Genomic DNA, 57,671 nt, shown 5'->3' with positions numbered 1-57,671 from the left:
AATCCCCAGATGTTCGAGATACTGGTTATTGCTCTCACCAGACTCTATATTAAAATCCAATTGCGAATAAAATGGATAGCTATCACCTAAACACAATCGTGTCATCGACCAGGGATTATCGCTCAGCCCGTCATAACCGCCCGACGGATTGCACTCGGCCGGAGTCGGGAATCCCCACCCGTAGCAAATATAACTTTCCGAACCATCGCTCTCAACCTGCGGCGTCTTAATCCCATCTATATGTATTCTTACATCTCCTTCACAAGTAATAATATGAGGACGTTCCCCATAACAAGTCACATGAGCGGCAACCATTTTCCCGGTTCCTTTTATCGACGCGATGGGGCTATCCGCCCCCGGTGTATGTTTACGAGTATAATAGTCAGAAGAACGAAAGTAACCGCTATACTCTCTATCATAGCTATTCTCCCCTACTCCTACTTCAACAAAGCCCAAAGTAACGGTCTCTCCGCTCCTATTCTCCAACATTACATGGGCTCGTTCCCAAAACGGCATAGGGAAATAATTATAAAACCAACCGTCTGTCGTCGCTCCCATTAATAAATACCGGGTATTATTATATCCTAAGGAATTACCGAAAAAACAACCGATAGGACACAGAACATCTTCCCCTTCGTGATTATCCCACTTCACACGTATCCATACATCTTGCAATCTATCGGGATTCATATCAGCCATATAAAGTTTCAACGAATTGATGACACCCCCCTCATGCACATCTATTATAGACAATGACTCCCCGGGTGCTAATTTCTTTTCCGACATACGAAACATTCTATCCTTACCAATCTTCGGATCGACTCCCGTTTGTTTCCACTGACGAACCAAAGAACTATAATCCTCCTTTCCAGTAAAAGTCTCTATCCCTTGCGCAGTGGGATAACTGTGATACACAACATGTCCCCAGCCACCTTGCCCTTTATCCCGGTGAGGTCCTTCGAGTTTAACGCTCGAAGTGATTCGGCAGCCATTACGAAACGGCATAGGAACAAAACTGCGAACTACCCGGATAGGGCCTCGTCCATTATCCAAAGGGCCGATGTAACACGATGCTTGTGGTTCGGTAAAAGGATATTTCTCTCCGAACTCCGACAAACGAATAGTAAAACGGGGGGTCTCCTCACCATCAAAGTAAAATCGAAATACGGGTTCTTCCGAACTCAGATAACGATGTTGTACCATATTATAAATACAGCCGGCTCCCGCCACATCGAATATTACCCACTCTCCTTTCTTATCTTGATACAAGCTCCAATCCCAATCGGCACTACCACCTTTCTTATCGATACTGCCCTCGTACTTCACTTTCATTTCCCGATCCAATACTGGAAATCGAGCCACATCGGTCATGCGAGATAATCCATACGATTTTGAAGAAACAGTTTCGGAGTATGCATTTCCAGTCACGGAAAATGGGAATAAAGCAGTCACTGCAAGTAATCTTATAAAAGCTTTTCTTTTCATGGATAAAATTTTAAGATATTTTCAATGTACAAAAATACCTCTGTCTCGCAAATCAAGACAAATACTTTATTATCTATTCCTTATACTTTTATCCACAAAAAAGGCCGGGTATCGATATACCCGGCCTACACTTTCTCGAAATTTTAGATTTTATTCTTTCCTCACTAACAATACTACATTCTCTACATGGTGAGTATGAGGAAACATATCGACCGGCTGTACCCGCTCGACCTTGTATTTTGCATCTAACAAAGATAAATCGCGCGCCTGAGTGGCGGGATTACAACTTACATAAACGATACGTTCAGGAGAAGCGAACAATATAGTCTTAATCACATCGTCATGCATGCCGGCACGAGGCGGATCGGTAATGATGACTTCTGGACGACCATGCTCCTCTATAAAATCCTCTGTAAGAATGTCCTTCATATCGCCAGCATAAAACAAAGTATTATCCAACCCGTTTATACGGGCGTTTTCTTTGGCATCTTCTATCGCTTCGGGAACATACTCGATACCTACCACCTTACGGGATTGTCTTGCCACAAAATTGGCAATAGTACCCGTGCCAGTATATAGATCATAAACCAACTCGGTTCCCGTCAATCCGGCGAACTCTCTGGCAACCTTATATAACTCATAAGCCTGTTCGGAATTGGTTTGATAGAAAGACTTCGGTCCTATCTTGAATCGTAATCCTTCCATACTTTCCCAAATATAATCTCTTCCCCGGAACACACAAACTTCCTGATCGGCAATCGTGTCGTTTCGTTTTTGATTGACAATATAAAGCAAAGACGTAATCTCGGGGAACGTATCCGCTATATGTTGCATCATTCGTTCGATACGCACCATATCGGGTTCGAAAAATACGACTATGAGCATAACCTCTCCTGTCGAAGAGGTCCGGATAATAATATTCCGCATGAATCCTATCTGCTCCCTCAAATCGAAAAATGGATAATGATTATCGATAGCACATTGTCTTATCGAGAGTCGAATGCGATTGGATATATCGTCCTGCAACCAACACTTTTTTATGTCGAGGACTTTGTCGAACATACCGGGTATATGAAATCCCAACGCATTACGACAGTCGAATTCCTGTTCCGTCTGCAACTGTTCATAAGTCAACCACGACTTATTGGAAAATGAAAATTCGAGCTTGTTTCTATAATATTGTTGCTTGGTCGAACCTTTGGTAGGTAAAATTTCCGGCAAAGGGATTTTACCTATGCGGGTAAGATTGTCTTCCACTTGCTGCCGTTTAAATTGTAACTGATAGTCATAAGCCACATGTTGCCATTTACACCCGCCGCAAACACCGAAATGCTCGCAAAAAGGATTTACCCGCAAAGAAGAATAAGCGTGAAATTTCACGATACGTGCCTCAGCATAATTATGCTTCTTACGTATCAATTGCAAATCCACTATATCTCCCGGTGCTGCAAAAGGGACGAATACTACCAAATCGTTCACTCGTGCCAAAGCCTTGCCTTCGGCTGCTACTCCGGTTATTTCTACCTGCTCCAACAAGGGTAGCTCTTTCTTTTTTCGTGCCAAAACAAAAAATTAATAAGTTACAAAGCCAAACAAAACAATACGAACCGAACATCTAAATAAATTCGGCTATGCAATTATGCAGAAAACCACAGGCTCCACATTCGGCAAAGATAAGTATTTTTCACGAAAGAGACAGGTAAAGCAAATAAATAGTGCACAGCGTTAAAATTTGTAGCAAAATATTTTTGTGGTTTGCACGAATCCTTTATTTTTGCGTATTGTTTCTATACAAGATTTTCCGAATGGGTCACAAAGTCGAATAAAGGAAACAATATTTAATACAAAATATCATATACTTATTTATTTATGAAAAGAGTTTATACTTTTGGCAACGGCAAAGCAGAAGGCCGTGCCGACATGAAAAACCTGCTGGGCGGTAAAGGAGCCAACTTGGCGGAAATGAACTTAATTGGAGTTCCTGTTCCCCCCGGATTCACAATCACTACCGAAGTTTGTACCACATACACTCAGCAAGGGAAGGAAGCTGTTGTAAAAGAAATCAAAGGCGATGTAGAAAAGGCTATCGCTCATATCGAAAGCCTCACGGGCACGAAATTCGGAGATGCCTCGAATCCGCTATTGGTATCGGTTCGTTCGGGAGCTCGTGTTTCCATGCCCGGTATGATGGACACAGTATTGAACTTAGGTATGAACGACGACGCCGTAGAAGCCATTGCTAAAAAATCGGGAAATGCGCGGTTTGCATGGGATTCCTATCGCCGATTCGTACAGATGTACGGCGATGTCGTACTGGGTATGAAGCCTAAAACGAAAGAAGACATCGATCCATTCGAAGAAGTGATGGACAAAGTCAAAGAGGCCAAAGGTATAAAGAGTGATACCGAACTCCAAGTAGAAGACCTCAAAGAATTAGTAAAACTCTTTAAAGCCGCCGTTAAAGAAAATACGGGAAAAGATTTTCCTGCTTCTCCCTGGGAACAATTATGGGGAGCTATCTGTGCTGTATTCGATAGCTGGATGAACGAACGCGCCATTCTCTACCGTCGTATGAACCAGATTCCCGAAGAATGGGGTACTGCCGTAAACGTACAAGCTATGGTATTCGGCAATATGGGAAATACCTCGGCTACCGGTGTAGCATTCACCCGTGACGCTGCTACCGGCGAAGATATCTTTAACGGAGAGTACCTCATCAATGCACAAGGAGAAGACGTAGTTGCCGGTGTACGCACCCCCCAACAAATCACACTCGAAGGATCTCGCCGCTGGGCTGCATTGCAAGGTATATCGGAAGAAGAACGCGCAACCAAATATCCTTCTCTCGAAGAGGCTATGCCCGAATGTGCAAAAGCACTTATCGAAACTCAACAAAAACTCGAAGACTACTTCAAAGATATGCAAGACCTCGAATTCACCATTCAAGATGGCAAATTGTGGTTATTGCAAACTCGTAACGGAAAGCGCACCGGAGCCGCTATGGTAAAAATCGCCATGGATATGCTCCGCGCAGGAATCATCGACGAAAAAACTGCCTTGAAACGCATGGAGGCTCAAAAACTCGATGAACTATTGCACCCCGTATTCGACAAGGATGCCATCAAACGCGTTAAAGTCGTAGCCAAAGGACTTCCTGCCTCGCCGGGTGCAGCAACCGGACAAATCGTATTCTTCGCCGACGACGCAGAGGCGTGGGCCGAAAAACGGAAAAAAGTAATCATGGTACGTATCGAAACCTCTCCCGAAGATTTGCGAGGCATGAGCGTGGCGCAAGGCATCCTTACTGCTCGTGGCGGTATGACTTCCCACGCAGCCGTAGTTGCCCGTGGTATGGGTAAATGCTGTGTATCGGGAGCCGGTGAAATAAAAGTCGATTATAAAGCCCGTACGGTAGAAATGGGCGGAAAAGTCTACAAAGAAGGCGATTGGATCTCTTTGAATGGTTCCACCGGAGATGTTTACGACGGACAAGTTCCTACCGTAGACGCCGATATGAGCGGGGATTTCGCAGCCATTATGAATTTGGCTGAAAAATATACCCGAGTAGACGTACGCACCAACGCAGATACTCCGCGCGATGCAGCGGTAGCCCGCAAATTCGGAGCAAAAGGTATCGGATTATGCCGTACAGAACACATGTTCTTCGAAGGCGACCGTATCAAAGCCATGCGCGAAATGATTCTGTCGAAAGACGAAGAGGGACGTCGCCACGCACTCGACAAACTGTTGCCCATGCAACGCGGCGACTTCGAAGGAATATTCGAAGCTATGGACGGTCTGGGTGTAACCATTCGTCTGCTCGATCCTCCTCTACACGAATTCGTACCGCATCAATTGGCCACTCAAAAAGAATTGGCAGAAGAGATGGGAATGAGCATCGACGAAGTAAAATTAGCTTGCGATGCTTTGGAAGAATTTAACCCCATGTTAGGTCACCGCGGTTGCCGGTTAGGTTGTACCTATCCCGAAATAACCGAAATGCAGGCCCGAGCCATTATCGAAGCTGCTTTGAACGTAAAAGCAAAAGGTATCGACGTTCACCCCGAAATCATGGTTCCCCTCGTAGGTGTTGTAGAAGAATTGAGAATGCAAGCCGAAGTTATCCACCGTACCGCTGCACAAGTATTCGAAGAACGCGGCGACACGGTTGCCTACAAAGTAGGTACGATGATCGAGGTTCCCCGTGCAGCCGTTACGGCCGATCAAATTGCCGAAGTTGCCGACTTCTTCTCATTCGGCACGAACGATTTGACTCAAATGACATTCGGCTATTCTCGCGATGATGCCGGTAAATTCTTAAAGATTTACAAAGAAAAAGGCATCCTCAAAACCGATCCGTTCGAAGTTCTCGACCAAAAAGGTGTAGGGCAACTCGTACGCATGGGCGTGGAAAAAGGCCGTTCCACCAAACCGTCGCTCAAAGTCGGTATTTGCGGTGAGCATGGTGGTGAACCTTCATCTGTGAAATTCTGTGCCAAACTCGGTATGAACTACGTATCTTGCAGTCCTTACCGTGTACCTATCGCACGTGTGGCTGCGGCGCAGGCTGCTATCGAAGATTAAAAAGTCCTTTGATAACTCTATAAAAAAGGCTAACATTATCTGTTAGCCTTTTTTATATCCCTTCAATATCGACCCTTTCATACGATATGTAATCAAAAATTCATACCAAGAGAAGTCCGGTTCTCCTGTTTTTAAGTACCTTTGTTTCATCAAGTAAAACGGATTGAAATACAAACACGATGAAAAAAACACTACTCTTTATTAGCCTTTTAATCCTTTCCGTCTTATTAACACAAGCCACTCGGCCCAAATATGTATTCTATATCATCGGCGATGGAATGGGCATAAATCAAGTTAACGGTACTGAAATGTTTTACGGGGAACTGACCAGTAAGACAGGACCCTTACCGCTATTGTTTTCGAAATTCCCTTATACGACTTTTGTAAGCACATACTCTGCCAATCGAGGAGTAACAGACTCGGCAGCAGCTGGTACGGCATTGGCCTGCGGTGAAAAGACCAACAACAATACGATCGGTGTGGATGCAGACAGTCTACCTATATATAGTATAGCGGTGGCAGCACAAAAGAAAAACATACCTGTTGGAATTATTACCAGCGGAGAAATAGACGATGCCACTCCCGCCGCTTTTTTCGCTCACCAAATAAACCGTAATAACCGTTACGAAATAGGAGTCGATATGCTCGCCGCCGGATTTGATTTCTATGCAGGAGATAAATTTACACAACCGTCGCCAGAAGGAAAAAAATCTCTATACGATATGATTCCGAAAGCCAACTATACATTGGCTCTCGGCATACAAGAATACAATCGCCAATCACAGGTAGCCTCCAAAATGATTTTATTTCCCCAAAAAGACTTCCCTTACGCCATAGACCGTGAACCGGGAGATATTTGTTTAGCCGATCTCACCCGATGTGCAATAGACTTTCTGCAACAAAAAGGAAATGGTTTCTTTTTAATGATAGAGGGCTCCAAAATAGATTGGGCAGGACACTCCCGTGACGGAGCTACCAATTTCAGAGAAATAAAAGATTTGGAAGAATCGGTAAAATTGGCTTATGATTTTTATAGAAAGTATCCCGATGAAACCCTCATTATCGTTACAGCCGACCACGAAACCGGAGGCGTAGTATTAGGCAACGGAAATTACTCACTCAACCTACAAGCACTCCAATATCAAACAATGAGTGGAATAGCATTTACAAAAGAAATAGAAAATCTGCGTAAACAAAACACCGAAATTTCATGGGAAACTATACAAAAAGCCCTATCCCATGCCTTTGGCTTTTGGAGCAAACTCGACTTATCCCCCAAACAAGAAGCACATCTTAAAAAAATTTACGAAGAAACTATACACAACCAACAAGGGGACTTGATAAAATCTCTATATGAAAACAATGAACCGATAGCCGAAGCCGCCAAAACGATTCTCAACGAAATAGCCGAAATCACATGGTCTTGCAGTTCTCACACAGCGGGTTATGTCCCGCTCTATGCGATTGGGTTAGGAGCAGAAAACTTTCAAGGGAAACTCGACAATACCGATGTGCCCTTACTAATAGCCCGAATTGCCGGCTACGAATAATACAAAGACTAAGAAAAGAAAGCCTATCTATATATAAGATTTTTTAGAAAAAACATTGTAAAATAAAATAAAGGAAATAACTTTGTCCCTTGTAATCGGTTTGCTTTTATCGCGTTCGATAAAGCAATGAAAAGGGAATCGGGTGCAAATCCCGAACAGACCCGCTGCTGTGTAGTTCGATAGATTTTAGACAAACAACTACAATGCCACTAATCCAATGTGATTGGGAAGGCGTCTAAAATAGAACAAGTCAGAAGACCTGCCGGTTACATAATAAAATTTATCTCTTCGCGGATTAGGAGATAAAACGAATACTTTTCCGATAGAAATTTTTTGCGAAAGCAAAAAAATACACCATGTTATAGAAACACGCTTTTCTATAACATAGTTTATATATGTAAAATGATGCAGTTATGAGAAGAATGATTCCTTACAGTGTGGATATAACTGGGAATTTTGTTTATTCACCGCAATTAATCGAAGCACGCAAACAAGTTCAAGAAGGATTTCTAAATGCAGCACAATTACTGGAAATCGAAAATAAAGAAATCCAACACATTGTCGACACATGCAAACAGATAGGTTTAAAATGCGTTACCGATGGAGATTATAGATCAAACGGATACACGGATTTTTTTCATCATCTTCAAAACATTTCCAGGCACGAAACAGAACCAAACGATACGTCAGAAGAAAATGATAAATCTGTTATATGCGGGAAAATAGACTTCGACAATCATTTTTTATCGACGCCACCTGTCACAGAGCACTTTACCTATTTGACCGGAATTATCGGAGGCGACATGTATGCAAAAGCTCTACTACCGTCCCCAATGACTTTATTAGCCGAATTAATCCGTCCTGAGAACCGTCTTAATACAGGAAGATATTATCCCGACATCGAAGTGCTCTCCCATGATATTGCACAGACCTACCAAAAAGTAATTAGAGAATTTTACAATATGGGATGCCGATTCCTACAATTCAGCGACTATACTTGGAACTTAACGGGAGGCTGCGATATTCAACAAATATCCGAAGCAAATAATACCGACCTCGCATCTCTGTCTACCGTACTTGCTCGTTTGACCGAACTCTGCTTAAACGACAAGCCCGACGATATGTGCATATCCTTACAATTCGACGAGAAATGGTGGAATACCCGAGATCGAGAAAAAATAGCAGAAATACTACTCTCTACGCAAGCGAATGCCATAGCTTTCGACTTCGGTAATAGGGAAAATGAAAATATAGACTTTTCCATCTTGAAACATTGTCAAAGCAAAGACGTTATATTAGGGCTTGTATCGACTTCAAGCAGCCAACCGATATCTACCAGCACTATCACTCATCATATCGAAAACGCTGCACGCCTTCTACCATTGGAGTCTCTTCATCTCAGTTGTCAAGGCAATTTCAGGAATTTATCGGGAAACAGCTCGATTTCAGAACAAGAAATGTGGAACAAAATAGCGACAATGAAAAATATTGCAAAAACCGTTTGGGGAGAATAGAACGGGCTTCCCGGTTTTTCTACCTTTATATATGCAAAAAGTCTACCCCCCCACGAATTTGCGATTGAATCGAAAATAGAGTATGGTTCGACATGAAAAACAAATATATTTGTTTTATCCTGCTCTTATCTTTCACTATCTTTGTACAGTATGCGAAAATAGGATGCGGTTCTGCATAGTCAAGTCGGAAATGCAATTTCCGCTTGCCTTTGCACTCACCTTTCACTATCTTTGCACGTCGAAAAATCAGTCAATACAACAAAGGTGAACAGTATACACGAAGAACTTAAAGCCGTATCGCAGTTCCTTTCGGAATATGCTACATGTCTCATGGCTTCGGGAGTACATACGTCGAGAATTGTACGCAATACAGCCCGTATAGCCGAATCGTTCGGTTTTGAAGCACACATGACCTTATTTCACAAAACAATCATAATGACTTTGCGGAATAAGGAAAATACCCATGTATACAGTATGGTAAACACAGCAAAAGCCGGCGCTATAAACTTCGAAATCAATTCCGATTTGAGCGCTCTCAGTTGGGAAGCCTACGATAACCATCTCCCTCTCGACCAGCTATGGGAAAAATATCATGCCATTACAAGCAAACCTCGATTAAATGCATGGCTGGTATGGGTATTAGTGGGATTCGCTAATGCATCTTTCTGCCGGTTATTCAGTGGAGACTGGATCGCCGTTGCAGCGGTTTTTGTTGCGACTCTTGTCGGATTTCGCATCAAACAAGTATTAGGGAAACATCATATCAATCACTACTTTATATTTACAATATCGGCGTTTGTCGCTTCTTTAATAGCCTCGGTAACTATGTGGCAGCAATGGGGAAACACACCGGATATAGCTATCGGTGCTAGTGTACTCTATTTGATTCCCGGTGTTCCATTAATCAATGGGATTATCGACATTATCGAAGGTCATGTATTGGCAGGAACAGCACGACTCATCAATGCGTTTTTACTAATTATTTGTATTGCATTTGGAATGGCTATCACATTATTGATGATGGGAGGAAAACTATTATGACAGAATGGCAATTCATAGGTTCCGTAGCTGCCGATGCCATCGGTGCAGCCATAGCGGCAATCGGTTTTTCGGTTATATCCAATCCTCCTCGTCGAGTTATTCCGTGTACAGCCATACTCGCTGCTATCGGCCACAGCATACGATTCGTACTACTGCAATACGCCGGATTAGATTTAGCCTCGGCATCATTCATCGCAGCATTTTCTATCGGGCTTCTCAGCCATTTTTCTGCCTACAAGCTCTTCTGCCCGGCCACGGTACTCTACATACCGGCATTGTTACCGATGATACCGGGAATGTATGCCTATCGCACTGTATTTTCTCTTATCAAATTCCTTCAAAGCAGTAATAACGATAACGAAGCAATCCATTACCTTTTGGAGATTTTCAAAAACGGTATAACGACAGTCTCTGTTTTATTCGCATTAGCTGTCGGAGCAACTATACCTATATTCATTTTTTACAAACGAGCCTTCACGATGACGAGGGCCTCACGTCGAATCAAGAAATAAGCCGAAACATATTTTTTTTGTTATATTAATATCATACTTTATTAAAATAGTACTTTATTTATATAAGTACACGCCCGTATCTTTGTGGATAAATATTATTTATTAATTAAACCATGAAGACGGATATGAAAAAAACAATCCTCAGTACATTATGCTTCTTACTGGTTTCTTGCTTTATGTTTTTTACCGATGCAGGAACCAGAATTGTCGTATTAGGCTCATCGACAGCAGCCGGAGCAGGCGTCTCCGACTCCAATAGAGCTTGGGTAAATCAGTATCGCACCTACCTGCAATCGATAGACCCTACCAACACGGTTACCAATCTGGCCAAAGGTGGTTATACCACATGTGCAATCATGCCGACCGGAACCAATCCCTACAACACGGGAAACCATATTCTCGAAGTCGATACAGAAAGAAATATTACCAAAGCGCTCAGCCTGTCGCCGAACGCGATCATTATCAACATGCCCACCAACGATGTATCGAACGGTATTCCTGTCGCTACGCAAATGAAACATTTCGCCACTATCATAGATTTGGCGAAAGCTGCTGGTGTAAAAGTTTGGATTACCACTTCACAGCCCCATAATTTCGGGGAAAAGTATGATGGTCCATACAGCGAAGAACATCAACCCGACATTTGGAAGCAAGCAGCAAGAGATCAATTCAAAGAACTGACAGATAGTATATTGAATAAATATGGCGAATACGCACTCGACTTCTACACTCCCATAGCGACCGAAGACGGATATAGCTTTATACGCCCCGAATACGATTCAGGTGACGGTGTGCATTTGAATGATGCCGCTCATGACATTTTATTTAATATCGTCAAAAATGCCAATATCCCCGAAATAGCAGGGAGTACCCCGATAGAAATATCTACGACACCCATCTATATTAACTTCGGTCCTGCCGAAGCCGGACTCGATAGCTGGAATAATGTTAACAACCAAGCCAGCGGATATAGAGTCGACATGCTGAATGATTCCACTGGAAACGCAACGACCGTTTCGATAGAAATTACTACCGGTTTTACCCATGCGGCCACCAACGGCAGTAACTCCGCTATTTGGGACATGAACACAGCCATTTCGACAAGTAATTTCAGCTCCAATGGAGAAAATCCCGTTTTGACAATATCTGGCTTAAACCCGACTGCAACTTATTCTTTCCAAACTTTCGGTTCTCGGGCAGGCGATGGAAATAGAGAAACAACCTATACCTATGCGGGAGAAAATAGCGGAAGTGCGACCATCGATGCAGCTTCCAACACTTCGTCGGTCGCTACCGTAAAGGGCATAAAACCCACGGCACAAGGAGTCGTTGTATTGACTATCGGTAAAAGCAGTAACAACACTTTGGGATTTTCCTATATCAACGCCATGAGAATAATCGCTGAAAAAGGAGAACCTCAACCCGATATACCCGAAGGGGTTATCCGAGTAGACGTTGCCGGGACTCTATCCTCTCTGCTTCCTGCCACAACCGATACGATCACAACACTTATTTTACAAGGCGATTTAAATAGCTCGGACATAAAAACGATTCGAGAACTTCCTTCTTTGAAATATCTCGATATGCTGAATAGTAAAATCGTGTCGGGTGGCGAAGCTTATTTAAACGGAATGAAAACCGTCGAAAATGTTTTTCCCAAAGAAATGTTCCTAAGCAATACAGTCATCGAAACCGTTATCTTACCACAAGAAGCTGTTGAAGTAGCCTAGGTAATGCTCATACCCGAACCGGGAGCACCATCGTTAGAATTAACTTGCACACCAGCCAATTTTCCTTGTAGGGCTTGGCTGAAACTTGTCGGATTACCGATCATTAAATCCTCGCTTTTGATAGAAGCGACGGCTCCCGACAAATCCTTCTTACGCATCGTACCATAACCGATGACAACAACCTCATCGAGCGATTTTGAATCCTCGCTCAACTGCACGTCGATCTGTGTTTTATTGCCCACGGTTACGTCTTCCTTTGCATATCCGATAAATGAAAAACGTAACACCGATTTAGGACCTTTCACCACAATCGAATATTGTCCGTCTACATTGGTAATTGTTCCGTTACCTTTCGAATTCAACTCGGTAACATTAGCGCCGGGAATAGGTAAGCCCGAATCATCGGCTACTACTCCCTTCACCACTATGTCCGCCATAGCGGTCGTTGCCCAAAACACAGCCACTACAAACGACATAGCTCTGAGCATTTTACCCACCATTTGAGAACGTGGGAAAGAAAACAGGTTTCTTTTCATTTGTAATAAATTTAAAATTAACAATCTTATTTTGATATTATTTCTTCTCTTTCTTTGTGCGATATACAGCCTCGTTATATTGCCGTATAAACTTGCGGCTTTGGCGACCGGCCGGCTTAATGAGAGATTCGTCCCAACCACCGTTTTTGTCGGCTCTCGGTAACAACATCGAACAAGTCTCGTTTTTGTCCGAAATTGACCAATTCACCCAACTGATTTTATGAGCTTCCATCCACTCTACCCAGCGAGTCCACTCTTCAATGTCCAATGGACCGTCACCTGTACATTCCATACCGGCACATTCCGATACGAAAATAGGGATCCCCTGCTCCCAAGCAGCAGTAGCTCTATCTCTCAATTCCTGTTTATGGGTAGCCGCATAAAAATGGAGCGTATACATTATATTATTGAAACCCTGCAAAGGGTCGGCTGCAACCAAATGTAAATCTTGATCCCAATGCGGACTTCCTACCAATATTATATTATCGGGGTCATATTTCCTTATTTCGGTGATAATGTCGGTTGCATACTCTTTCACACTCTCCCAAGTATCTTCCATAGGTTCGTTATAAATCTCATAAATCACATGTGGATACTTTCCATACTTCTGAGCCATCATCGAGAAGAAAGCCTTTGCCTCTTCTTTCTGTGGATAATAAGTATGCCAATCTATGATTACATACACATTATTTTTAATCGCAGCCTTTACAACCGCATTTATACAATTAAGAGCATGTTCGGGGTTCTCTATATAATTATCTTCTATGCAAGTTCCCATCGCAGCGCGCAATACGGTGCATTTCCAATCCTCTTTCAGCCACTTTACCGATTTTTTATTATAAAATCGAGGCCACAAATTGTGCCAACCATAACTAACGCCACGCAATACGACAGGCTCTCCCTGCTCACTACAAAGTTGATTTCCACTTACTTGAAGCTGACCGTATAATTTTACCGGATCAGCAGCCATAGCAGACGATATAACACCGAATAATAAAGAAATAATGAATAGCTGTTTTTTAAGCATAACCATGATATTAAATTTACGTTACAAAATAATAGTAAAAAAATAGCGCAAAAAAGTACTTTATTATCCGATAATGATACTTTTTTACCTCAAATGTGATTTTTCAACAAAGGAGAAGCGAATCAAGAAATCTGCAATTGATCTAAGCACCTGTTTATCAACAAAAACTATAATAGACGACCGCCCCGATAAAATGTTTTATATAAAAAGCATTCAAGATTTATCTAAAATTTTTCGAACGGTATTCAAAAGCCATTTATTCATCATGATCATCTAAACTATCCCAAATAGAGTCCTGTTGTTCTATATATTCTTCATAGTAATAAGCAAACCCTTTTCTTTCTGGAATACCCAACGTATCGCACCATTCTTTATAATCGGCCTCCAATTGCTTATCCTCCGCCATCATCGACCGGAATATATCTTCCGATAGATCGAGGGTCCGATACTGTTTAATAATATCATCAAATGTTATGGTAATATCATTACTCATGGCTTTTTCTATTTATCAATTAATATATCTTCGTATTTACAAATATAACTATTCTTTCATAAAAAAGTTCTACAAAAAACAAAAATGTAAAATTAATCACTCCCCGGAATGCAGCCATTACAATATATAAACGCAAACCGATAAGAAAAATTATTCCCTTTACCAAGAAAAAAGTAGAACCTTCAATCAAAAAATTCAAAATTTCCCGAATATAGGAATCGTTACTTCATAAAAGAATGATTATCTTTGTTTCAGAAGCAAAAGAGCAGCGCACCGCACAATCAAATAAATTTGTTTCTGCCTTCTTTTGCGCTATCTTTGCATAAAATGCGAAAATACGAACATGATTTACAACGAACGGAACATTCGAAAAGAGATTGTGCTGGAAGCCGCTAAACAAATCATGATGGCGGCCCGCACAGCACCCAAAGGTAAAGGAGTGGATATTATCGAAATAATTACACTCTCGCACGATAGCCTTCCGACTCTATCGGAAAATATGCGCAGCGAAGGGAAAAAACGCGGCATGATGTTTTTTCTGCGCGATGCCGATAATATAGAACAAGCCGACGCAGTTATCCTCATCGGAACCCGCCGACACCCCTTAGGTTTGAATTGCGCATACTGTGGAGCGAAAACGTGTGGTGAAAATCCTGAAAGCAATCCTTGTGCGATTAACTCTATCGATGTGGGAATCGCTATCGGATCGGCTTGTTCGAAAGCAGCCGACCTCCGTATCGACACCCGGGTGATGTTCTCGGCAGGCACAACCGCACAATCTATGAATCTCCTGCCCGGCTGTAACCAAATCATCGCTTTGGCATTGAGCGTATCGTCCAAGAACCCTTTTTTCGACCGTAAATTTCAAGCTCCGAAACAATGACCCCTAACGTTTCCTTTCCGGCAGAATGGTATCCCCAATCGGGCATACAGCTCACTTGGCCTCACCCAAACACCGATTGGGCCTACATGCTCGACAAAGTTACCGACTGTTATAAAAAGTTGGCAAGCGAAATTTCCCAAAGGGAAAAGCTCATCATCGTCACCCCCTGCCCCGACGAAGTTAAAAAACAATTACAGGATACGATCGACATCAAATCCGTCCGATTCATAGAATGTCTCACCAACGATACATGGGCACGAGATCACGGCGGTATCACGGTATTCAAAGACGGAGTTCCCGTTATATACGACTTCAAATTCAACGGCTGGGGACTTAAATTCGCAGCCAATTACGACAACCTCATCACTTCGACTTTATATAACGAAAACGTTTTTAACGCCCTATACGAAAATAAGCTCAATTTCGTACTGGAAGGGGGAGCCCTCGAAAGTGACGGAGCCGGAACCTTGCTGACCACAAGCGAATGCCTGCTATCTCCCAACCGAAATGGAGAATGGACACGACCCGTTATCGAAGAATACCTCAAACGGACATTCGGGCTGCAACGCATACTATGGCTCGACCACGGCTATCTCGCCGGAGACGACACCGATAGCCACATCGACACACTGGCCCGATTTGCAGACGAAGATACAATCGTTTACGTACAATGCTCCGATTCGGAAGACGAGCACTACGAAGCATTGCGTAAAATGGAAGCACAGCTTCAAACCTTCACAACGATCGGCGGAAAACCGTATAATCTGCTTCCCCTACCCATGCCCGAAGCCGTTTACGATGAAAACGGAGAGCGTTTACCGGCAACTTATGCCAACTTTCTCATCTTGAACGACGCAATCCTGTACCCCACTTATCGACAACCTTTGAACGATAAGAAGGCATTTGAAATACTTCGACAAGCGTTCCCGAATCGGGAAGTCGTAGGAATAGACTGTTCACCGCTCATTCGACAACATGGTTCGTTACATTGCGTAACCATGCAATATCCTCGAAATGTATTACGATAAATATATCCTGTCATGACCGAAAAGAAAATCACTGTCGGAATTATCCAACAACAAAATACCGGCGACATCGCCGACAACAAAAAAAGACTGAAACATCATATCGAACAATGCGCTGCAAAAGGTGCACAGCTCGTAGTTCTGCAAGAACTACACAACAGCCTCTATTTCTGCCAAATAGAATCGACCAATAATTTCGATTTGGCAGAATCCATACCGGGAGAATCGACCGAATTTTACAGTCGTATCGCCGGTGAGCTGCACATCGTCTTGGTAACCTCTCTTTTCGAACGACGCGCAGCCGGATTATACCACAACACAGCAGTCGTGTTCGACACCGATGGTTCTATCGCCGGAAAGTATCGTAAAATGCACATACCGGACGACCCGGCCTATTACGAAAAATTCTACTTCACCCCCGGCGATTTGGGATTCACCCCCATAAAAACCTCCATCGGTACACTAGGGGTATTGGTATGTTGGGATCAATGGTATCCCGAAGCAGCCCGCCTCATGGCACTGCAAGGAGCCGACATGCTCATCTACCCTACGGCCATCGGCTGGGAAAGCTCCGACACCCCCCAAGAACAAAAGCGACAACAAGACGCGTGGATTATTTCCCAACGAGGACACGCCGTCGCCAACGGACTACCTGTTGTAGCTGTCAACCGTGTGGGACATGAACCCGATCCCTCTGGACAAACCAACGGCATACAATTCTGGGGACACAGCTTCGTCTGCGGTCCGCAAGGCGAAATACTGGCCGCCGCTCCCGACGACAGCGAATGGTGTGAAGTCGTGGAAATAGATTTAACCCGCTCCGAAAACGTTCGGCGCTGGTGGCCGTTCTTGCGAGACCGCCGTATCGACTCGTACAACGATATATTGCGAAGATTCATCGACTAACCGTATCTCGAAAAACAAAAGCACGGAATCTCTTCACCCGATTCCCCGATGTACCGAACTTCATACGAATCCGAACCTGCGTTATAAAATAATAAAAAAGGACATAAAATCTCCGCAAAACAGCTATTTTTGTAAATTATTAGCGTCAAGATATGGACACGAAAAAAAATATCACGGACAAACAACTGGCATTGGACAAGCGTTATACACGAATGGCGCAAATCTGGGCTGAAAACTCTTACTGCCAACGTCGTAAAGTCGGAGCTTTAATTGTAAAAGACAAGATGATAATTTCCGACGGATACAACGGTACACCTGCCGGATTCGAAAACTGCTGCGAAGACGAAAACGGCCACACATTGCCTTTCGTTTTGCATGCCGAGGCAAATGCCATCACCAAAGTCGCTCGCAGCAACAACAGCAGCGACGGAGCGACTCTATACGTGACGTCCTCGCCTTGTATCGAATGTTCCAAGTTGATTATACAAGCAGGTATCAGTCGTGTCGTATTTTCGGAATACTACCGGCTCCAAGACGGTATCGAACTTCTGCAAAAAGCCGGCATACAAGTGGATTTCATTGATCCGCAAGCCGATGAATCTATAAAGTAAAAAGCTAAACTATCCTATTAAATATGAATAACGAAAAAGCTCGTTTCGTCTGGGTTCCGTTACTAATAGCCGTGGCTATCGCCGGGGGAATTTTAATCGGACGATTTTTCTCTGCCGAAACCTCTTTCGGCAAAACGGCAAGGTATGACAAAATCGAAAGTTTGTTGCAATGCATCGAACAACAATACGTCGACACGGTAAACAGGAACGATCTCATAGAAAATGTCGTGCCCAAAGTCATAGGAGAGTTAGATCCCCACTCTGCCTACATTCCGGCAAAAGATTTGGAAAGCGTCAATGAAGAGTTAGAAGGCTCGTTTAGTGGAATCGGGATACAATTCAATATACTGAACGACACCATCAACGTTGTCAGCGTCATTTCCGGCGGCCCCTCCGAAAAAGTAGGAATACTGGCCGGAGACCGTATCATCTCGGTCAACGATTCTGCTTTCGTTGGTAAAAACATCAGCAACGAAAAAGTCATGAAAAATTTGCGGGGACCTAAGGGAACGACCGTGAAACTCGAAATCTTACGCAAAACAGCGAAAAATCCGCTCATTTATGAAGTAACGCGCGGAGATATTCCCGTCAACAGCGTTGATGCGGCTTATATGCTCGACGACAAATCGGGATATATAAAAATCAGCAAATTCGGCAAAACCACTTATGACGAATTTATTACAGCCCTCTCCAAACTACACAATCAAGGAGCCGAAAACTTCATTATCGACTTGCGTGGCAATAGCGGAGGATTGATGGATGCCGCAATCAATATGGCGAATGAATTCCTTCCTGCCAACCGGTTAATAGTTTATGCCGAAGGAAAAGCATTCGAACGGGAAGACGCCGTTTCGAACGGCACGGGAACATTCCAAAAAGAACAAGTCGTAGTTCTCACGGACGAATGGTCTGCGTCGGCCAGTGAAATATTCGCAGGAGCCATACAAGACAACGACAGAGGTTTGATAATCGGACGCCGAACATTCGGCAAGGGACTGGTACAACAACAAATCCCCTTCCGTGACGGATCGGCCATTCGACTGACGGTAGCTCGTTACTATACACCGTCCGGCCGTTGTATCCAAAAAGAATATCAATTAGGGAAATCCGAAGATTATAGCATGGATATCGTAAACAGATACATGCACGGCGAATTTTTCAATGCCGACAGTATCAAACAGAACAAAGAGTTGGTGTTCCACACGGTCAACGGGCGTGAAGTATACGGCGGAGGCGGAATTATGCCCGACATATTCGTTCCACGAGACACGACAGGAGTCACCTCCTACTTCAACAACGTAGCCAACGAAGGTCTGCTCTATCAATACGCATTCGACTACACGGATAAATACCGCGACAAATTGTCAACAGCAAAAGATGTCGAATCCCTATTGAGTATACTTGAACCCAACACTCTCTTAAACAGTTTCGTTCAATACGCAGCCCAAAAAGGAATACGCCCCCGTCCCGTTTACATCAATATTTCAAGGAAATTGATCGTAAATACGTTACAGGCATACATAGCCCGGAACATATTGGGAGAAGAAGCATTTTACAAACTGCTGCTACGAGATGACGAAACCTTGCGAAAGGCTCGGGATATAGTGAATAAAGGCGAAGGATATCCCGAATTGCCGACAGAAAATCAAGTTCCTCAATGAGCGAAAAACGACAACTGCGGCAACAGGTCAAACAGTTGAAACAGGCTATCTCCTCGGAACAGCGAGTAGCTTTATCACAAAATATATGCTCGGCAATAGAAAAGCTACCCGGTTTCGAAACAGTCTCGCGCATACTGCTTTATCACGCCTTGCCTGACGAGGTCGATACCGGTTTAATGTTATCCAGATGGAGCAAAAAAAAGCAACTGTACCTACCCATAGTGAACGGCGACAATCTCATCGTCAGCCCCTACGATCCTCGGTTCCTTAAACAAGGGGCTTTCGGTATTTGGGAGCCGGGTGACACCCGTGAAACCGATCCCGGTTCGATAGACTGGATAATCGTACCCGGAGTAGCGTTCGACAAAAAGCTGAATCGATTGGGACGAGGAAAAGGATATTACGACAAACTGCTCGTCCAGACCTCCGCCACAAAAATTGGAATCTGCTATGGACTGCAACTGTTCGACGAAATACCGGCAGAGCCCCACGACATAAAAATGGACTTTATAATTACCGAAAACAATATCATTCATAGAAAGGACGAATTATGGCACTAATAAACGCCGAGACAAAGCTTTGCGACGTTATCTTGCACGAACCCTCCGTCATACCGGTTATCAATCGATTCGGTATTATTCTGGGGGTCGGCGACAAAAGCATACGTACCGTATGCGAAGAAAAAAATCTAGACTGCGAGTTTTTCGTGACCATACTCAACACCTTTATCAACGAAGACTATTTCCCGGAAAACAGGCTCAAATCATTTTGCGCTACACAAATAGTAGACTACCTCACCCAAACGAATGCCTACTATGAACAATTCCAGATACCCAATATAGAACGACATTTCAATTTCTTGATAAACCAAAGCGACAGCGAGAACAACAATCTCGAACTTATGAAGCAATTCTTCGACGAACTGAAAAAAGAATTGTTGTCGCGCATAGAAAATGACAAGAATTGCTGGTTTCCCTCTATCAAAGTCGCTGCCGAAACCCTGCACGGGGAATATTACGGAGAAAAATTTCAACCCGATACAGAAGAAAACGATTCTTTGGAAGAAAAATTAGACGATCTTAAAAGCCTGTTTGTTATTCATCTAAAAGGCGAATACGATCTCAATCTTTGCCACGGTGTCATATTCGCAATATACAGCCTCGAAAAAGATATCAAACAACACAACCGGATAAGAAACAGAATACTCCGTCCCATTGCCGACGGTATGTTGGAAGCCTGCCGAAACCAAAGTTTCAAGTAATCTAAGTCCATGCGTATCGCCATCGTTACACCATACACGTTACTTAACTTAGGATTGAAGCATTTACTACAAAAATACTTCGACACCACTCCTATATTATACAACGAGATTTCCGAGTTTTTCAATAACGCACCCGAACAATTCGATGCCTATATTCTTTTCGCCGATACAATCATCGGATACAGCGATTTTTTCCTCCCTCGCAAAAGCAAAATCATACTCCTCGCCTCCGATGGGTCTCATCTGCCCGAAACGTCAATGACTTCGTTAGACATACACGAAAGCGAAGAATCTCTGCTCGAAAAAATACAACAGTTCATCGAGCATTTAGACAAACAATCCGAAATCCTGCCTCACGAATTATCGCCTCGGGAAACCGAAGTATTGAGGCTGGTAGCCAAAGGGCTCATGAATAAAGAAATAGCCGATCGCCTGAATATAAGTATAAACACAGTACTCAGCCATCGAAAAAATCTAACGGCCAAATTAGGTATCAAGACCGTATCGGGGCTTAGCTTCTATGCAATGATGAACGGTTATATATCGGACATCGACGATAAATAACACCATACAATTTTTTGAATATAATTATTTTTATCGTTTTTCGATAAAAATATACTGTTTTTCTTGTTCATTCGGAAAATATTCTATTTCTTTGTCCTGACAATATAGAATATGACGTATATGTTTTACGACAAACGAACACAGAGAAAAATACAATTATTGAATTTGCTAATCGCATTACTCATTCTCATTCCCATACTTCTCGATTTCTCCAAAGGATTTATGATGGGACTCAACTCCTCTGTCATCGGATTCCAAAATGGGCTGGAAGAATCGACTTTTCAGATTTGCACGGTCAAACCGGACTCATTGCAATTAAACCACATAGGAACGATCCCAAGTCTCAATCTCTCGTCCGACAATATTCTCTACCTTCCGGCATCGACGACACCCGTAGCATTGAGTATAAGCTCCGTAATACTGACAGGACTTTCTTTCATCGCCCTTATTTGTATGATTATTAAATTAGTGCAACTGATAAAATCGGTTGCCTCAGATGGACTTATGAACCGTAGAAACATCAAACGATTGAGATTACTCTCCTATTTCATGATTACATTCTACCTCGTTAGCTATATAGATTCCTTTATCACCACGAGCTATTATCGTTCGCACCTCTCGTTGGGAGACAATCAAATTTGCTATCCCGAATTGAGCGCTTCGGTCACTATTGCATTTATTTTGCTGTTACTGGCCGAAATTTTGAATATAGCCTATAAACAACGCGAAGAATTAGACCTCACTATATAAATAACGACCATGCCTATTATTGTCAATCTCGATGTAATGATGGCGAAACGAAAAATTTCGCTTAATGAACTTTCGGGCAAAATAGATATCACTCCGGCCAATCTCTCTATCTTAAAGACAGGGAAAGCCAAAGCTATACGTTTCTCCACTCTCGAAGCTATTTGCAAAGAACTGAATTGCCAACCGGGAGATATCCTAGAATACCAAGACGAAGAAAATACAATATAACTCACTTTAAATCAAACAAAAATGAATCTGAAAATGGTAAAATCGGGATTAGTGCTTGCCTGTGTAGCCCTTGCCCAATGGGTATCGGCACAACAAGCTCCTCAGATGGAAGCATTGCCCATCGATCCCAACGTACGCTACGGAGTCCTCGATAATGGTCTCACCTATTATGTACGTCACAACGAAACGCCGAAGAATCGTGCAGAATTCCACATTGCACAAAAGGTAGGTTCAATTCTCGAAAACGAAGACCAACGCGGATTGGCCCACTTCCTCGAACACATGGCATTCAACGGGACAGAACATTTTCCCGGTAAAAACATGTTAAACTACCTCGAAAACAAAGGTATCAAATTCGGTGTAGACATCAATGCCTATACCGGATTCGATGAAACCGTGTATCGTATATCCAATGTCCCCACTCAAAATCAAAATTTAGTAGACTCCTGTCTACTCGTTCTGTACGATTGGGCCTGTGCCATCTCTCTGAATGACAAAGACATTGACGAAGAACGCGGAGTTATCCATGAAGAGTGGAGAACTCGCGCCGATGCCAATTGGCGTACATGGGAAGTCACGGTTCCTGTCATGTTTGCCGGTAGCCAATATGCCAACCGTATGCCCATCGGAACAATGGAAGTTGTCATGAATTTCCCCTATCAGGCACTACGCGACTACTATCACAAATGGTATCGCCCCGACCAACAAGGCATTATCGTTATCGGTGACTTCGATGCCGACAAAATGGAAGCTCAGATCAAAGAACTGTTCGGTAAAATCAAAATGCCCGAAAACGCGGCAGAACGTATCTACTACACCGTACCCGATAACAAAGAGCCCATCTTTGCATTCCACAAAGACAAAGAAGCCACATACACCCGGGTGGATATCTATATGAAACACGACCCCATGCCCCGCGAAATGAGAGGAACTATCAACGGGGCCATCAATGACTATATGGGACAAGTTGTCGGTATCATGTTTAACGACCGCATCTCCGAAATCACTCAAAAACCGGATGCTCCCTTCATTGCCGGAGCGATTTTCGACGGAGATTTCTTCGTTTCCAAAACCAAAGATGCATTTACTCTTATCGCTTTGGGTAAAGACAATGGAGCGATCGATGCCATAAAAGGTATTATGCGCGAAGCAGAACGTATCGACCGTTTCGGATTCACAGCTTCCGAATACGACCGTGCCCGGGCTACATTGCTTTCTCGGTATGAAAACATGTACAAAGAACGCAACAATCACAAAAACATCGACTACGCCGAAGAATACATCAGACACTTCATCGACGGCGGATATATTCCGGGTATCGAAATGGAATACAACCTGCTCAAACAAATATCTCCGGCCATTACGGTAGATATGGTAAACCAATACATCAAAACGCTTATTAGCGAAGACAATATGGTAATTTCACTGACCGGTCCCGATAAAGAAGGAGTATCCTATCCCGACAAAGACCAAGTTCTTGCCGCTATCAAAGAAGTCGAAGCAGAAGAAATTACTCCCTATGTCGACAATGTATCCAACGAACCGCTCATTTCCGACGAACCGGTTGCGGGTAAAATTGTAAAAAGTGCTGCCGGAAAGAAATTTGGAACAACCGAATGGACCCTTTCCAACGGAGTGAAAGTTATCCTCAAACCGACAGACTTCAAGAGCGATGAAATCTCTATGCAAGCTGTAAGTAAAGGCGGACTTTCCCTTTATGATTACACAGATCGTGCTTTGGTTAAAAATCTGAAAGCCGTCAATGATGTTGTCGAATTGAGCGGACTCGGAAAATACGGAAGAACAGACTTGATGAAAGCATTAGCTGGTAAAACCGTATCTACCTATTTTTCTTTGGGAGAACCTATGGAAATGATCAATGCCTCCTGCGCGACCAAAGACCTCGAAACCATGATGCAATTGGTATACCTCACCTTTACCGACATACATCGTGACGAAGATGCCTTCGCCGCATGGAAAGAGCAAATGAAAGCGGTACTGACAAACTATGCGAACGATCCTCAGTTCATTTTCAGTGATTCGCTTTCAGCAACGCTCTACAATCATAACATAATGCGGGAACCCTTGAAAGCCGAAGATATCGACCTGATTAACTACGACCGCATTCTCGAAATTGCAAAAGAGCGTACAGCCAATGCAGCCGATTATACCTTCATCTTCGTGGGTAATTTCGATATCGACTCTCTGAAACCGGTTGTTGAAAAGTACATCGCTTCGCTGCCTGCAAACAAGAATAGAGACAAAGTCGGTAAAATATCCACCATACAACCGGGTCTTATCGACAACAACTTCACGTTGCCCATGCAAACGGCTAAATCTACTGTGTACGCCATCTATTCAGGAAAACAAAAATACGACTTGCGCAGTAACATTATGTTCAGTATGCTCGACCAAATCATGGACATCGTATATACCGAAACTATCCGTGAAGAAGAAGGCGGAACTTACGGCGTAGAGACATCTTCCAATTTATCGCCCGTCAACAACTCATGGTTGTTCCTATTTGGATTCGATACCAACCCGCAAGACGAAAAACGTTTGACAGAACGGGCTCACGCCGAACTAAACAAAGTTGTTACCGAAGGCCCTCGTGAAAAAGACTTCAACAAAGTAAAAGAGTATATGCTTAAACAACATGCTCAAAACCTTCGCGAAAACTCCTATTGGATGAACATTATCAAATCCGATGTTCTCGGTTACGGTGACAACAATACCGATTACGAAAACATTGTTAACGGCATTACGCTCGACGATATGAAGAAATTCACAAAGAAACTCTTCAACGGTAAAAACATCATCGAAGTAACGATGACCGGAGTTGTCGAAGACGAAACAAAATAAAAACGAGAATGTCAAAACTAAAATGACCGTTCCGAAAAATTGCAGTTTGTAACTGCTAAACCTAAAAAGGAAGAGCCGTATCAAACTCTGTTTGGAGTAATGATACGGCTCTTTCTTTGATAAAATTGGTTTGTGATACCCTCTTCTTACCTTTACACTCGAATTTTAATCTAACCACTCCCCTTATGTTTCCGCAAGAATAGCATTGCGGGGTATCGCACTTAAAATCAAAGCAAGGCAAAAAGTGAAATACTTCTACCTCCCCCCTGCCGTGTCTCGTAGCATTGCGGGAAGTTGCGGTAACAATAGGGGGAAAAGGGCGAGGGGATTAGAATACAAGCAAAAGCACAAACCCCAATTCCGCCTTTATCGGGCGGCGAAGTCGCAAGGGAGACGGAAGAAAAAGGGCGAGGACTGTTTAAGCGGAGGGTTACTATCACCCTCCTCCCTGCCGTGTCCCGTAGTATTACGGGGTGTTTTGCAACGCAAAATATAGGGGAGGTGTCCATAGGACGGAGGGAGTAATAAAAAAAGTACATGGATAACTGCGGCGGTGCTTCTTGGTTCGTTCTTCTCGCTGCTGAGAAGAATGAACAAATAAACGACCTTTCAACCCCTCTCCTCTGGAACTACCGTTCCTTCGGTGTCTCCCCTATACTGCCAATGCAGCACAAGGAAGAAGGTTGGATAGTTCCCGCTCACCACATAAAAATGCTAGACTATAAAAGAAAAAGAGTCTCCCTCCTCCCCATATCTTGAAAAATAAGAAAGTCAACTCTTAGAATAAGGATTTATATTCCACTATTGGGAAGATACTTTAAACCTCCTCCCCTGTGTTTTGCACAACAAAATATAGGGGAGGTGTCCGAAGGACGGAGGGGTTAAATCGAAATTGTTGAATCTTCGACAAGCAAAGGAATATGGAAGAAAAACCGAAAAATCTATCGTTTCTTCGGAAAGAGTTTGTTAAAAAGAAATTTATGGCTAAACCTTATAGCTACCCGATTGGCTTCCGAAATAAAAAAAGCCTCTGAATACAGAGGCTTTTTTTATTTACAATCGATTTTCTATCTGAATCTCAATTCCCCGAAATAATCGGGACGGTGAAAATCGGGCTTTTCGATAGGTATCGGCGACCAGCTCAAATAATGAGGCAAAGACGATCCGTCGGCACATTTATAGAAATTAGCCGAGAGACTCTCCGGCAACAGCCCGCCGTCAAGCCCTATAAGTTCAAAAGGTATGGCGACCAATAAATTCCACGAGAAAAGCCCCTCCATCTCACAAAACGGTTTATTACCGACCGACGAATAACGTTTGATTTTAGCCATTTTATCGGCTGAGAAATGCTCGGCATCTTCCCGCCCGGTGCGACGGGCAGCCAAAGCCGTTCCTATACAGTTGAACTCGAAATTATAATAATACTTCTCACCCGGTATCTGCACGAAAAATTCCACGCAGCTATCCTCCCAAACAGGAGAATTATCGGCACTGTTCACAGCCCGCAAATAATTGCCCTTTACAAAATAATTGATGTAGAGACACTCCTTATCACGAGCTATATAAAAAGAGGTAATAGGCTTATACGGAAACTCGTTCGGCCAATCGACGCAATCTATCGCCTGCCGCACACCCTGTGCCTCCAAAATCTCGGAAACCTGCGACAAAGGTTTGTCGCACAATCCGGCAACAAATGGAACTTCAATAACTTTTTTCATGATGTTTATAAATTATACAAAAAATAATCTTTTATTCCCCAAACAAATCCCACAATAGACATAATAATGATGATAATCCCGATTCCCCTATTTATTAACCAAATGCTACGCACATTAAAACGGGCACGAACCTTATTGATGACGTAAGTTATCAGGAACCACCAACTGACAGCTCCTAACAAAATAGACAGATAACCCACCACATGATGCCCCAATTGTGATTCGGGCAAGAAAAAATTAAACCGGGCAAAAAGGCCTATATAAAGAAATAATATCAGAGGATTGGAAAAAGTCAATAAAAACGCCGTAATGAAATCCTGCGTAAACGTATTGATGGAAGAATTGGCTTTACGAATATTCTTGGCCGGATTCTGGCGATACAGATACAACCCGAACCCCACCAAAACCAAACTGCCCAAAATCTGCAAAATATTTTGATTAGCCTCTATAAAATCGATGACGATAGACATGCCTAATCCCGTAAGCAATGCATATATCAAATCGGATAATGCAGCACCCAATCCTGTCACGAAGCCCGACCATCGCCCTTTATTCAACGTACGCTGTATACACAATATTCCTATCGGTCCCATCGGCGCCGACACCAATATGCCTATGGCTAAGCCTCGAATTATAGTATATAGCGTTAAGTCCATAAAGTCTAAAAACTACCTTATTCTACTGAAATACGGTATAAATCACAAAATAGTATGACATTGACATAAAATAAATTTCATTTTTGCTCCTGTAAAACAAAAGCTCACCTCTATTGTCCGTCAAAAACAGCACAAGAAAAAGGCAAACCCCTATTTTCTTGAAGATGCCTATGCACAACCTATTTTCGATTCGTGAAGCAAAGATAGTGAAAGGTGAGCGCAGAGACAAACGGAAATCGCATTTCCGACTTGGCTATGACGAACCTCCTCCTATTTTCGCATACTGTGCAAAGATAATGAAAGGTGAACACAGAACAAAATTTATTTTAGTTCTGTTGAACAGCCGCCTATCTTATTTTATCGAACATAGGCAAGGTTGGACACAGCAAAAAGGCATACATCAACCACAACGCAGAAATGCCCCTATATTCGACCGTACCAAATACAGAGAAAAGACTCGTCCTCCTCTTCCCTCATTTGAGAGTCTCGTTGAGTCAACCCCTCCCCTATACTCGAAAAATCGAACATCAAGGAATAATATCCAAAAATTAGGAACTGTTTTGTCCTATTTTTTTTGAGTGGACGAGGGTTTTTCCTTAATTTTGCAACGAAAATAAATACGTTTTCTTTGTCTCGATTTTTCAGTCGGGAAAAAGAAAAACAGACATGCCACTAAAAAACAAGACACAATGGTCATTTTTTTCAAAACCTCCGTTCAAAACATTATTGCAGTTCAGGCCGATCACAGCTTTTCGGCAGATGAGACTAAAAAATTATCGTGGCTTTTCGACAATGCCGAGCTTCTCCCTGATTCAACGTTGAAGGGCTGGTTTATCGGGCCTCGTAAAGAGATGATTACCCCGTGGAGCACCAATGCCGTAGAGATTACTCAAAACATGGGACTCACCGGTATCTCTCGCATCGAGGAATTTTTCCCTGTAACAGACGGTTCTGCCGAATTCGACAAAATGCTACAACGGTTGTACAACGGTATCGACGGTAAAATTTTCGACATCGACAAACAACCCGATCCCATTGTGTACATCGACGATCTTGCCGCATATAACGAACAGGAAGGTCTGGCTCTCAGCCCCGACGAAATAAACTATCTGAACGACCTGAGTAAAAAAATCGGACGGAAACTAACCGACAGCGAAGTTTTCGGATTCTCGCAAGTCAATTCCGAGCACTGCCGTCATAAAATTTTCAACGGTGTCTTCATCATCGACGGTCAAGAAAAAGAAAGTTCACTTTTTAAATTGATAAAAAAGACCTCGGAATATAATCCCAATCGGTTGGTTTCGGCATACAAAGATAACGTGGCTTTCAATGCCGGACCTACCGTCGAGCAATTCGCTCCGATAAATCCCCAACAACCCGACTTCTTCGAAATAAAAGATATCAAAACAGTCATCTCGTTAAAAGCCGAGACACACAATTTCCCCACGACCGTGGAGCCTTTCAACGGAGCTGCCACCGGTACGGGAGGAGAAATACGCGACCGGCTCGGTGGCGGACGTGCCAGCCTACCTATTGCCGGAACGGCAGTTTATATGACGGCCTATCCTCGTACGGAAGAAGGACGGGAATGGGAAGAAGGTTCCATGCAACCTCGTCCGTGGCTTTATCAAACGCCCGAACAAATATTGATTAAGGCCTCTAACGGAGCTTCTGATTTCGGAAACAAATTCGGACAACCCCTCATCTGCGGCTCCCTGCTCACATTCGAGCATGCCGAAAACGGTAAAAAATTTGCTTTCGACAAAGTCATTATGCTCGCCGGCGGTGTAGGATTCGCCAACATGCGCGACGCACTTAAAGGCACGCCCGTAGCCGGGGAAAAAGTAGTGGTAATGGGTGGTGACAACTATCGTATCGGTATGGGTGGAGGAGCAGTCTCATCGGTAGAAACCGGACAATACGACAATGCCATCGAGCTGAACGCCGTACAACGAGCCAATCCTGAAATGCAAAAACGAGTATCCAACGTCATTCGGGCGATGTCCGAAGCCGAGGAAAATCCCATCGTCTCGATTCACGACCACGGAGCCGGAGGCCATTTGAACGCACTTTCCGAGTTAGTAGAAGAAACTGGCGGATTAATTCATATGGATCAACTGCCCGTCGGCGACCCCACCCTATCGGCCAAAGAAATCGTAGGTAACGAAAGTCAGGAGCGTATGGGTATCGTCATTCGGGAAGAAGACATCGAGCACATTCGTCAAATCGCCGACCGCGAACGGGCTCCGTTCTATGTGGTAGGCGAAACCACAGGCGACCATCGCTTCGTATTCGAACAGACCGATGGTGTTAAGCCCATCGACTTGGCGATGGAAGACATGTTCGGGAAAGCTCCCCGTACCGTCATGACAGACAGAACGGTCGAAGAAACTTACGAAGACGTAACATACGATCAAACGCAACTCGACGAATACGTGGAACGTGTGCTCCAACTCGAAGCAGTCGCTTGTAAAGACTGGCTCACCAACAAAGTGGACCGTTCCGTTACCGGAAAAATTGCCCGCCAACAATGTCAGGGAGAGATACAACTTCCATTAAGTGACTGCGGAGTAGTTGCCCTCGACTATCGGGGACGCGCCGGTATCGCCACCTCTATCGGCCATGCGCCGCAAGCGGCATTGGTCGATCCCGCCGCAGGATCTGTTCTCTCCATCGCCGAAGCCCTCACCAATATCGTTTGGGCTCCGCTCTCCGAAGGGTTAGACAGCGTTTCGCTCAGTGCCAACTGGATGTGGCCCTGTAAAAACGAAGGTGAAGATGCCCGCCTATATCGGGCAGTCGAAGCATGCAGCGATTTTGCCTGCTCGCTCGGAATCAATATCCCCACCGGAAAAGACAGTCTATCCATGACTCAGAAATACGGAAAAGACAAAGTCTATTCGCCCGGTACGGTCATCATCTCGGCAGGAGCCGAAGTCTCGGATATACGTAAAGTCGTATCTCCCGTCCTCCGCACGGGAGTCGACAGTATGGTCTACTACATCGATTTCTCGTTCGACAATCTCAAATTAGGAGGCTCGGCGTTCGCCCAATCGCTCGACAAAATAGGTAAAGAAGTTCCCACTGTACAAGACAGCGAATACTTTGCCAACGCGTTCAATGCCGTCCAAGAATTAATTAACAAAGAGTTGATTCTGGCAGGACACGATATCTCCGCCGGTGGTATGATAACCACGATGCTCGAAATGAATTTTGCCAATACCGAAGGCGGTTTGGAAGTTTCGTTGGACGAAATCCCCGAAAAAGACCTCATTAAGATACTATTCAGCGAAAATCCGGGTATCTTGATTCAAGTAGAAAAAACCGACGAAGTCGAAAAGATATTGAAAAAAGCCGGCGTAGCGTTTATCCGTCTGGCTCGTCCCTGTGACGAACGCCATCTGCTCATACACAAAGACGGAGCCGATTATCAATTTTTCATCGATCATTTGCGCGACGTATGGTTCGAGTCGTCCTATCTGCTCGACCGCAAACAAAGCGGAGAAAAAGCAGCCAAAGACCGCTTCCTCAACTACAAGGAACAACCGCTGCAATTCCGTTTCCCCGATTCGTTCACGGGAATGCTCGCCCAATACGGTATCTCGGCCGATCGTCGCACACGATCCGGTGTGAAAGCAGCCATCATTCGTGAGAAGGGTGTTAATGGAGATAGAGAAATGGCCTATTCGCTCTATTTGGCGGGATTCGATGTGAAAGACGTGCACATGACCGACCTCATCAGTGGCCGCGAAACGCTCGACGATATCAACATGATTGTATACTGCGGTGGATTCTCAAATTCCGATGTACTCGGTTCGGCAAAAGGCTGGGCAGGAGGATTCCTTTGGAACGAAAAAGCCAAAGCTGCACTCGACCGTTTCTACAACCGCCCCGACACCCTGAGTCTCGGTATCTGCAACGGCTGCCAGCTCATGATAGAATTGGGACTGCTCACCCCCGACCACGAACAAAAGCCCAAAATGCGACACAACGATTCGCACAAATTCGAATCTCAGTTCATCGGATTGACAATTCCCGAAAACAGCTCTGTCATGTTCGGCTCGTTATCGGACTCGAAACTCGGTATATGGGTTGCCCACGGAGAAGGTAAATTCGAGTTGCCTTACGCCAAAGAAAGATACAATATCGTAGCCCAATATACCTACGACGCTTACCCGGCAAATCCCAACGGCTCGCCTTACGGTATAGCCGGTATCGCTTCGGCCGACGGCCGCCATTTGGCCATGATGCCCCACCTCGAACGAGCCATATTCCCCTGGCAGTGCGGACATTATCCTGCCGACAGAAAAACCGACGAGATTACCCCGTGGATCGAGGCTTTTGTCAATGCCCGCAAATGGGTTGAACAGCACACCAAATAAAAAGTATATTCCGCAGGGCGGGAGGGAAACAATGTCCCTCTCGCTCTGTTCGTTTAATCAAATAATAATCAACACGACAACATTACATTATGGGAGGATTTTTTGGTACCATAAAAAAAGAATCTTGCGTTACCGACCTTTTTTATGGCGTAGATTACAACTCGCACTTAGGTACGAAACGTGCCGGTATCGTGACGTATGAAAATGGCGTTTTCAAACGGGCGATCCACAATATAGAAAACTCCTACTTCCGTTCGAAATTCGAAGCCGAACTGCCCGAATTCTCTGGTAATTCGGGAATCGGTGTCATCAGCGATACCGATGCACAACCCATCATCATCAGTTGCCATTTGGGAAAATTCGCCATCGTTACCGTCGCCAAAATAAACAACGTAGAAGAACTCGAAAAAGAACTACTGGCGAGCGGAAACCATTTCAGCGAACACAGTAACAATATCATCAACCAATCCGAATTGGTTTCGATGATTATCAGTCAAGGAAAAGACTATGTCGACGGCATCCGCTTGGTACAGGAAAAAATCAAAGGGTCTTGTTCCATGCTTTTACTCACCGAGCAAGGCATTATCGCCGCTCGCGACAAATACGGTCGTTCGCCTATCCTCGTCGGACGGGGAGATAACGGCTACGCCGTATCGTCCGAAACATGCAGCTTCCCGAACCTCGGATACGAACTCTGTTACGACATACGTCCCGGAGAAATCGTCCGGTTGACAGCCGATGGTTATGAATCGCTCAACCAGCCCGGTAAAAAAATGCAGATATGCTCCTTCCTATGGGTATATTACGGATATCCCGCCTGCGAATACGAAGGGAAGAATGTCGAAGAGATGCGCTTTCACACTGGCTTCGAAATGGGTAAAAAAGACGACATCGAAGCCGATTTCGTCTCCGGCATCCCCGATTCCGGTGTAGGCATGGCTCTCGGATATGCCGTAGGTAAACAAATTCCCTACCGGAGAGGTATCGTCAAATATACCCCCACTTGGCCTCGCAGCTTCACCCCTTCCAATCAAGCCATGCGCGAGCTGGTAGCCAAAATGAAACTCATACCCAACAAAAGCATGCTCGACGGAAAACGGGTCGTATTCTGCGACGACTCCATCGTCCGCGGTACGCAACTGAGAGACAATGTATCCGATCTCTACCGCTATGGAGCCAAAGAAGTTCACATGCGCATCAGTTGTCCCCCTCTCCTGTACCCGTGTAAGTTTCTTAACTTCACGGCCTCCAAAAGCGAAATGGAGCTTATTACCCGTCGCACCATCGCCGAGATAGAGGGTAACCCCGATAAAAATGTCGCAGCTTATGCACGCACCGGGTCGCCCCAATACAATTGTATGGTAAACTGCATTTGTAAAAAGCTGAACATTACCTCATTAAAATTCAACCCGTTAGAAACACTAGTCGAATCGATCGGGCTTCCTAAGGAATGTATCTGCACGCACTGTTTCGACGGCAGCAGCTACGAATAAGCCCGTCAGAACCGAATAAAACCCCGGCTCGTTATGCCGTCCGATCATCTGTTCTCGCCGGGCGGCATAACGGTTTTTTCGCCTAAAAGATTGAAAATAACAATCATTTTTGTAATTTTGCGAGTCAATGAATCGACACAGAATATACGAATATTTATAAATCATAAATCTCACATTAAATTATGAGTCTTAAAATCGTAGTATTGGCAAAACAAGTGCCCGATACCAGAAATGTGGGGAAGGATGCCATGAAAGAGGACGGAACGATCAACCGTGCCGCCTTGCCTGCTATCTTCAACCCCGAAGATTTGAACGCCTTGGAACAGGCTCTGCAACTGAAAGAACAAAACCCGGGATCGACGATTACCCTGCTTACGATGGGTCCTCCTCGTGCCGCCGAAATTATTCGGGAAGGTTTATTCCGTGGAGCGGACGGAGGTATCGTATTGACCGACCGTGCCTTTGCCGGAGCCGACACATTGGCTACGTCTTACGCACTATCGTGTGCCGTACGCAAAATCAAAGATTATGATATTATCTTGGGAGGTCGTCAAGCCATCGATGGCGACACGGCTCAGGTAGGCCCTCAAATCGCCGAAAAATTGGGAATCCCCCAAGTCACCTATGCCGAGCAAATTCTGAGCATAGAAAACGGGAAAGCCACCGTGAAACGTCGTCTCGAACGCGGGATAGAAACCGTCGTAGTTCCCCTGCCCGCAGTCATCACGGTCAACGGTTCGGCCGATGAATGCCGTCCTCGCAACGCGAAGCTCATACAACGTTACAAATACGCCAAGACACCGAGCGAAAAACAAGGACTGAGCGAAGAATGCTTGAAACTCTATGAACAGCGTCCGGCCCTCAACCTTTACGAATGGAGTGTAAACGATGTCGATGCCGACCTCGATCAAGTAGGTCTTGCCGGTTCTCCCACCAAAGTAAAAGCCGTACAAAACGTTGTATTCCAAGCAAAGGAAAGCAAACGACTCACGGCTGCCGACAACGAAATCGAAGACCTTGTCAAAGAATTGATCGCCAACCACACGATTGGTTAATGCCCGTGTACTATGAACTAAAAAACTAACGATTATGAACAATCTGATTGTATATTGCGAAATAGAAGACGGCATCATCGCCGATGTGAGCCTCGAACTGCTCACAAAAGGTCGCTCGCTGGCCAATCAACTGAATTGTAAACTCGAAGCACTGGTGATCGGTAGCAACCTCGACGGTGTGGAAAAACAAGTATTCCCCTATGGAGTCGATACCGTCTATACCGTAGACGATCCTCGCCTCTACCCCTACACCTCGTTGCCACATACCTCGGTATTGGTAAATTTATTCAAAGAACAGAAACCTCAGGTTTGCCTGATGGGAGCCACCAGTATCGGTCGCGACCTCGGTCCGCGGGTTTCCTCTTCGCTGCACAGCGGACTCACGGCCGACTGCACCGCGTTGGAAATAGGTCCCCACGAGGACAAAAAGAACAATAAGACATACGAAAATCTGTTGTATCAGATTCGTCCCGCTTTCGGAGGCAACATCGTAGCGACGATCGTTAACCCCGAATGCCGTCCTCAAATGGCGACGGTTCGCGAAGGCGTGATGAAAAAAGAAATTTACGATCCCGCTTACAAAGGAGAAGTTGTTAAACTGGATCCGAAAAAATACGTTTCCGACACCGACTTTGTGGTAGAAGTCATCGATCACCAGATGGAAAAATCCAAAGCCAACGTCAAAGGCGCATCCATCATCGTAGCCGGCGGTTACGGTATGGGATCGAAAGAAAACTTCGACATGCTGTTCGACTTGGCGGCTACATTGGGAGCCGAGGTAGGAGCTTCCCGCGCTGCGGTCGACGCCGGATACATCGAGCACGAACGTCAAATCGGACAAACCGGTGTCACGGTTCGCCCCAAGCTCTATATCGCCTGCGGTATCTCTGGACAGATACAACACATCGCCGGTATGCAAGACAGCTCCATCATCATCTCTATCAACAGCGATCCTAACGCACCTATCAATACGATAGCCGACTATGTGATCACGGGTACGGTCGAAGAAGTAATTCCGAAGCTGATCAAATATTATAAGAAAAACTCCAAATAAAACATATTTTCGATTCTGTCGATAAGACAAAGTCTTGTGACAAATCAAAGATAGAGAGTTAAATTATAATACAATAAATAATACAGAACAATGGCTAATTTTTATTTAGATAACAGTGATCTCAAACATCACTTGAACCACCCGCTCATGAAGAAGCTGGTGGCTTTACGGGAACGGAATTACTCCGATGCCGAAAAATACGACTATGCGCCCTTCAATTTCGAAGACGCCATGGATAGTTATGAAAAAGTGCTCGAAATAGCAGGCGAGATAAGCGGCGAAATCGTTGCAGCCAATGCCGAAGACGTAGACCACGAAGGTCCGCACGTTGTCGACGGACATGTCGTATATGCCAAAGGCACGCAAAAAAACCTCGACGCTCTGGTAAAAGCCGGATTGATGGGTATCTCTATCCCCCGTCGCTACAACGGGCTCAACTTCTCGTTGGTTCCCTACATCATGGCTGCCGACATGGTAAGCCGCGCCGATGCCGGATTCGTAAACATCTGGGGATTGCAAGATTGCGCCGAAACCATTTACGAATTTGCCAATGAAGAACAAAAGCAAAAATACCTGCCGCGCGTTTGCGCCGGCGAAACTATGGCGATGGACCTCACCGAACCCGATGCCGGGTCCGACTTGCAAGCTGTCATGCTCAAAGCCACATACAGCGAGGCCGACGGTTGCTGGTATCTCAACGGAGTGAAACGGTTCATCACCAACGGTGACGGACACATTGCACTCGTGCTAGCCCGTTCCGAAGAAGGAACCAAAGATGGTCGCGGACTCTCCATGTTCATCTACGACCGCAACGACGGCGGTGTAACCGTTCGCCGTATCGAAAACAAAATGGGTATCAAAGGGTCTCCCACCTGCGAATTGGTGTTCAAAAATGCCAAAGCCGAACTCTGCGGAAGCCGCAAATTGGGTCTTATCAAATACGTCATGGCATTGATGAACGGAGCCCGTCTCGGTATCGCCGCACAATCTGTCGGCGTTTCCGAAGCGGCATACCGCGAAGCCATTGCCTATGCACGCGACCGCAAACAATTCGGGCAAGCCATCATCGAGTTCCCCGCCGTTTTCGAAATGATCTCTTTGATGAAAGCCAAACTCGACGCATCACGCTCGCTGCTTTACGAAACAACACGATTCGTCGACATGTACAAAGCATACGAAGACATTGCCAAAGAACGCTCGCTCGAACCCGAAGAACGTGCCGAAATGAAAGCCTACCAAAAATTGGCCGACGCATTCACCCCTATGGCAAAAGGCATGTCCAGCGAATTTTGTAATCAAAACGCCTATGACTGCGTGCAAGTACACGGAGGGTCCGGTTTCATGAAAGACTACGCTTGCGAACGCATCTACCGCGATGCCCGCATCACTTCTATCTACGAAGGAACCACCCAGTTGCAAGTCGTGGCTGCTATTCGCCACGTCACCACCGGCACATATCTGCATCAGATCGAAGCATACGAAGCTGCTGAAATCGCGCCCGAACTGGAACCTCTGCGCGACCGCCTCAAAGCTATGAAAGCCGCCTACGTAAAAGCTGTCGAAACCGTCACTGCAACGAAAGACAACGAATACATCGACTTCCAAGCACGCCGCATGGTCGAAATGGCCGGCCATGTCATCATGGGACACCTCCTGCTCAACGATGCCACTCGTAACGAATCGTTCCGGCAGTCGGCCGAAGTATACATTAACTTCGGCGAAGCAGAAGTTGCCAAACACGCCGCGTTTATCGAACGCTTCAATCCCGAAATGATAGCTGCTTATCGCAAATAAACGCAACATTTCATATCATTCGAGGAGGTATCCCATTTATCTGGGATACCTCCTTTTTATATCGGAAATAAAGCCAAACTAAAATTCAGTATGATTCCACTTCTTCCCTGCCGTGTCCCGCTGCATTGCGGGGTGTGGCTCATAAAATCGGAGCAGAAGCGAAAGGGAAATACATCTCACCCTCCTCCCCTGTGTCCCGCAGCATGGCGGGGTGTTTTTGCGCAGCAAAATATAGGGGAAAGCCGAGGAGCATGGCGATGAGGAGAGGTCTTAAAAAGACCCTCAGTAGAGATAATAGAGGTAACCCTCCTCTCCCTCTGTGTTCCTGAAAGGAATATAGGGGGAGTGCCCGAAGGGCGAGGGGGTTAAAAAGACTAGCAAAAGCACTAGCAAAATCCCCGCCTTTATCGGTCGGTGAAGTCGCAAGAAAGGCGGAGGAAAAAGGGCGAGGACTGTCCGAGCGAAGCGAGTTCCACAGACCCCGACGGCGACCGTAGCGACGAACCCAAAAGCCCGATAACAGCGGCGGCACTTCTTGGTTCGTTCTTCTCGCTGTTGAGAAGAATGAACAAATAAAGTGAATTAGTGTAACAAGGACTTTCTTTGGCAGGGAAAGAAAGTCCTTTGTAGCACAATCCTCTCCCTGCCGATAGAGAAAGTGTCCGAAGGACGGAGGGGTTGCAAGAATAACAAAAAGGAATAAAGATATAGTATCCTAATCTACTGAATTAGTCGTCCCCTTTTCACCACTATCTTTGAATACCTTCGACAACCAGCGCTCTTGAACAGTCTCCATCAATTCATAAAAATTAGGAACAAACAACGTACCCAATACCGTATTCATCGCCATACCGAACACGACAGCCGTACCCAGAGCGATACGACTTTCGGCTCCCGCACCTGTCGCGAACATCAGCGGAAGAACACCGAAGATAAAAGCGAACGAAGTCATCAAAATAGGTCGCAGGCGCAACCTCCCCGCCTCCATCGCCGATTGCCGGATAGACTCGCCCTGCTTGCGGTAATCCATGGCAAACTCGATAATGAGGATAGCGTTCTTGGCCGACAAAGCGATAAGCAAAATCAACCCTATCTGACTATAAATACTGATAGACAAACTCATGACAATACAGCCCAATACCGTCCCCAATATGGCAGTGGGCAAACTCAGTATCACGGCTATCGGGTTAGTCCAACTTTCATACTGGGCAGCCAACACCAGAATCACGATCAATATCGCAAGTCCGAAGATAAGACCTACCGTAGAACCGCTCTGACTCTCTTGATAAGCCTCCCCCGTCCAACTATATCCGAAATTCGTACCCAGTGTATTCCGGACCAATCGCTCCATAGCCGCCATACCCTCCGACGAACTTATCCCCGGAGCCGGTATCGCCGTGAGTGCAGCCGATGAATACATATTGTACCGGCTTACTAAATTCAGTCCCATCGTCTCCTCGACCTGTGTAAACGAAGAAAACGGAACCATGTTACCGTCCCGGTTTCGCACGCTCAGTTTCATCACATCGTCGATATGAGCCCTCGCTCCGGCCTGAGCGCCCAACTTCACCTGATAGATACGGCCGAACTCCACGAAATCATTCACATAAGCCGATCCCATATAATACGACAAAGCCGAGAAAACACTGCTGAGAGTAAGCCCCTGCATCTCCACCTTATCGCGATCTATATTCAATGCATATTGCGGGGTATTCCCTTGAAACATCGAGTTTATCTGCATCAAGGCCGGCTCGCTACCGATATTACCGATCAAAGCATTCGCTGCGGATTCCAATTCGCCCGCCCCCAAATTGCTACGATCTTCGAGTTGCATTTCGAGACCGCCCGAAACACCCAGTCCGCTGATAGCCGGCGGATTGACGGCAAACACAATAGCCTCTTGCAAAACAGATGCATCCCGGTTCAGCCGCTCCACCACATTAAACACGCTATGTTCTTTCCCCTTCCGGTCGTCCCAGGGTTTCAGCACCACGAAAAACGTTGCCGAATTGGACGAACTTCCACCTTGCAACGCCGAAAAACCCACGATATTCAAGGCATTTTCCACTTCGGGGTACGACTGTATAATTCGATTCAAATCGTCGCAAACCTTGCGGGTCCGTTCCATCGATGCGGCATTGGGCAACTGCACCGATACGATAAAATAACCTTGATCTTCCTGTGGAATAAACGAAGTCGGCCACTTGGCAAATCCATAGAAAGCAGCCAAAGCCAACACGATAAAAGCCGACAACGACACCAAAGGTTTACGCAACATCGAGCCAATAACTTTCACATATCCGTTCAACGTCGCTCCATATCCCTTATTAAACCACTTGTACAAGAAAAACGAAGGTTCGCGGGTCGGTTGGAGAAACAATGCGCACAAAGCCGGAGTAAACGTCAGCGAATTGAACCCGCTGAATACAGTAGCGACAGCGATCGTCAAAGCGAATTGTTTATACAGTTCTCCTGTGATACCACCGATAAAAGCTGTCGGAATAAACACGGCCAATAACACCAATACCACGCCGATAACCGGACTCGTAATCTCCTCCATGGCCTTCTCGACCGCCTCCTTGCGACTATACTTTCCCGTATCGATAAACCGGGTCGAATTTTCGACCACTACGATCGCATCGTCCACCACGATAGCTATTGCCAAAACAAGGCCGAAAAGAGTAAGCGTATTGATAGAAAATCCCATCAACTTCATCACGGCAAATGTCGCAATAAGCGAAACCGGTATGGTCAGAGAAGGAATAATCATCGCCCTGAAATTTTGTAAGAAAATAAGAATGACCAGCATCACGATAAGAGAGGTCTCCACAAACGTAACCAATACCTCATCGATAGATGCACTCACGAATCGAGTCGTATCGAGCACCACCTTATATTGCACATCGTTCGGGAAATAACGGCTCAAATCCATCATCTTCGCTTTCACGGCTTTCGCCACATCGAGAGAATTAGACCCCGGCAACTGATAAATGGCGATAGCCGCCGTTTCTTTACCGTTAATAGTCGATGTCGTATTGTAAGTCGCACTTCCCAAATCTATGGTAGCGATGTCGCGCAACCTCAGATATTCCCCGCCGGGCAACGACTTGATGATGATCCGTCCGAACTCCTCCGGCGTAGAAAGGCGACCTTTCGAAACCAATGTAAACTGGAAAGCCTCGTCCGTATTCGTAGGAGGTTGTCCCACACTACCGGCCGACACCTCCATATTTTGTGCCTGAATAGCCGAATAGACATCGGCCGGCGTAAGGCTTCGTATACGCATCAACTCCGGGTCGAGCCAGATACGCATGCTGTAATTATCGGCTCCGAACACCGTCACACCGCCTACTCCCGGCAAACGGGACAACTCGTCGGTAATGTTCAACTTGGCATAATTCGACAGATACAAACTGTTATACAATGGGTTATCCGATTCCAACGCCAAGAACATGACGATGTTGGTAGACTGCTTCTTCGTGATAATTCCCTGTTGTATGACAGCCTCCGGTAAATTTCCCTGCGCTATGTTCACCCGGTTCTGTACCAACACGGTCGCCATATCTATATCGGTTCCCACCTCGAAAGTAACGGTCAGCGTATATTGCCCCGACGACGAAGACGACGAACTCATATAAATCATTCCGTCCACACCGTTCACCTGCTCCTCGATAGGTACACCTACCGTTTTCGCCACCGTCTCGGCACTCGCCCCGGGATATACAGCGGTCACCTGTACCGTAGGAGGTGTTATATCGGGAAACTGGGCGACCGGAAGCGTATAGATGGTAACCAATCCCACCAGCACCATAACAATGGCGATGACCGTAGCGAAAATAGGCCTGTTAATAAAAAATTTCGAAATCATACCCATTCATTTTTAGGAACCATTAATTCTTTTCCAAAACCGGACGAACCGGCATGCCCGCTCTCACTTTCAACAAAGCCTTCGTAACATAACGATCGGTCGGTGAAATCCCCTCGTCGATCACTCTCAAAGTATCGTTAACCAACTGTCCCGTCTCCACAGGGCGATATTCCACCACATTAGAATCGTTCACCACATACATATACTTGCCAAGTTGATCCGTGGCAATAGAAGCATCCCTCACCAATATCGCATGCTCGCGGCTACCATACGGCAACCGGATAGAAATATACAAACCACTCTTCAACTCGCCGGCAGGGTTATCCACCTCGGCCCGTATCGAAAGCGTTCCCGTCGACAAGTCCACATTCGGCGACAAATAATCGAGTCTACCGTAATAACTGCGGCTGGTAGGCTCCTGAAAAAGGATCTCCACACGATCGCTCGGTACGGAATGTTTACCTTTACTCTGGTTCAGCAACATTTTCAAATATTGATTATCCTCGATATTGAAATAGGCATACATTTTCTTATCCTGATAAATAGTCGCCAACTTCGTCGATTGCAAAGACCCGCTGATATAATTACCCACATCGTATAAATTGCGTGATATCCGGCCCTCGAACGGGGCTTTCACATAACAATACCCCAACTGTATGCGAGCCGTCGACAACGCAGCCTCGGCATTCCGAACAGAGGCCCTACTTTGTTCCAATTTCGACTCCGCCTGTATCAAATCGATCGTACTGATGGCATCGCTTTGCGCCGCCTCTTTCATTCGGGTGTAATTATTCTCGGCATAATCATACTGTGCCTGAGCCGTTTTCAACGCTGCCTCGGCCTGTTCCACGGCATCCTCGTATTGCGAAGGTTCGATAACGAAAAGCAATTGTCCCTTCTTTACGATCTCACCCGGCGTATAGGCCACCTGTTGCAGATATCCGTTTACACGAGCCACCAGATCGACGGTTTGTAACGAAGTAAGGTAACCCGGATAACTCTTTATCAAAACCACCGAATCGACCGCCGGATAAGCCACCGATATTTCGGGCAGCCGAACATCGCCACTTTGCTTCTCCCCCTTTTTCGATTGGCAGGAAAAAAGCGAAAACAATACAGCCACAGCCACTATCGGCATATAAGAAAACAAACGTCTCATAAAATATGAATTTTAATTTTAGGGTTGACTCGAATCTATCCAACCGCCACCCAGCGATTGATATAAAAGAATAAGCGCATTGATGGCGTTTCCCTGCGCCGACACATAAGAATTTTGATACGAAAGCAATGAGCGCTGCGCATCGAGTACATTTTGGAACCCCGACAAGCCTCGCTTATACAAGTCGAGCGAGAGCGACAACGTCTTTTCACCCTCGGCCACCAGCTCTTTCAACATCGAAATTTGTTTGACGATATGCGTATAACTGTTCATGGCATTCTCCACCTCTTGGACAGCCGTCAACACAGTTTGGTTATACTGCTCTATGCCGCTATCGAGCTGAGCCCTCGCCGATGCCAAAGCCTGTATGCGCTGTGTCCCTTGAAACAAAGGCCACGAGACCGTAGGAGCCAACTGATAGGTCACACTCCTCTTATTGAAAAAATGGTCCATATCTCTGGAAGCGAATCCGATATTACCGTTCAAATACAATTTCGGCATAAAATCAGACTTGGCTGCACCCACCGAAGCCGCATACGATGCTACCGTCCGTTCGGCCTGCCTCACATCAGGACGGCGGCGGAGCAAATTCATGGGAATACCTATACCCACTAACCTCTGATAATCGGGCAACGGCTTTGTCGTCCGAAGCATCGGACGCAACTCATCGGGATACTTCCCCAACAAAATAGCGATAATATTGATCTGTTTCTCTATACCCGCTTCAAGAGACGGCAAAGAAGCCTTTGTATTGAAATAAACCGTCTTGGCTTGCGAAACGTCGAGTTGCGATGCCAATCCGGTCTCGTACCTCACCTCCGTAATATGCAGGATACTTCGTTGCGATTGGATATTGCTCTCGGCCACGATATACTGTTGCTGATACGTGCGCAATGTCATATAAGCAGTCGCCACTTGGGCACACAGAGACACCATCGTCCCGTTATATTCGTCCCGGGAAGCACGGAACAACTCTTTCTTCGCTTTGGCCCTCTGACGTATCGAACCGAACAAATCGATTTCCCAACTCACCGACAAATCACCCGAAGCATATTGGGAATAAGTGTTATCGGCAGCCTCTCGCCCCAAATAACCGCTATTACGGGTCTTCGTCCAACCGGCCGAAAAATTCACCGACGGATAGAAACCGCTCTGTTCCATACGCCAAGCCGCCCTGGCCATACGTATGCGATCAGCGGCCGCCAGCAAATTATGGTTACTGTCCACCGCCTCTTGAATCAACGTGTCGAGACAAGTATCGTTAAATCCGCTCCACCATAAATCCTCAGGAGGCAACTGCTGCGAAAACAATGTATCGGGAGTCCACGCCTTCGGTATGTCGTCAGACAAATAACGAGTAGCCGGTTGCTGGGCATAAACAGCCCCTCCGCAAAGGAGAATCAATACCGACGCAACAAGCCGACTTCGAATAAAAAAAACTTTACACATAACGTTAAACAGCTTCTTAATTGATTTATATCGTTCAATCGAAATAAATTTTCGAGACAACGCCTTTTTCGATAATAAATTATAACGGTCGTAATTCGAAATAGTTTACAAAAATCCAAACTCCTGCCTCCTTCCGCCTTTATCGAACCTCTCCCACCTGTAAGAGAAAGCGGAAAACGCTTATCGAGTCACACCATAGAAAATCGACCTCTTCAAAGATTCAGTTCCTAATTTTCCTTCCTACGAAACAATTCGCTATCTTTATCAAAAAAAATCGAATGATGACAAATAATAAATACACCCGTTTGGTAAAACTTCAAAAAGCATTCTTCAACGAACACATCACACGAGAAATTCCATTCCGGCTATGTGCTCTCGACCGCTTGGCCGAAGCTCTCGTTAGTCGGGAAAAACAACTCGGTGAAGCCCTGCATGCCGACTTGGGAAAATCCGCATTCGAAAGCTATGCCACCGAAATCGGATTCCTCCTTCACGAAATACGGACGATAAAAAATCACTTGCAAAGCTGGGCTCGCGACCGACGTCGTCCCACCCCCCTCTTTCTCTTCGGCTCGAAAAGTCGCATTCACTACGAGCCCTACGGTTGTACACTCATCATTGCCCCGTGGAATTACCCGCTGCAATTAGCTTTATCCCCCCTTATCGGAGCCATAGCAGCCGGTAACTGTGCAATCGTCAAACCATCGGGCGAAGCACCCCGTACGGCTGCCGCTCTGCAAGAACTTATCGACGAATGTTTCGAGGAAGAGTACATCGCCGTTACCGATGCCGATCGGGAAACCACCGAGTTACTCCTGCAAGAACGATTCGATTACATCTTCTACACAGGAGGTGTCGAATACGGGCGTCACGTCATGCAAGCCGCATCTCGTCACCTCACCCCCGTCACACTCGAACTAGGAGGAAAAAGTCCCTGTATCGTCGATGACGATGCCGATTTGAAAGCCGCCGCACGCCGCATCGTATGGGGCAAGTTCCTCAACTGCGGACAAACCTGCGTAGCCCCCGACTACCTCATGGTACATCGCAAAGTCCAAGACAAACTCACAGAACATATTCGTGACGAAATCACCCGTCAATACGGCGAAAATCCACAACAAAGCCCCGATTATCCCCGTATCGTCAATGCTCGGCATTTCGACCGCCTGTCGGCGCTCCTCTCGCACGGCACGATACTTTGCGGAGGCACAAGCGATCCTGCCGACCGATACATGGCCCCCACACTGCTCACCGACATACCCCCGCAATCCCCCCTGCTCACCGACGAAATCTTCGGCCCCATACTCCCCGTACTCCCGTTCGACGACATCGACGACTGTGTCGAATACGTCAACGACCGGGAAAAGCCCCTCGCCCTCTACTACTTTACCCGCAGCAAAAAACGGGCACGCTACATGATACAACACACCACATCGGGCGGAGCCTGTATCAACGACACCATCGTACAAACCGCCAACGGAAACCTCCCCTTCGGAGGAATCGGGAACAGCGGAATGGGAGCCTACCACGGCCGCGAAAGTTTCGAGACATTCAGTCATCGCCGCAGCATCGTCTACTCCTCCCTGTACCTCTATCCCAATTTCAAATTCCCGCCATATGCCGACAAACTCAAATGGCTTAAACGATTGATGAAATAACCCTCATATCCCGAAAAAGAAAAACGCAATCTCTCCTCCCATTGTGTCGCATTTCACCGAAATTAAGGCAAAAAAATACATCTCCCCCTCCTCCACTGTGTTTTGTAGAGCAAAATATAGGGGAGGTGTCCGCAAGGACGGAGGGGTTAATAAAAACGGCGGCGCTTCTTGATTCGTTCTTCTCGTTGCTGAGAAGAATGAACAAATAACGCAAATTAGTGCAACCGAGACTATCTTTGGCAGGGAAAGAAAATTATTAGTATCCAACCTTCTCCCCCTGCCGTGCCCCGAAGCATTGCGGGGTGTGGTGCAAGAAAATATAGGGGAGAACTGAGGAGCGTAGCGACGAGGAGAGGGGTTAAAAATACCAGAAGTGGGAGTAATAGAGTTAACCCTCCTCTCCCCCTGTGTTCCTACAAGGAATATAGGGGGAGTGCCCGTAGGGCGAAGGGGTTAGAATACAAGCAAGATCCCCCGATTCCGCCTTTATCGGGCGGTGAAGTCGCAAGGAAGACGGAGGAAAAAGGGCGAGGACTATCCGAGCGAAGCGAGTTCCGCAGCCCCCGACGGCGACCGTAGCGACGAGCCAAAAGCCCGATAACCGCGGCGGCGCTTCTTGGTTCGTTCTTCTCGCTGCTGAGAAGAATGAACAAACGAAGTGCATCTCGTGCATCCGAGACTATCTTTGGAGGGGAAAGAAAATCAAGCATTCAATCCCCCCCTGCCGTGACCCGTAACATGGCGAGGTGTCACAAAACAATAAAACTCAACTTCATTTCCAAAGCGGGTATTACCCTTCTCCCCTGTGTTCCTACAAGGAATATAGGGGGAGTGCCCGCAGGGCGAAGGGGTTAGAATACAAGCAAGATCCCCCGATTCCGCCTTTATCGGGCGGTGAAGTCGCAAGGAAGACGGAGGAAAAAGGGCGAGGACTATCCGAGCGAAGCGAGTTCCGCAGACCCCGACGGCGACCGTAGCGACGAGCCAAAAGCCCGATAACCGCGGCGGCGCTTCTTGGTTCGTTCTTCTCGCTGCTGAGAAGAATGAACAAACGAAGTGCATCTCGTGCATCCGAGACTATCTTTGGAGGGGAAAGAAAATCAAGCATTCAATCCCCCCCTGCCGTGCCCCGTAACATGGCGAGGTGTCACAAAACAATAAAACTCAACTTCATTTCCAAAGCGGGTATTACCCTTCTCCCCTGTGTTCCTACAAGGAATATAGGGGGAGTGCCCAAAGGACGGAGGGGGTTGAAAAAAAGAGGTTAATAAAAAAGAGGTGATAATTCCGGGGTCGTTCCTCTCGCTACTGAGAAAAATAAACGAGAAAGTATAATCATGCCATAATTCCACTATCCCACTATCCTACCTTCGCAAAAAAAACAAACGAGCGATGATAGATACAAGATTCGAAACGACCATAGACCTGAGAGGTGAAATCGAGAACTACCGACAAGTGGCGCTCATCAAATACTACAAGATTCTCCTCGAACTCGACCCCCGTCGGGACAGGCTCACCATGCTCGCCGTCATTCGTTGTATCGACAAGCTCGAAAGACATTCCCAAGAGCGAAAACGACCCCGAAACGACAAGAAGAAAATGCTGGCCGAAGGAACTCTCGCTTGGCACTATCAGAAACGCAACCAACTCTTCCGAAAAGCCGGACTATACGACATCGAGTCCACTCAGTTCCTCGTCGACCACGAAGAAATCTTCGACACACACGAGGAACGGGAAGAGCGCGAACGTTTCGAAGCCTGCCGTCGGGAAGCCCTCAGAAGGAAAACCGAAACGCACGAAGCCGAAGAAAAAGAATCCGTGCAACCGGCCTCCGCTCACGAAGCCGATAAGGACCTGCAAGAAGACTGCACGACAGCCGGGTCCGGAATCCCGGCACACACCCCGCAGCCCTTATCGCCCCTATCCGGGAGCATCTGGTGCGGCGCTCCTGCCGGTAATCCCATTGGAGAACCTGCACCCGGATTCCATCGATCCTCTTTCGATTGCAACAGAAGAGAATAAATCCGATGGGTGAAGGGTGAACCCAATCCCCTCTTTTTCCCTCTCGATTTCGATGAGCAGAAACAGGAAGTCACCCTTCTCCCCTACCATGCCTCGCTATTTTCTCGTCTCCTCTGTGTTTTGCTAATGCAAAATATGGAGCGAAATGTCATGTCGTATCAACAAAAAGATTCAAGACCGTCAAAAGCACGAATTAAATCCCCGCCTTTATCGGGCGGTGAAGTCGCAAGGAAGACGGAGGAAAAAGGGCGAGGACTGTCCGAGCGGAGCGAGTTCCGCAGACCCCGACGGCGACTGCGGCGACAAACCCAAAAGCCCGATAACCGCGGCGGCGCTTCTTGGTTCGTTCTTCTCGCTGCTGAGAAGAATGAACAAATAAAGCGAATTAATGTAACAAGGACTTTCTTTGACAGGGAAAGAAAATCATTAGTATTCAACCTTCTCCCCTTGCCGTGCCCCGTATGCGGAGTATCGCACTGCAATGAGCGGAGGGTTACTATCAATCTCCTCCTCTGTGTTTTGCACCGCAAAATATAGGGGAGGTGTCCGCAAGGACGGAGGGGTTAATAAAAACGGCGGCGCTTCTTGGTTCGTTTTTCTCGCTGCTAAGAAGAATGAACAAATAAAGCGAATTAATGTAACAAGGACTTTCTTTGACAGGGAAAGAAAGTCCTTTGTATCACAATCCTCCCTTGCCGTGCCCCGAAGCATTGCGGTGTGTGGCGCAAAAAAATATAGGGGAGAGCTGAGGAGTGTAGCGACGAGGAGAGGGATTAAAAAGACCAGCAATGGAAGTAATAGAGTTAACCCTCCTCTCCCCCTGTGTTTCCGTAAGGGAATATAGGGGGAGTGCCCAAAGGGCGAGGGGGTTAGAATACAAGGAAGAACCCCCGATTCCGCCTTTATCGGGCGGTGAAGTCACAAGGAAGACGGAGGAAAAAGGGCGAGGACTGTCCGAGCGAAGCGAGTTCCGCAGACCCCGACGGCGACCATAGTGACAAACCCAAAAGCCCGATAACCGCGGCGGCGCTTCTTGGTTCGTTCTTCTCGCTGCTGAGAAGAATGAACAAATAAAGCGAATCTCATGCAACCGAGACTATCTTTTACAAGAAAAGAAAATCATTAGCATTCAACCTTCTCCCCCTGCCGTGTCCCGTAGCCTTACGGGGTGTTTTGTAGCGCAAAATATAGGGGAGGTGGCACGAAGTGACGGAGGGGTTAATAAAAAACGGAAGCCCTTCTGGGTTCATTCTTCTCGCTGCTGAGAAGAATGAACAAAAAATAAAACTCCACTACCGATACAGTACTTGAAAAGAAGAAATAAAACCCAATTCTGCGATAACGAAAGTATGATTCTCAAAAAAATAGATAACACACAGACAAAACCGAGGCTTGTTTCTATTAACCCTTTACACTATCTTTGCACGAAGCAAAGGAAAAGAAAAGTGGAACAAGATTTTCTGAACAGTCTGAACGACCAGCAACGCGAAGCTGTGCTCTATACCGATGGACCGGAATTGGTTATCGCCGGAGCCGGGTCGGGTAAAACAAGAGTACTTACCTACAAAATAGCACACCTGCTGCAAATGGGATATCCGCCCTACCGGCTGCTGGCACTCACCTTCACCAACAAAGCGGCCAACGAAATGAAAGAACGCATCGCCGCATTGGTAGGGACAGAGACAGCTCAACGCTTGTGGGCAGGGACGTTTCACTCCATTTTCTCCCGCATACTCCGAGCCAATGCCGACCGGCTCGGCTATCGTCACGACTTCACCATCTACGATGCCTCCGATTCCCTGTCGCTTATAAAAAGCATTATCAGAGAACTTCAACTCGACGATAAGACATACAAACCCACAACCGTGCAAACGATTATTTCCCAGGCGAAAAACGACCTCACCGATCCGCAAGCCTATGCGCGAAACCGGGAACGTGTCGAATGGGATACTCGTTCGAAACGACCTTTAATCCATAAAATATATCAACGTTATCAACAACGCTGTTCCGTGTCGGGGGTAATGGATTTCGACGACCTGCTGCTCAATACCAATATACTTTTCAGGGACCACCCCGACGTGCTGCAACACTACCGCAACCTGTTCGCCTACATCTTGGTAGACGAGTATCAAGATACCAATTTCGCCCAACACCACATCGTCAGCCAGTTGGGAAAAGACCACAACCACATCTGCGTGGTGGGCGACGATGCCCAGAGCATTTACTCGTTCCGGGGAGCGAATATCCACAATATACTCGGACTGAGTAAAGAGTTCCCGGGATTGAAAATATTCAAACTCGAACGAAACTACCGTTCCACTCAAAATATCGTCAATACGGCCAACAGCCTCATCGCCAAGAACAAGGAGCAAATACCCAAACAAGTATTCTCCGAAAAAGAACAAGGAAACAAAGTACAAGTAATAAGTGCCTATTCCGATTTCGAAGAAGGCTTTATCGTCTCGAACCGTATTGCCGAAATGCGTCTCACGACTCACTGTGATTACAACGACTTCGCTGTCCTCTATCGCACGAACGCACAGTCCCGTGAATTGGAGGAAGCTCTGCGCGAGCGTAACATACCCTACCGCATCTACGGAGGCATGTCGTTCTACCAAAGGAAAGAAATCAAGGACGCCATCGCCTATTTCAGATTGACGATAAACCCCGATGACGAAGAAGCGCTCAAACGAGTCATCAACTATCCCGCACGAGGAATCGGAAATACCACTCTCTCGAAACTCATCGAACGGGCACACTCGCAGGAATCCAGTATATGGAAGGTGATTTCCGACCCCATAGGCCACAACTTGGCCGTTAACAACGGCACATTGAACAAGTTGAAAACCTTCAAGGACCTCATAGACGAATTACGCTACGAAGCCGATAAAAAGAACACACCGGAACTGGCGGAAACGATTATCAAGCGATCGGGCATTTGGGGAGAGATTTCCTCGGATCGTACCCCCGAAAACATCAACCGGCAAGAGAACATCGAAGAACTTTTGAACGGTGTCCGTAAATTTTGCGTAGGGCGCAAAGAAGCCGGAGAAGAACAAACCTCCCTATCCGACTTCTTGGCCAAAATTTCTCTGGCGACAGATCAAGACAACGGCGATGAAACCGAGCAAGACAAAGTAACCTTAATGACGGTCCATGCATCGAAAGGATTGGAGTTCAAACAAGTTTTCATTGTTGGAGTAGAAGAAGACCTCTTTCCTTCGGCCATGAGTAAAAACAGTGAACGGGAAATCGAAGAAGAACGACGTTTGCTCTATGTGGCCATCACCCGCGCAGGAGAAAACTGCACCCTCACGTACGCCCTCTCCCGCTATCGTAACGGACAAACAGTCTTCCCTTCACCAAGCCGGTTCATCAAAGACCTCGATTCTCGATACGTCGATATGCCGGTACAAACCAAACAAGAGTCTCCCAGAGAAACCATATCGTGGAACCGATTTCCATTCGATACGGAAAGACCGCGCAAAACTTCCCGATGGAACGAAGAAGATACGGATCGCACACCTGCACCGAGACCATTCGCTGCTCCGTCTCCGGGCAAACGATTGACCAAGATAGACTCTAAACCCACAGGCGAAACCCATTCTACGACACAGTCCACAGTTACAACTGCTGCCGGGCAAGTAGAAATAGGAACATTCATCTGCCATGCCCGCTTCGGAAACGGAACCGTTACAGCCATAGAAGATACGGGAGACAACTGCAAAATAACCGTCGAATTTGAAAACGTCGGACGCAAACAGCTCCTGCTCAAATTCGCCAAGTTCACAATCATAGAATAATTTTCATACGTCATGCACGATACGCTATCGCAAATACCATCGCCCTGCTATGTTCTCGAAGAAGAACTATTGCGCCGCAACCTCGCTCTCATTCGCTCTGTCAAAGAAGCCGCCGAAGTAAATATTATATTGGCGTTCAAAGCCTATGCCCTTTGGAAATCATTCCCCGTCATACGGGAATATATTCCGCACTCCACAGCCAGCTCTATACACGAAGCACGGCTGGCATTCGAGGAGATGGGCAGTCCGGCACACACCTACTCACCGGCCTATACCGAGCGGGATTTCCCGACAATACTCAAATACAGCAGCCATATTACCTTCAACTCCCTGACTCAATTCGAACGGTTTTACCCCCAAGTAGTAGCCGACGGCAATCGGGTATCGTGCGGGTTGCGTATCAACCCCGAATATTCCGAGGTAGAAACCGACCTCTACAATCCCTGCGCACCGGGTTCCCGATTAGGAATAACCGCCGACAAGCTGCCCGAACTTCCGCAGGGAGTGGAGGGGCTTCATTTCCACACCCTCTGCGAGTCCACCTCCTACGACCTCGAAAAGACTTTGGCACAGGTCGAAGACCGATTCGGGCATCTACTCCCCCATATCAAATGGCTGAATATGGGAGGCGGTCACCTCATGACCCGCAAGGATTACGATACCGCACATTTGATTAACCTCCTCCGGGGCTTCAAACAAAGACACCCCGGCCTCGAAATCATTCTCGAACCCGGTAGTGCGTTCGCTTGGCAGACCGGTACATTAGTATCCACCATAGTCGATATAGTCGAGAACCACGGTATCAAAACAGCCATTCTCGACGTCTCTTTTGCCTGTCACATGCCCGACTGTCTCGAAATGCCCTATAAACCGGCGATACGAGGCTCGGTAGAACCCGCACCCGGCACATACGCCTATCGCATGGGAGGAAACTCCTGTCTGAGCGGCGACTATATAGGAGACTGGCATTTCGACCACGAATTGCAAATAGGAGACCGAATCATATTCGAGGATATGATTCACTATACGACAGTCAAGACAACCATGTTCAACGGAATCCCCCACCCCTCCATAGCCTGCCTCAAAAGCGACGGGAAAGCGGAAATCTGGCGGGAATACGACTACTACGACTATAAAACCCGAATGGATTGACAAGACATCGATCCCCCGGAACAAATCACAAAATACATTTGTTAATCGACAAAAAGCATAAAACAATGGGAACATTCTTAGGTATCGTAGCACTGCTCATCACCCTTGTCGCATTTATTCCCCTATTGGGATTTCTCAACTGGGTGGCCATACCCATATCGGTCATTTTCCTCATCATCTGTGCCATTCTCAAATCAGACAATGGCAAAACCCTCTGCATCGTATCTATCGTTTTGGGTATACTGCGCCTTATGCTTGGTGGAGGGATATTCTAATCTCCTACGAGACAATGAAAACTGTTTACAAATCAAAGGTCGATAAAGGCTTGCTAATCGCCATTATAGCAATTGTCCTTCTGTCCTACCTGCCGCTCCTGTTCGAATTCTCTTGGACAGCCCTCGCCTTATTGGTCGTCACGGCCGCTTTCATTGCCGACCCGTTCTGTAACACGAGCTACACCATAGACAACGGCACGCTGCACATCAAATGCGGCATATTCTTGTCGTCCTCCCTCCCGATCGACCGAATAACGAAAATCTCGAAAACCAATAGTTGTTTAAGCGCACCGGCCTTATCGATGGACAGGATAGAAATCCGCTTCGCCGACAAAAAGACTCTCGTCTTGTCTCCCAAACAGAGGCAAGCATTCATCGATCATCTAAGGAGTCTCAATCCCGATATTGTTGTAAAACCACCTCTCTGATACGGAATGATTCCCCTACTCTAACGTGAGAAAGTCGGCGGCTAAACGAACAGACTCCCCGAATGCCGTAGGCTGTCCCGGCACAGAGATAAAGAGATGCACCGTATGAGGCAAAACCGTATGGCTCACGGCAACGCCGAGCCCGGAAAGTCTGGCCGCCAATTCCTTCCCCTGACATAAAAGAATATCCCGCTCGGCATTGACGATAAGCGTCGGCGGTAGCTGTTTCAGTAGCTCGTCATCGGCTACGCCCGGCGAGACAAGAGGCTGGCGAGCATCTCCTGTACCGATGTATGCGGCATTGAAAGCCTCCATCAATTGGGCATCGAGACCATATCCCTCGGCATAGTTTTTCCACGAAGACGAACCGTCTGCCCAAGCTTTTGTCACCGGATAAAACAACACGAGCGAACAAAGTGAAGAGCACATCGTTCCACTGTCCATGCGGCAAGAGTGAGAATCCTTTGCAAGAATTAGGTTAAGAGCCGTAGCAAGAGCAAGATTCCCGCCCGAACTATCTCCGCCGATAGATATCCGATCAGGAAGAAAGCCATACTCCCCGGCATGCTCGAAAGCGAATGCGACGGCCTCGGTACAAGCATTGAGGGCGGCAGGATAAGCATGTTCGGGTGCTAAGGGATATTCCACGGCCAACACAGCAATCTTTGCCCGATACGATAACTCCGCACAAAAATGAGCGCAACTATTGATACTCCCGAAACACCAGCCACCCCCATGTAAGTAAATCAACACAGGCAACGGAATAGTATCGAATCCGGCAGGGCGATACAAACGATAACACCCTCCGATATCCTTTGTCACTACCTCACTTTTCGATTCAGGTTTCGTATTACGCGAATTACGCACAGATATCAAAGCGGTACAATCCCCGTTTATGGCGCGGCGCACGGCATCGGCCTGTGTCTTTTGTAAACCCGCAGGCAAAGATTGAAGAAACGCACAAGTCTCCTTCTCCATCATCACACTGCTCTGCGCTCTGCCTCTCAATGAAAATACGACAAGTACGGCACACATGACCATTTTAGACACATAAAAAGTCGTACGACAAATACCCAACGATCTCATACATTCATTATCCCTTTGATTGAGCTATCAAAGATACGCTTTTCCACACAAAACACATCTACCGACTCTATAATTCAATAGTATTTATCCGGGGTATTCTCAACACATAAGAAATTAACAGTTTAAAATCCAACTAAATTAATTATGATTTAATTTCAAATCCGTACCTTTGACATATTAAATACAGCGATCGGCCGCCAATCCCGTGGGCAGAAAAAGTTGTGATTCGCTTTCAAATTTGCAGCTCTGGCATATTAAATACGGCTGACGGACTTATCGATTATGAAATTCTTTCCAAGCAGAAAGCCATTGTCTACATCCAAAACAAGCAATTCATATTCATTTAGTAATTCTTAAACAGCATTTACAGCTATTGTACCGCTCCGTGATTTTCCTTATCTTCGCAAACCAAATCAATAAATGCAATATGAAATTCAAGATATTAGTTCCGTTGCTATGCCTATGTTTCCTGAGTAGTTGCTATACGTCCCAATTAGTAAGTAAATTCTCAGACACACAAGTCGAATTAGGTATGAGCCAAAATGAGTTTATCCAAAAGTTTGGTAAACCGTTTAACAAAGAAATGGCTTATACTTACGATAAGCACAAAAGGGAAACATTGTTTTATAAAGAAGATTTATATCGGGGAAGTTGGTTCATCGTCACGACGGCTTTTACTTTTGTCGATTCCAAATTGGTCAGCCAAGAGATTGTCAGAGAAGAAAGGCAATTCAATCACGAAGAACATCCTCGTCGGGAAAAACATTAATCTTCCACAACTTGCTCGCATCAAAATTTCCTCCTATCTTGTACCAATGTTTAATCCGTCATTCTTGATTTTCAATATTCCCAGCATTTTACACGGATATTCAAGAAAGCGATAGGTGTGACACCGAATGAATATCAGATATAGGCATGGAAACTGCATATTAACATTCCCTATTGTATCAATTTGGGAACAAAGCAGTTAGCATTAATTTAACCCCATTCGATACACAAACATTTGCCTTGACGACGTAGTATTTAGCCAAAGTTTGCACCTCATCGTTGTGATTCACTTTCAAATTTGTACCTTTGACATATTAAACAACCTACTGAAGAATAAGCAGATGTTCATGTTGTGATTCGCTTTTAAGTTTGTATCTTTGACATATTAAATACAGCATCACCCCGAAGTTGCCGAACACGCTGCCCGTTGTGATTCGCTTTCAAGTTTGTATCTTTGACACATTAAATACAGCTTGTTGAATTTTTTACAGGTTCGTTCATGTGTTGTGATTCGCTTTCAAATTTGTATCTTTGACACATTAAATACAGCAATTTCCTATGCAAAGAGAAAAACATGAATGTTGTGATTCGCTTTCAAATTTGTATCTTTGACACATTAAATACAGCTCCTTGTTTCCATACATTGCAATGCTGCCGGTTGTGATTCGCTTTCAAATTTGTATCTTTGACACATTAAATACAGCAAGGCTGTGGTAGTACCTGGCGAATATCAGGTTGTGATTCGCTTTCAAATTTGTATCTTTGACACATTAAATACAGCTCCGGTGGTCAAGACCCGGAGAGAGTTGCGGTTGTGATTCGCTTTCAAATTTGTATATTTGTTGTAATCAGGTAGGTTTTATTTGACTATCAACAGATTGGATAAAACTCGCACGAGAACGGGCAATGGATAAGAAAAAGCCGGACTGTTCCGAACCGCCATATTTCTCATGCTTTCAAATAACTCTTTATCTCACTTGCAAAGATAACATTTCTTTCTGAAAAGGCCATATAAACGGCTGCAATCTTACGGAATAAAAACATATCGGGAAAAACGAGCATACCGTAGCCGAGTCCCCATAACCACAGGCAAAGGTAATTCGTGTTCTTCCCGTACAAGCAAGGCCAAGCCCTTCGGGTTCGTGGAAAAAATCATCCTCGCCCCGGAGGGCTTGCGGTATTTTTTCCCGAAGCCTTGCATGTACGGAACACGACCTTTTTAGGCCTGTAGTTATGGGAACTCCGGCCCCAGAAGCCGGACTAACAAAAAATCAAATGTTATGTTACAGGCAACAAAGAACAAGTACACGGTGGAAACACTCAAACCACTGAACATTCTGTACGATCATGAACACTGGCTGACACAGCAGGACGTGGATATGGCCAACGGCTATGTGGAACTGATAGAAAGGACACGCTCGGAAAAGACTCCACAGATAGGTGACAGACTCATCTATGTGGACAGATACGGGAAATATTACGGCAATGCCCTTATTGAAAACAATGATGAAGAGAGCGGTCGGATTTCCATCTGTGAAGAACCTTATATTCCCTTTGTATGGGAGCAGGACGCCAATATCCGGCTGAGCGTCAGCGGAGGGGCCTTCCACCATATTGACCCCAAGCAATTGAAATTCGTCAGATGGACGGAAGGTGCATTCAAGGACTGGGGAAACTGCGGAGCGTGTGCCAACGGTGCCGTCACATTCACGGCAAGAGTGGCGTTATGGTCCTATTCCGAACCTGACCCTCTCTACGGCGATTTCACCACGGAAACATGGAGACAGTATTATCTGACAAAGGACACGGGTCCGGACGCACGCAACCTGTACCAGGGCTTCGAAAAGGCTTTCAGGACCGAAGAGAACTTCCGGCAGTTCCTGAAGGACTATGAAGGGACTGTGTTCAAGGGCAACTGGGAAAACCAGATCGTACTCTGGTGTTTCCGACATGAAAACCGGTTCCTGCCGCAGCACGAATGGGACAAGATAGATGCCCCGGCCATGGAACGGCGTCTCAACTTCCATCCCGAACAGGTCAAGCTGGTCAAGGACATGGACAGCCACATCACCTACTGTTACCGTATCAAACCCGAAATTGACAATCTCTAAAACAATACAGTTATGCAGACAACAGCAACAAGAACAGCAGGCAGCCACACTGACCTGCTTACAGGTATCCTGAACGTGCAAGTAAGGAACGAGGACAAGATTACAGAACAGGACCGGCAGTATTGCCAGCTACAGCAGGACCAGCTCTACAGGACACTTGACCGTATCGACCGATGGTATGACATCTTCAAGGAAGAAGCGGAACGGTATCGGGAAATCAAGAGCTTCAAGTATGAGGATAACGGTAAGGTCTCCATACGGAATTTCTATTTCAACAACAGCGGGGAGGATGACTATACCCACAACGAATTCAAACCGTTTGACCTCATCAACAAGCTTGCGGACAACAACTGCAATGCCAACGCGAATTTCGCGAATCGCATCATTTCCTATTTCAACAGGACCTACAATGTAGATGTACCCATTCCTGTAATCGACGAGAAGGCCATGCGCATGGGATTCCGTCCGGTCTACCAGACTTACGTGGACATGGTCATTGAACACCTCGGCGGAAAAA

The 57,671-nt window shown here is 45.9% G+C and carries 44 protein-coding genes, 1 pseudogene and 1 riboswitch (2 of these 46 cut by a window edge); of the genes and pseudogenes, 33 read left to right on the top strand and 12 right to left on the bottom strand.

Annotation, left to right across the window (positions count from 1 at the left end):
• On the bottom strand, positions 1-1,485 hold the 5' portion of the coding sequence (locus NBH06_RS11535) for a DUF2961 domain-containing protein (RefSeq protein ID WP_250794462.1). Its footprint begins 492 nt before the window's first position; only the first 1,485 of its 1,977 coding nucleotides appear in the window; it begins with the start codon at positions 1,483-1,485; its stop codon lies off the left edge, out of view.
• 150 nt (positions 1,486-1,635) lie between these two features.
• The gene (gene rlmD / locus NBH06_RS11530; protein WP_046412159.1) at positions 1,636-3,048 is read right to left on the bottom strand and encodes a 23S rRNA (uracil(1939)-C(5))-methyltransferase RlmD; all 1,413 of its coding nucleotides are present in this window, start codon (positions 3,046-3,048) and stop codon (positions 1,636-1,638) included.
• A 306-nt stretch (positions 3,049-3,354) separates the two neighbouring features.
• On the opposite strand from rlmD, the gene ppdK reads away from it, so the two are divergent.
• The 6 genes from ppdK (at position 3,355) to NBH06_RS11500 (ending at position 12,416) form a co-directional block, all read left to right on the top strand.
• Entirely contained in the window at positions 3,355-6,069 is a 2,715-nt protein-coding gene (gene ppdK, locus NBH06_RS11525; RefSeq protein ID WP_155012402.1) for a pyruvate, phosphate dikinase, read from the top strand.
• A gap of 179 nt (positions 6,070-6,248) precedes the next feature.
• Entirely contained in the window at positions 6,249-7,619 is a 1,371-nt protein-coding gene (locus NBH06_RS11520; protein ID WP_250794460.1) for an alkaline phosphatase, read from the top strand.
• A 79-nt stretch (positions 7,620-7,698) separates the two neighbouring features.
• Positions 7,699-7,900, top strand: a riboswitch (cobalamin riboswitch).
• Between the two features lie 132 nt (positions 7,901-8,032).
• On the top strand, positions 8,033-9,133 hold the full coding sequence (locus NBH06_RS11515) for a uroporphyrinogen decarboxylase/cobalamine-independent methonine synthase family protein (protein WP_250794458.1): 1,101 nt from the start codon (positions 8,033-8,035) through the stop codon (positions 9,131-9,133).
• 264 nt (positions 9,134-9,397) lie between these two features.
• A complete protein-coding gene (locus NBH06_RS11510; RefSeq protein ID WP_046412155.1) occupies positions 9,398-10,174 on the top strand; it encodes a threonine/serine exporter family protein in 777 nt (258 codons plus the stop codon).
• Complete coding sequence (locus tag NBH06_RS11505; protein ID WP_250794456.1) at positions 10,171-10,686, top strand: threonine/serine exporter family protein; 516 nt, start codon at positions 10,171-10,173, stop codon at positions 10,684-10,686. Before NBH06_RS11510 ends, NBH06_RS11505 begins: the two co-directional genes overlap by 4 nt.
• Positions 10,687-10,811: 125 nt before the next feature.
• Entirely contained in the window at positions 10,812-12,416 is a 1,605-nt protein-coding gene (locus NBH06_RS11500; protein ID WP_250794454.1) for an SGNH/GDSL hydrolase family protein, read from the top strand.
• A 2-nt stretch (positions 12,417-12,418) separates the two neighbouring features.
• Here the strand turns inward: NBH06_RS11500 and NBH06_RS11495 are convergent.
• The 3 genes and pseudogenes from NBH06_RS11495 to NBH06_RS11485 form a co-directional block, all read right to left on the bottom strand.
• Positions 12,419-12,952, bottom strand: a pseudogene (locus tag NBH06_RS11495) (carboxypeptidase-like regulatory domain-containing protein); the annotation flags it as partial.
• Positions 12,953-12,989: 37 nt separating this feature from the next.
• Entirely contained in the window at positions 12,990-13,922 is a 933-nt protein-coding gene (locus tag NBH06_RS11490) for a glycoside hydrolase family 5 protein (RefSeq protein WP_407934815.1), read from the bottom strand.
• 313 nt (positions 13,923-14,235) lie between these two features.
• Positions 14,236-14,472 carry a hypothetical protein gene (locus NBH06_RS11485; protein ID WP_008862226.1) on the bottom strand — a complete coding sequence of 79 codons (237 nt, stop codon included), beginning with the start codon at positions 14,470-14,472 and terminating at the stop codon, positions 14,236-14,238.
• Between the two features lie 343 nt (positions 14,473-14,815).
• Here NBH06_RS11485 and NBH06_RS11480 point away from each other — a divergent pair, with 343 nt between their 5' ends.
• The 11 genes from NBH06_RS11480 (at position 14,816) to NBH06_RS11430 (ending at position 25,223) form a co-directional block, all read left to right on the top strand.
• On the top strand, positions 14,816-15,355 hold the full coding sequence (locus NBH06_RS11480; RefSeq protein WP_008862227.1) for a ferredoxin domain-containing protein: 540 nt from the start codon (positions 14,816-14,818) through the stop codon (positions 15,353-15,355).
• On the top strand, positions 15,352-16,383 hold the full coding sequence (locus NBH06_RS11475) for an agmatine deiminase family protein (protein WP_250794450.1): 1,032 nt from the start codon (positions 15,352-15,354) through the stop codon (positions 16,381-16,383). The genes NBH06_RS11480 and NBH06_RS11475 overlap by 4 nt, the downstream gene beginning before the upstream one ends.
• A gap of 12 nt (positions 16,384-16,395) precedes the next feature.
• Entirely contained in the window at positions 16,396-17,286 is an 891-nt protein-coding gene (locus NBH06_RS11470) for a carbon-nitrogen hydrolase (RefSeq protein WP_250794448.1), read from the top strand.
• A gap of 152 nt (positions 17,287-17,438) precedes the next feature.
• Entirely contained in the window at positions 17,439-17,897 is a 459-nt protein-coding gene (locus tag NBH06_RS11465; RefSeq protein ID WP_046416133.1) for a deoxycytidylate deaminase, read from the top strand.
• Positions 17,898-17,920: 23 nt separating this feature from the next.
• Positions 17,921-19,558 (top strand): S41 family peptidase, encoded by a 1,638-nt coding sequence (locus NBH06_RS11460; RefSeq protein WP_250794446.1) that lies wholly within the window; start codon positions 17,921-17,923, stop codon positions 19,556-19,558.
• On the top strand, positions 19,555-20,118 hold the full coding sequence (locus NBH06_RS11455; RefSeq protein ID WP_250794444.1) for a 5-formyltetrahydrofolate cyclo-ligase: 564 nt from the start codon (positions 19,555-19,557) through the stop codon (positions 20,116-20,118). Before NBH06_RS11460 ends, NBH06_RS11455 begins: the two co-directional genes overlap by 4 nt.
• Complete coding sequence (locus NBH06_RS11450) at positions 20,109-20,819, top strand: hypothetical protein (RefSeq protein WP_046413843.1); 711 nt, start codon at positions 20,109-20,111, stop codon at positions 20,817-20,819. The genes NBH06_RS11455 and NBH06_RS11450 overlap by 10 nt, the downstream gene beginning before the upstream one ends.
• Positions 20,820-20,828: 9 nt before the next feature.
• Positions 20,829-21,383: a LuxR C-terminal-related transcriptional regulator gene (locus NBH06_RS11445; RefSeq protein ID WP_046411510.1), complete on the top strand. Its 555-nt coding sequence runs from the start codon at positions 20,829-20,831 to the stop codon at positions 21,381-21,383.
• Positions 21,384-21,494: 111 nt separating this feature from the next.
• Positions 21,495-22,133 carry a DUF2975 domain-containing protein gene (locus NBH06_RS11440; protein WP_040296053.1) on the top strand — a complete coding sequence of 213 codons (639 nt, stop codon included), beginning with the start codon at positions 21,495-21,497 and terminating at the stop codon, positions 22,131-22,133.
• Positions 22,134-22,142: 9 nt separating this feature from the next.
• Positions 22,143-22,361, top strand: coding sequence for a helix-turn-helix domain-containing protein (locus NBH06_RS11435; protein WP_008862236.1), 219 nt, complete (start codon positions 22,143-22,145; stop codon positions 22,359-22,361).
• Positions 22,362-22,382: 21 nt separating this feature from the next.
• Entirely contained in the window at positions 22,383-25,223 is a 2,841-nt protein-coding gene (locus tag NBH06_RS11430) for a M16 family metallopeptidase (RefSeq protein ID WP_250794442.1), read from the top strand.
• A gap of 1,067 nt (positions 25,224-26,290) precedes the next feature.
• On the opposite strand, the gene NBH06_RS11425 is transcribed toward NBH06_RS11430, so the two are convergent.
• Together NBH06_RS11425 and NBH06_RS11420 are read right to left on the bottom strand one after the other, a co-directional pair.
• Positions 26,291-26,941 (bottom strand): carbohydrate-binding family 9-like protein, encoded by a 651-nt coding sequence (locus NBH06_RS11425; RefSeq protein ID WP_250794440.1) that lies wholly within the window; start codon positions 26,939-26,941, stop codon positions 26,291-26,293.
• 5 nt (positions 26,942-26,946) lie between these two features.
• Complete coding sequence (locus tag NBH06_RS11420; protein ID WP_008862239.1) at positions 26,947-27,597, bottom strand: LysE family translocator; 651 nt, start codon at positions 27,595-27,597, stop codon at positions 26,947-26,949.
• Positions 27,598-28,214: 617 nt separating this feature from the next.
• On the opposite strand from NBH06_RS11420, the gene purL reads away from it, so the two are divergent.
• The 5 genes from purL to NBH06_RS11395 all read left to right on the top strand — a co-directional run bounded on the left by purL (position 28,215) and on the right by NBH06_RS11395 (position 37,375).
• Positions 28,215-31,979 (top strand): phosphoribosylformylglycinamidine synthase, encoded by a 3,765-nt coding sequence (gene purL / locus NBH06_RS11415; protein WP_350449416.1) that lies wholly within the window; start codon positions 28,215-28,217, stop codon positions 31,977-31,979.
• 89 nt (positions 31,980-32,068) lie between these two features.
• Positions 32,069-33,472 (top strand): amidophosphoribosyltransferase, encoded by a 1,404-nt coding sequence (locus NBH06_RS11410; protein WP_008862242.1) that lies wholly within the window; start codon positions 32,069-32,071, stop codon positions 33,470-33,472.
• Between the two features lie 182 nt (positions 33,473-33,654).
• The gene (locus NBH06_RS11405; RefSeq protein WP_008862244.1) at positions 33,655-34,527 is read left to right on the top strand and encodes an electron transfer flavoprotein subunit beta/FixA family protein; all 873 of its coding nucleotides are present in this window, start codon (positions 33,655-33,657) and stop codon (positions 34,525-34,527) included.
• A gap of 34 nt (positions 34,528-34,561) precedes the next feature.
• Positions 34,562-35,581 (top strand): electron transfer flavoprotein subunit alpha/FixB family protein, encoded by a 1,020-nt coding sequence (locus tag NBH06_RS11400; protein WP_250794436.1) that lies wholly within the window; start codon positions 34,562-34,564, stop codon positions 35,579-35,581.
• Between the two features lie 90 nt (positions 35,582-35,671).
• Positions 35,672-37,375, top strand: coding sequence for an acyl-CoA dehydrogenase family protein (locus tag NBH06_RS11395; protein WP_046413839.1), 1,704 nt, complete (start codon positions 35,672-35,674; stop codon positions 37,373-37,375).
• Between the two features lie 404 nt (positions 37,376-37,779).
• Here the strand turns inward: NBH06_RS11395 and NBH06_RS11390 are convergent, their stop codons facing one another.
• From NBH06_RS11390 to NBH06_RS11375, 4 genes are all read right to left on the bottom strand, one after another.
• A complete protein-coding gene (locus NBH06_RS11390) occupies positions 37,780-38,010 on the bottom strand; it encodes a hypothetical protein (protein WP_250794434.1) in 231 nt (76 codons plus the stop codon).
• Positions 38,011-38,090: 80 nt separating this feature from the next.
• Positions 38,091-41,243 (bottom strand): efflux RND transporter permease subunit, encoded by a 3,153-nt coding sequence (locus NBH06_RS11385; protein WP_250794432.1) that lies wholly within the window; start codon positions 41,241-41,243, stop codon positions 38,091-38,093.
• Positions 41,244-41,265: 22 nt separating this feature from the next.
• The gene (locus tag NBH06_RS11380; protein ID WP_021891539.1) at positions 41,266-42,402 is read right to left on the bottom strand and encodes an efflux RND transporter periplasmic adaptor subunit; all 1,137 of its coding nucleotides are present in this window, start codon (positions 42,400-42,402) and stop codon (positions 41,266-41,268) included.
• 18 nt (positions 42,403-42,420) lie between these two features.
• Complete coding sequence (locus NBH06_RS11375; protein WP_250794431.1) at positions 42,421-43,851, bottom strand: efflux transporter outer membrane subunit; 1,431 nt, start codon at positions 43,849-43,851, stop codon at positions 42,421-42,423.
• Positions 43,852-44,129: 278 nt separating this feature from the next.
• Between NBH06_RS11375 and NBH06_RS11370 the strand changes: the two genes are divergently transcribed.
• The 7 genes from NBH06_RS11370 to NBH06_RS11340 all read left to right on the top strand — a co-directional run bounded on the left by NBH06_RS11370 (position 44,130) and on the right by NBH06_RS11340 (position 53,189).
• Positions 44,130-45,509 (top strand): aldehyde dehydrogenase, encoded by a 1,380-nt coding sequence (locus tag NBH06_RS11370; RefSeq protein WP_250794429.1) that lies wholly within the window; start codon positions 44,130-44,132, stop codon positions 45,507-45,509.
• Between the two features lie 1,392 nt (positions 45,510-46,901).
• On the top strand, positions 46,902-47,531 hold the full coding sequence (locus NBH06_RS11365) for a hypothetical protein (protein ID WP_250794427.1): 630 nt from the start codon (positions 46,902-46,904) through the stop codon (positions 47,529-47,531).
• A 145-nt stretch (positions 47,532-47,676) separates the two neighbouring features.
• A complete protein-coding gene (locus tag NBH06_RS11360) occupies positions 47,677-47,910 on the top strand; it encodes a hypothetical protein (RefSeq protein WP_250794425.1) in 234 nt (77 codons plus the stop codon).
• A gap of 1,066 nt (positions 47,911-48,976) precedes the next feature.
• On the top strand, positions 48,977-51,334 hold the full coding sequence (locus NBH06_RS11355; RefSeq protein WP_118687323.1) for an ATP-dependent helicase: 2,358 nt from the start codon (positions 48,977-48,979) through the stop codon (positions 51,332-51,334).
• A 12-nt stretch (positions 51,335-51,346) separates the two neighbouring features.
• Entirely contained in the window at positions 51,347-52,486 is a 1,140-nt protein-coding gene (gene nspC / locus NBH06_RS11350) for a carboxynorspermidine decarboxylase (protein ID WP_250794423.1), read from the top strand.
• Positions 52,487-52,551: 65 nt separating this feature from the next.
• A complete protein-coding gene (locus NBH06_RS11345; protein ID WP_008862256.1) occupies positions 52,552-52,761 on the top strand; it encodes a hypothetical protein in 210 nt (69 codons plus the stop codon).
• A 14-nt stretch (positions 52,762-52,775) separates the two neighbouring features.
• Entirely contained in the window at positions 52,776-53,189 is a 414-nt protein-coding gene (locus NBH06_RS11340) for a PH domain-containing protein (RefSeq protein ID WP_250794421.1), read from the top strand.
• Between the two features lie 15 nt (positions 53,190-53,204).
• Here NBH06_RS11340 and NBH06_RS11335 read toward each other — a convergent pair whose 3' ends face one another.
• Positions 53,205-54,275: an alpha/beta hydrolase gene (locus tag NBH06_RS11335; RefSeq protein ID WP_250794419.1), complete on the bottom strand. Its 1,071-nt coding sequence runs from the start codon at positions 54,273-54,275 to the stop codon at positions 53,205-53,207.
• 427 nt (positions 54,276-54,702) lie between these two features.
• Between NBH06_RS11335 and NBH06_RS11330 the strand changes: the two genes are divergently transcribed.
• From NBH06_RS11330 to NBH06_RS11320, 4 genes are all read left to right on the top strand, one after another.
• Positions 54,703-55,044: a hypothetical protein gene (locus tag NBH06_RS11330; RefSeq protein ID WP_195634625.1), complete on the top strand. Its 342-nt coding sequence runs from the start codon at positions 54,703-54,705 to the stop codon at positions 55,042-55,044.
• A 60-nt stretch (positions 55,045-55,104) separates the two neighbouring features.
• Positions 55,105-55,188 (top strand): AraC family transcriptional regulator, encoded by an 84-nt coding sequence (locus NBH06_RS13715; RefSeq protein WP_407934812.1) that lies wholly within the window; start codon positions 55,105-55,107, stop codon positions 55,186-55,188.
• A gap of 1,135 nt (positions 55,189-56,323) precedes the next feature.
• Positions 56,324-57,154: a DUF4121 family protein gene (locus NBH06_RS11325; protein WP_250794417.1), complete on the top strand. Its 831-nt coding sequence runs from the start codon at positions 56,324-56,326 to the stop codon at positions 57,152-57,154.
• Positions 57,155-57,166: 12 nt separating this feature from the next.
• Positions 57,167-57,671: the 5' portion of a hypothetical protein gene (locus tag NBH06_RS11320; protein WP_250794415.1), read on the top strand. 437 nt of this gene lie beyond the right edge of the window; the window shows 505 of its 942 coding nt (coding positions 1-505); it begins with the start codon at positions 57,167-57,169; its stop codon lies off the right edge, out of view.

It is taken from the genome of Barnesiella sp. B2-R-119 (assembly GCF_023656675.1).
Lineage (GTDB): Bacteria > Bacteroidota > Bacteroidia > Bacteroidales > Barnesiellaceae > Barnesiella > Barnesiella intestinihominis.
This window is presented reverse-complemented; position numbering and strand designations above follow the sequence as displayed.

Coding starts and splice junctions, on each gene's coding strand:
- NBH06_RS11400 (WP_250794436.1), top strand. CDS start 34,562: ATGAACAATCTGATTGTATATTGCGAAATAGAAGACGGCATCATCGCC.
- NBH06_RS11445 (WP_046411510.1), top strand. CDS start 20,829: ATGCGTATCGCCATCGTTACACCATACACGTTACTTAACTTAGGATTG.
- NBH06_RS11505 (WP_250794456.1), top strand. CDS start 10,171: ATGACAGAATGGCAATTCATAGGTTCCGTAGCTGCCGATGCCATCGGT.
- NBH06_RS11470 (WP_250794448.1), top strand. CDS start 16,396: ATGACCGAAAAGAAAATCACTGTCGGAATTATCCAACAACAAAATACC.
- NBH06_RS11460 (WP_250794446.1), top strand. CDS start 17,921: ATGAATAACGAAAAAGCTCGTTTCGTCTGGGTTCCGTTACTAATAGCC.
- NBH06_RS11520 (WP_250794460.1), top strand. CDS start 6,249: ATGAAAAAAACACTACTCTTTATTAGCCTTTTAATCCTTTCCGTCTTA.
- NBH06_RS11480 (WP_008862227.1), top strand. CDS start 14,816: ATGATTTACAACGAACGGAACATTCGAAAAGAGATTGTGCTGGAAGCC.
- NBH06_RS11475 (WP_250794450.1), top strand. CDS start 15,352: ATGACCCCTAACGTTTCCTTTCCGGCAGAATGGTATCCCCAATCGGGC.
- NBH06_RS11375 (WP_250794431.1), bottom strand. CDS start 43,851: ATGTGTAAAGTTTTTTTTATTCGAAGTCGGCTTGTTGCGTCGGTATTG.
- NBH06_RS11410 (WP_008862242.1), top strand. CDS start 32,069: ATGGGAGGATTTTTTGGTACCATAAAAAAAGAATCTTGCGTTACCGAC.
- NBH06_RS11385 (WP_250794432.1), bottom strand. CDS start 41,243: ATGATTTCGAAATTTTTTATTAACAGGCCTATTTTCGCTACGGTCATC.
- NBH06_RS11360 (WP_250794425.1), top strand. CDS start 47,677: ATGTCATGTCGTATCAACAAAAAGATTCAAGACCGTCAAAAGCACGAA.
- NBH06_RS11345 (WP_008862256.1), top strand. CDS start 52,552: ATGGGAACATTCTTAGGTATCGTAGCACTGCTCATCACCCTTGTCGCA.
- NBH06_RS11430 (WP_250794442.1), top strand. CDS start 22,383: ATGAATCTGAAAATGGTAAAATCGGGATTAGTGCTTGCCTGTGTAGCC.
- NBH06_RS11365 (WP_250794427.1), top strand. CDS start 46,902: ATGATAGATACAAGATTCGAAACGACCATAGACCTGAGAGGTGAAATC.
- NBH06_RS11325 (WP_250794417.1), top strand. CDS start 56,324: ATGTTACAGGCAACAAAGAACAAGTACACGGTGGAAACACTCAAACCA.
- NBH06_RS11335 (WP_250794419.1), bottom strand. CDS start 54,275: ATGAGATCGTTGGGTATTTGTCGTACGACTTTTTATGTGTCTAAAATG.
- NBH06_RS11330 (WP_195634625.1), top strand. CDS start 54,703: ATGAAATTCAAGATATTAGTTCCGTTGCTATGCCTATGTTTCCTGAGT.
- NBH06_RS11405 (WP_008862244.1), top strand. CDS start 33,655: ATGAGTCTTAAAATCGTAGTATTGGCAAAACAAGTGCCCGATACCAGA.
- NBH06_RS11420 (WP_008862239.1), bottom strand. CDS start 27,597: ATGGACTTAACGCTATATACTATAATTCGAGGCTTAGCCATAGGCATA.
- ppdK (WP_155012402.1), top strand. CDS start 3,355: ATGAAAAGAGTTTATACTTTTGGCAACGGCAAAGCAGAAGGCCGTGCC.
- NBH06_RS11370 (WP_250794429.1), top strand. CDS start 44,130: ATGATGACAAATAATAAATACACCCGTTTGGTAAAACTTCAAAAAGCA.
- NBH06_RS11435 (WP_008862236.1), top strand. CDS start 22,143: ATGCCTATTATTGTCAATCTCGATGTAATGATGGCGAAACGAAAAATT.
- NBH06_RS11515 (WP_250794458.1), top strand. CDS start 8,033: ATGAGAAGAATGATTCCTTACAGTGTGGATATAACTGGGAATTTTGTT.
- NBH06_RS11465 (WP_046416133.1), top strand. CDS start 17,439: ATGGACACGAAAAAAAATATCACGGACAAACAACTGGCATTGGACAAG.
- NBH06_RS11455 (WP_250794444.1), top strand. CDS start 19,555: ATGAGCGAAAAACGACAACTGCGGCAACAGGTCAAACAGTTGAAACAG.
- NBH06_RS11440 (WP_040296053.1), top strand. CDS start 21,495: ATGACGTATATGTTTTACGACAAACGAACACAGAGAAAAATACAATTA.
- NBH06_RS11490 (WP_407934815.1), bottom strand. CDS start 13,922: ATGGCTGCTGATCCGGTAAAATTATACGGTCAGCTTCAAGTAAGTGGA.
- NBH06_RS11450 (WP_046413843.1), top strand. CDS start 20,109: ATGGCACTAATAAACGCCGAGACAAAGCTTTGCGACGTTATCTTGCAC.
- NBH06_RS11380 (WP_021891539.1), bottom strand. CDS start 42,402: ATGAGACGTTTGTTTTCTTATATGCCGATAGTGGCTGTGGCTGTATTG.
- NBH06_RS11425 (WP_250794440.1), bottom strand. CDS start 26,941: ATGAAAAAAGTTATTGAAGTTCCATTTGTTGCCGGATTGTGCGACAAA.
- NBH06_RS11340 (WP_250794421.1), top strand. CDS start 52,776: ATGAAAACTGTTTACAAATCAAAGGTCGATAAAGGCTTGCTAATCGCC.
- NBH06_RS11500 (WP_250794454.1), top strand. CDS start 10,812: ATGAAAAAAACAATCCTCAGTACATTATGCTTCTTACTGGTTTCTTGC.
- nspC (WP_250794423.1), top strand. CDS start 51,347: ATGCACGATACGCTATCGCAAATACCATCGCCCTGCTATGTTCTCGAA.
- NBH06_RS11395 (WP_046413839.1), top strand. CDS start 35,672: ATGGCTAATTTTTATTTAGATAACAGTGATCTCAAACATCACTTGAAC.
- NBH06_RS11485 (WP_008862226.1), bottom strand. CDS start 14,472: ATGAGTAATGATATTACCATAACATTTGATGATATTATTAAACAGTAT.